Annotated in this window: 39 protein-coding genes; 13 read left to right on the top strand and 26 right to left on the bottom strand. The window is 75.5% G+C overall.

Annotated features, from left to right (window positions below):
- Positions 1–111: 111 nt before the first annotated feature.
- The 3 genes from ACIWVC_RS15120 to ACIWVC_RS15110 all read right to left on the bottom strand — a co-directional run bounded on the left by ACIWVC_RS15120 (position 112) and on the right by ACIWVC_RS15110 (position 3,602).
- Complete coding sequence (locus ACIWVC_RS15120) at positions 112–957, bottom strand: MIP/aquaporin family protein (protein ID WP_396446204.1); 846 nt, start codon at positions 955–957, stop codon at positions 112–114.
- A gap of 186 nt (positions 958–1,143) precedes the next feature.
- Positions 1,144–2,832: a thiamine pyrophosphate-binding protein gene (locus ACIWVC_RS15115; protein ID WP_396454242.1), complete on the bottom strand. Its 1,689-nt coding sequence runs from the start codon at positions 2,830–2,832 to the stop codon at positions 1,144–1,146.
- On the bottom strand, positions 2,829–3,602 hold the full coding sequence (locus ACIWVC_RS15110) for a cyclase family protein (RefSeq protein WP_396446206.1): 774 nt from the start codon (positions 3,600–3,602) through the stop codon (positions 2,829–2,831). The genes ACIWVC_RS15115 and ACIWVC_RS15110 overlap by 4 nt, the downstream gene beginning before the upstream one ends.
- A gap of 217 nt (positions 3,603–3,819) precedes the next feature.
- Between ACIWVC_RS15110 and ACIWVC_RS15105 the strand changes: the two genes are divergently transcribed.
- Together ACIWVC_RS15105 and ACIWVC_RS15100 are read left to right on the top strand one after the other, a co-directional pair.
- On the top strand, positions 3,820–4,959 hold the full coding sequence (locus tag ACIWVC_RS15105) for a serine hydrolase domain-containing protein (RefSeq protein ID WP_396446207.1): 1,140 nt from the start codon (positions 3,820–3,822) through the stop codon (positions 4,957–4,959).
- 89 nt (positions 4,960–5,048) lie between these two features.
- Complete coding sequence (locus tag ACIWVC_RS15100; RefSeq protein WP_396446208.1) at positions 5,049–5,897, top strand: siderophore-interacting protein; 849 nt, start codon at positions 5,049–5,051, stop codon at positions 5,895–5,897.
- Between the two features lie 50 nt (positions 5,898–5,947).
- Here the strand turns inward: ACIWVC_RS15100 and ACIWVC_RS15095 are convergent, their stop codons facing one another.
- Positions 5,948–7,309, bottom strand: a complete 1,362-nt coding sequence (locus ACIWVC_RS15095) for an ABC1 kinase family protein (RefSeq protein WP_396446209.1) — start codon at positions 7,307–7,309, stop codon at positions 5,948–5,950.
- A 91-nt stretch (positions 7,310–7,400) separates the two neighbouring features.
- A complete protein-coding gene (locus ACIWVC_RS15090) occupies positions 7,401–8,027 on the bottom strand; it encodes a QsdR family transcriptional regulator (protein ID WP_396446210.1) in 627 nt (208 codons plus the stop codon).
- Positions 8,028–8,120: 93 nt separating this feature from the next.
- On the opposite strand from ACIWVC_RS15090, the gene ACIWVC_RS15085 reads away from it, so the two are divergent.
- Complete coding sequence (locus ACIWVC_RS15085; RefSeq protein ID WP_396446211.1) at positions 8,121–8,957, top strand: cyanophycinase; 837 nt, start codon at positions 8,121–8,123, stop codon at positions 8,955–8,957.
- Between the two features lie 3 nt (positions 8,958–8,960).
- Positions 8,961–11,600 (top strand): cyanophycin synthetase, encoded by a 2,640-nt coding sequence (gene cphA, locus ACIWVC_RS15080; RefSeq protein ID WP_396446212.1) that lies wholly within the window; start codon positions 8,961–8,963, stop codon positions 11,598–11,600.
- Here cphA and ACIWVC_RS15075 read toward each other — a convergent pair.
- From ACIWVC_RS15075 to ACIWVC_RS15030, 10 genes are all read right to left on the bottom strand, one after another.
- Positions 11,597–12,400, bottom strand: a complete 804-nt coding sequence (locus ACIWVC_RS15075; RefSeq protein WP_396446213.1) for a phosphatase PAP2 family protein — start codon at positions 12,398–12,400, stop codon at positions 11,597–11,599. The genes cphA and ACIWVC_RS15075 overlap by 4 nt on opposite strands.
- A 428-nt stretch (positions 12,401–12,828) precedes the next feature.
- Positions 12,829–13,986: a 4-hydroxybenzoate 3-monooxygenase gene (locus ACIWVC_RS15070; protein ID WP_396446215.1), complete on the bottom strand. Its 1,158-nt coding sequence runs from the start codon at positions 13,984–13,986 to the stop codon at positions 12,829–12,831.
- Positions 13,987–14,040: 54 nt separating this feature from the next.
- The gene (locus ACIWVC_RS15065) at positions 14,041–14,841 is read right to left on the bottom strand and encodes an IclR family transcriptional regulator (protein WP_396446216.1); all 801 of its coding nucleotides are present in this window, start codon (positions 14,839–14,841) and stop codon (positions 14,041–14,043) included.
- 1 nt (position 14,842) lies between these two features.
- Entirely contained in the window at positions 14,843–15,253 is a 411-nt protein-coding gene (gene pcaC, locus ACIWVC_RS15060) for a 4-carboxymuconolactone decarboxylase (RefSeq protein ID WP_396446217.1), read from the bottom strand.
- Positions 15,250–16,032, bottom strand: coding sequence for a 3-oxoadipate enol-lactonase (gene pcaD / locus ACIWVC_RS15055; RefSeq protein ID WP_396446218.1), 783 nt, complete (start codon positions 16,030–16,032; stop codon positions 15,250–15,252). The genes pcaC and pcaD overlap by 4 nt, the downstream gene beginning before the upstream one ends.
- Positions 16,029–17,216, bottom strand: a complete 1,188-nt coding sequence (gene pcaB / locus ACIWVC_RS15050; RefSeq protein ID WP_396446219.1) for a 3-carboxy-cis,cis-muconate cycloisomerase — start codon at positions 17,214–17,216, stop codon at positions 16,029–16,031. Before pcaB ends, pcaD begins: the two co-directional genes overlap by 4 nt.
- On the bottom strand, positions 17,206–17,769 hold the full coding sequence (gene pcaG, locus ACIWVC_RS15045) for a protocatechuate 3,4-dioxygenase subunit alpha (protein WP_396446220.1): 564 nt from the start codon (positions 17,767–17,769) through the stop codon (positions 17,206–17,208). The genes pcaB and pcaG overlap by 11 nt, the downstream gene beginning before the upstream one ends.
- Positions 17,769–18,434 carry a protocatechuate 3,4-dioxygenase subunit beta gene (gene pcaH, locus ACIWVC_RS15040; RefSeq protein WP_396446221.1) on the bottom strand — a complete coding sequence of 222 codons (666 nt, stop codon included), beginning with the start codon at positions 18,432–18,434 and terminating at the stop codon, positions 17,769–17,771. Before pcaH ends, pcaG begins: the two co-directional genes overlap by 1 nt.
- 106 nt (positions 18,435–18,540) lie before the next feature.
- On the bottom strand, positions 18,541–19,518 hold the full coding sequence (locus tag ACIWVC_RS15035) for a sigma-70 family RNA polymerase sigma factor (protein ID WP_396446222.1): 978 nt from the start codon (positions 19,516–19,518) through the stop codon (positions 18,541–18,543).
- Between the two features lie 161 nt (positions 19,519–19,679).
- Complete coding sequence (locus tag ACIWVC_RS15030) at positions 19,680–24,170, bottom strand: tetratricopeptide repeat protein (protein WP_396446223.1); 4,491 nt, start codon at positions 24,168–24,170, stop codon at positions 19,680–19,682.
- A 283-nt stretch (positions 24,171–24,453) separates the two neighbouring features.
- Here ACIWVC_RS15030 and ACIWVC_RS15025 point away from each other — a divergent pair, with 283 nt between their 5' ends.
- Entirely contained in the window at positions 24,454–28,161 is a 3,708-nt protein-coding gene (locus tag ACIWVC_RS15025; protein WP_396446224.1) for a helix-turn-helix domain-containing protein, read from the top strand.
- A 35-nt stretch (positions 28,162–28,196) separates the two neighbouring features.
- On the opposite strand, the gene ACIWVC_RS15020 is transcribed toward ACIWVC_RS15025, so the two are convergent.
- Positions 28,197–29,234, bottom strand: coding sequence for a zinc-dependent alcohol dehydrogenase family protein (locus ACIWVC_RS15020; RefSeq protein ID WP_396446225.1), 1,038 nt, complete (start codon positions 29,232–29,234; stop codon positions 28,197–28,199).
- Positions 29,235–29,250: 16 nt separating this feature from the next.
- Entirely contained in the window at positions 29,251–29,748 is a 498-nt protein-coding gene (locus tag ACIWVC_RS15015) for an XdhC family protein (RefSeq protein ID WP_396446226.1), read from the bottom strand.
- Positions 29,749–29,901: 153 nt separating this feature from the next.
- On the opposite strand from ACIWVC_RS15015, the gene ACIWVC_RS15010 reads away from it, so the two are divergent.
- From ACIWVC_RS15010 to ACIWVC_RS15000, 3 genes are read left to right on the top strand one after another with little or no spacing between them, the layout of a single operon-like run.
- Positions 29,902–30,456 (top strand): universal stress protein, encoded by a 555-nt coding sequence (locus tag ACIWVC_RS15010; RefSeq protein ID WP_396446227.1) that lies wholly within the window; start codon positions 29,902–29,904, stop codon positions 30,454–30,456.
- 24 nt (positions 30,457–30,480) lie between these two features.
- On the top strand, positions 30,481–31,125 hold the full coding sequence (locus tag ACIWVC_RS15005; protein WP_396446228.1) for an adenylate kinase family protein: 645 nt from the start codon (positions 30,481–30,483) through the stop codon (positions 31,123–31,125).
- A gap of 10 nt (positions 31,126–31,135) precedes the next feature.
- Positions 31,136–31,975, top strand: a complete 840-nt coding sequence (locus ACIWVC_RS15000) for a 1-aminocyclopropane-1-carboxylate deaminase/D-cysteine desulfhydrase (protein WP_396446229.1) — start codon at positions 31,136–31,138, stop codon at positions 31,973–31,975.
- 38 nt (positions 31,976–32,013) lie between these two features.
- On the opposite strand, the gene ACIWVC_RS14995 is transcribed toward ACIWVC_RS15000, so the two are convergent.
- The 4 genes from ACIWVC_RS14995 to ACIWVC_RS14980 all read right to left on the bottom strand — a co-directional run bounded on the left by ACIWVC_RS14995 (position 32,014) and on the right by ACIWVC_RS14980 (position 35,214).
- Complete coding sequence (locus ACIWVC_RS14995; protein WP_396454241.1) at positions 32,014–33,084, bottom strand: acyl-CoA dehydrogenase family protein; 1,071 nt, start codon at positions 33,082–33,084, stop codon at positions 32,014–32,016.
- Complete coding sequence (locus tag ACIWVC_RS14990) at positions 33,081–34,274, bottom strand: acyl-CoA dehydrogenase family protein (protein WP_396446231.1); 1,194 nt, start codon at positions 34,272–34,274, stop codon at positions 33,081–33,083. The genes ACIWVC_RS14995 and ACIWVC_RS14990 overlap by 4 nt, the downstream gene beginning before the upstream one ends.
- Positions 34,275–34,399: 125 nt before the next feature.
- Positions 34,400–34,819 (bottom strand): nuclear transport factor 2 family protein, encoded by a 420-nt coding sequence (locus tag ACIWVC_RS14985; RefSeq protein ID WP_396446232.1) that lies wholly within the window; start codon positions 34,817–34,819, stop codon positions 34,400–34,402.
- Positions 34,816–35,214, bottom strand: coding sequence for a nuclear transport factor 2 family protein (locus ACIWVC_RS14980; RefSeq protein ID WP_396446233.1), 399 nt, complete (start codon positions 35,212–35,214; stop codon positions 34,816–34,818). The genes ACIWVC_RS14985 and ACIWVC_RS14980 overlap by 4 nt, the downstream gene beginning before the upstream one ends.
- Positions 35,215–35,295: 81 nt before the next feature.
- Between ACIWVC_RS14980 and ACIWVC_RS14975 the strand changes: the two genes are divergently transcribed.
- From ACIWVC_RS14975 to ACIWVC_RS14965, 3 genes are all read left to right on the top strand, one after another.
- The gene (locus tag ACIWVC_RS14975; RefSeq protein ID WP_396446234.1) at positions 35,296–35,940 is read left to right on the top strand and encodes a TetR/AcrR family transcriptional regulator; all 645 of its coding nucleotides are present in this window, start codon (positions 35,296–35,298) and stop codon (positions 35,938–35,940) included.
- A 272-nt stretch (positions 35,941–36,212) separates the two neighbouring features.
- A complete protein-coding gene (locus tag ACIWVC_RS14970) occupies positions 36,213–37,007 on the top strand; it encodes an SDR family NAD(P)-dependent oxidoreductase (RefSeq protein WP_396446235.1) in 795 nt (264 codons plus the stop codon).
- Positions 37,008–37,087: 80 nt separating this feature from the next.
- The gene (locus ACIWVC_RS14965; protein ID WP_396454240.1) at positions 37,088–37,930 is read left to right on the top strand and encodes an ATP-binding cassette domain-containing protein; all 843 of its coding nucleotides are present in this window, start codon (positions 37,088–37,090) and stop codon (positions 37,928–37,930) included.
- Here the strand turns inward: ACIWVC_RS14965 and ACIWVC_RS14960 are convergent.
- The 5 genes from ACIWVC_RS14960 to ACIWVC_RS14940 form a co-directional block, all read right to left on the bottom strand.
- The gene (locus ACIWVC_RS14960) at positions 37,863–41,081 is read right to left on the bottom strand and encodes a carboxyl transferase domain-containing protein (RefSeq protein ID WP_396446237.1); all 3,219 of its coding nucleotides are present in this window, start codon (positions 41,079–41,081) and stop codon (positions 37,863–37,865) included. The two genes, ACIWVC_RS14965 and ACIWVC_RS14960, sit on opposite strands and share 68 nt — an antisense overlap.
- Before the next feature lie 78 nt (positions 41,082–41,159).
- Positions 41,160–42,533 carry a GH1 family beta-glucosidase gene (locus ACIWVC_RS14955; RefSeq protein WP_396446238.1) on the bottom strand — a complete coding sequence of 458 codons (1,374 nt, stop codon included), beginning with the start codon at positions 42,531–42,533 and terminating at the stop codon, positions 41,160–41,162.
- A 28-nt stretch (positions 42,534–42,561) separates the two neighbouring features.
- Positions 42,562–43,434, bottom strand: a complete 873-nt coding sequence (locus ACIWVC_RS14950; RefSeq protein WP_396446239.1) for a carbohydrate ABC transporter permease — start codon at positions 43,432–43,434, stop codon at positions 42,562–42,564.
- A complete protein-coding gene (locus ACIWVC_RS14945; protein ID WP_396446240.1) occupies positions 43,427–44,431 on the bottom strand; it encodes a carbohydrate ABC transporter permease in 1,005 nt (334 codons plus the stop codon). The genes ACIWVC_RS14950 and ACIWVC_RS14945 overlap by 8 nt, the downstream gene beginning before the upstream one ends.
- A 4-nt stretch (positions 44,432–44,435) precedes the next feature.
- A complete protein-coding gene (locus tag ACIWVC_RS14940) occupies positions 44,436–45,752 on the bottom strand; it encodes an ABC transporter substrate-binding protein (protein WP_396446241.1) in 1,317 nt (438 codons plus the stop codon).
- A gap of 157 nt (positions 45,753–45,909) precedes the next feature.
- Here ACIWVC_RS14940 and ACIWVC_RS14935 point away from each other — a divergent pair, with 157 nt between their 5' ends.
- Both ACIWVC_RS14935 and ACIWVC_RS14930 read left to right on the top strand, forming a co-directional pair.
- Complete coding sequence (locus ACIWVC_RS14935) at positions 45,910–47,100, top strand: ROK family protein (RefSeq protein WP_396454239.1); 1,191 nt, start codon at positions 45,910–45,912, stop codon at positions 47,098–47,100.
- Between the two features lie 86 nt (positions 47,101–47,186).
- Positions 47,187–47,756, top strand: a complete 570-nt coding sequence (locus ACIWVC_RS14930) for a TetR family transcriptional regulator (RefSeq protein WP_396446243.1) — start codon at positions 47,187–47,189, stop codon at positions 47,754–47,756.
- The last annotated feature ends 236 nt before the right edge of the window (positions 47,757–47,992 follow it).

Here is a 47,992-nt window from a genome sequence, read left to right as displayed (position 1 = left end):
CGTTGCCGCCGTGGTCGAAGATCATGAAGCGGGTGCTGGTCGTGCCCTGGTCGAGCGCTCCGACGAAGTCGGCCATGACTCTCCCTTTCTGCCGGCGGGGGCGGGACCCCGTCAGGAAACGTCCTTGTCCAACGGCGGCTCGAGCGACTCCGTCACTTCCTCGTCCTCCGGGATGTTACGCCCGATGAGCAGGACGTAGAGGGCGGCGCCGAGCAGGCCGCCGAGCAGGGGCGCCGCGATGGGCACCCAGAAGTACAGGTCCCCGTACTGGTCCCTCCATGCGGTCTCGTATCCGGTGAGGTACTGGGCGAGCCGGGGACCGAGGTCGCGGGCAGGGTTGATCGCGTACCCGGCGGCGGAGCCGAACGCCATCCCGATGGCCACGACGATGAACCCGATGAGGAGCGGGGCCAGGTTCGCCAGCGGCGGCGCGTTGCGCAGGTCGACGAGCGCGAGGACGAGGAACAGCAGGATCGCCGTGCCGATGACCTGGTCGCGGAACGCCCCCCACGTGTGGATCGGCAGCGAGCCGTTGCCGGGCATCGTGGAGAACACGAACTGCGTCTTGGCCGTCAGGCCGGGGTCGAACTTGTTGAGGATCTCGGTGTAGTTCCACCGGACGATCAGCGCGCCCGCGAACGCACCGAGCGTCTGGGCGAAGCAGTACGGCAGCACCTTGCGCCACGGGAAGCCCCAGAAGGCGGCGAACGCGACGGTCACGGCGGGGTTGATGTGCCCGCCGCTGATCCGCGCGGCGGTGTAGACGCCCAGCGTGACCCCGAACCCCCACGCCCAGGCGATGGCGTCGTGGCCGCCGAGGCTGTCCGGCGCGCCGAGCCCGCTCCCCGCGACGACCTGCGCCACGACGCCGACACCGAACAGGATCAGGATCATCGTGCCGGCGAACTCCGCGATCATCTCCCGGACGAGTTCCGGGGCCCACGGCCGTCGCGTCATCGCTCCCCCTCCAGGGTGTGTGAGGCAAGCACAGCCGCCGCGAACGCAAGCACGCCTGACAAGAGCGGTCAACGGGTTGTTGCCGACAATGCCGGCCCCCTGTGCCGTCCATCGCACCCCCGGCCACCAGTCCGCGACTGCGTGATCTTTCCCGGGAGAGATCCGGATACACGGCCGGATCCGCGGTCAGTGGCCGCGGAACGCCTCCTCCAGCCACCAGGCCGGCCGGCCCTTGGTGACCTTCGCGTCCACGACCATCGGGCGGTTCCGCGGGCCCGCCAGCCAGTCGGCCACCGCGGCCAGGTCCCCGGTGCGCCGGACGGTCGCCGCCGCGCAGCCGAAGCCGCGCCCGACGGCGGCCAAGTCCGCCGGCGGGAACGTCACCGTGTCCAGCGGATGCCCGCCGGGCCCGAAGTGGTGCACCTCCGCGCCGTACGCCTCGTCGTCGTAGACCACCACGAGCAGCCCCAGCCCGAGCCGGACGGCGGTCTCCAGCTCCGGGGCCGCCATCAGCGCGCCGCCGTCGCCGAGCGCGGCCACGGTGAGCCGGTCGGGGCGGGCCACGGCGGCGCCGATCGCGGTGGCGAGGCCGAGCCCCACCGACTGGAACGCCTGGGTGAACACGAGCCCGTCGCCGTCGGGGACGTCCAGGAACATCGCGGGATAGCCCATGAAGTTGCCCGAGTCGACGGCGACCGTGCGCTCGCGGGGCAGCATCGCGTCGAGCGCGATCGTCAGCGTCCGCGGGTCAACGCGGGGACCGCCGGGGTCGTCCTCCACGGCCGGGTGCTCCTCGTACGGGACGTCCTGCCAGCGGCCCTCGCGGGCGAGCCGCTCCGCCACCTCGGGCGTCCGGTAGCCGGTCGCCCGGTGCCCGCGGTCCGCCAGTTCGGCGAGCACGGCCCGCGCCGTCTCGGCGGCGTCGCCGATCAGGCCGAGGTCGACCGGGCGGTGCGCGCCGAGCGCGCGGGCGTCCACGTCGACCTGCACGACCTTGGCGTCCGGGCCGACGAGCGCGCCGTGCCGGGTCGTCCACATGTTCAGCGAGCAGCCCCAGCCGACGACCAGGTCGGCGCGGCGGATCAGGTCGGCGGCGGCCGGCGTCGCGAACCCGCCGCTGACGTCCAGGGCGAACGGTTCGCCGGCGAACAGGCCGCGCGCGACGGCCGACGTCGCGGGCAGCGCGCCGCAGCGGGCGGCCAGCTCGGCGAGCGGCTCGCGGGCGCCCGCCAGCCGGGCGCCCCGCCCGGCGACGAACACTGGCCGCCGCGCCGCCTGCAGCGCGTCGGCGAGCCGGGCGACCGCCGCCGCCGGCGGCACCGGCAGCGGCGGGATCTCGGACCGGCCCCGCCGCGGCGCGGCGGACCGGCGCTCGGCCTCGTCCGGCAGCGCGGCGCCCTGCACGTCCAGCGGCAGCCCGAGCAGCACCGTGCGGCGCTCGGCGACCGCGGTCCTGCAGGCGCGCGCCACGTCGTCGAGCGCGGTCTGCGGCGAGTGGACCCGCTCGGGGACGGCGCCGACCGCCGCGGCGATCGCCGCCTGGTCGATCCGGAAGTTGGAGCGGACCGCGGCGGCGGCCACCTCGCCCGCGACGACCAGCAGCGGCGTGCGGCTCTTGGCGGCCTCGGCGATGCCGGTGACGGCGTTGGTGAGGCCGGGCCCCTGGTGGACGGTGAGGACGCCGAGGCCGCCGCTCACCCGCGCGTAGGCGTCCGCCATCGTCGCGGCGCCGCCCTCGTGCCGGGCGGCGACGAACCGGGCGCCGTTGGCGATCATCGCGTTCGTGACGTGGAAGTTGCCGCTGCCGACGACCCCGAAGACGGTGCCGGCGCCGAGCCGGGCGAGGGCCTCCCCCACGGCCTCCGCGACGTTCATCGCTCGATCAGCGCGAGGACGCGGGCGGGGCTGCCGGATCCGCCGACGATCGGCAGCGGCGAGGCGAGCAGCACGGCGCCGCGGACCGGCAGCCGCTCCAGGTTCTGCAGCTGGGTGAGGCCGTACTTGCCGGCGCCGAGGAAGTAGGAGTGGCAGGGGAACGGCGGGTCGAACGCGTGCGCGCCGCCCGCGTCGGTGCCGACGGTCTCCACGCCGAGGCCGATGACGCGGGTCTCCTCGGCGAGCCACCGGGCGCACTCGGCGGAGATCCCCGGCGTGTGGGGGCCGTTCTCGTCGGCGTTGAGGAAGCTCTCCTGGTCGCCGGACCGGGCGTCCCAGCCCGTCCGGTAGAGCAGCCAGCCGCCGTCCGGGAGCGGGCCGTGCCTGTTCTCCCATGCCCGGACGTGGTCGATCTCCAGCAGGAAGTCGGGATCGCCGGCGGCGCGCTCGGACGCGTCCAGCACCACCGCCGGGGCGAGGAGCCGGCCGGGCGGGACCTGCGAGACGTCCTCGCCGTCGCGGCCGGTGGCCCAGTGCACGGGCGCGTCGAAGTGCGTGCCGACGTGCTCGCCGGTCTCGATGTCGTTCCAGTACCACGCGGGGCCGCGGTCGTCGTACCGGCTGATCTCCTTGAGCCGGAACGGCACGGTGTTGGCGAACGGCTCCGGCAGCCGCAGGATCGGAGTCCGCTCCGAGAGGGGCGCGGTCAGGTCGACGATCTCCACCGAGCCGTCGGCGACGGCGGTGAGCAACTGGGCGAGAACGGACATCGTTCCTCCGGGCGCGGGCTGCTGTGGGGGTCGCGGGGGCTCCCCGAACGTACCGCAGATGCCCCTGTTCGGAGGGTCACCCGCCCCAGGCCGCCGGACCGTTCACCCATCCGCACGCCCGGCCGCGGATTTTCGTCGCCGGGCCCATGGACGAGCGCCGGAGGCGCGCTCACCATCGGGGCGGAACCCCGGCCGCCCCGCCCCCCACGGAGGTCCGATGCGCCGCCGACGCTGGACGCTCACCCTCGCACTCGCCACCGCCGCCGCCCTCACCGCTCCCCCGGCGCTCGCCGCCTCCCCGGCGCGGACCCCGGCGGAGGCCCCGCCGCCCGCGCCGCCGACCGCGCCGCCGACCGCGGTCACCGGGAACGCCGCCGGCTTCGACCCGCTGCTCCCCTCGTCGCACCCGGTGGAACTGCGCGAGGCGCCCCGGCCGCTGTCGGTCACCTACACCTACGAAGGGCAGAAGCACACGCTCGACGACTACCTCGCCCGGACGGGGACGCAGGGCTTCGTCGTCCTGGACGGGAACGACATCGTCCTCGAGCGCTACGTCACCGCCGACCGCGACACGCTGTTCCAGTCCTGGTCGATGGCGAAGTCGTTCACCTCGGCCGCGGTCGGCATCGCCCTCGGCGAGGGCTTCATCGACTCGATGGACGACCCGGTCACGAAGTACGTCCCGGAGCTCAGGGGATCGGGATACGACGGCGTCTCCCTGCGGGACCTGCTGCGGATGTCGTCGGGCATCGAGTGGACGGAGACCCGCGACGTCCCGTTCGTGCACGTCGCCGCCAGCCTCGGATACCCGCTGACCGAACTGGCGAAGCAGCGGAGGCGCGGCTGGGAGCCCGGGACGAGGTTCGAGTACACCAGCATGAACTCGTTCGTGCTCTCCTGGGTGGTGGCCGAGGCGACCGGGACGCCCTACCACTCCTACGTCCAGAAGAAGATCTGGGGGCCGGCGGGGATGGCGTCCAAGGCGTACCTCGGCAACGACTCCAACGGCAACAGCATGGGCTACTGCTGCTACTACGCCACCGACCGCGACTTCGCGCGGTTCGGCCTGCTCTACCTGAACGGCGGGAAGGCGAACGGGCGCCGGGTCGTCCCCGCCTCGTGGGTGGCCGAGTCCACGCGCCCGTCCGCCCCCTTCAACCAGGGCTACGGCCTGCAGTGGTGGCTCGGCGCGGACGGCGCGTTCTCCGCCAACGGGCTCGGCGGACAGCTCATCTGGGCGTCGCCCCGCCACCGCGTCGTCATCGTCAAGTCGACGCTCGCCACCCTGTTCGCCGGCGAGGAGACCGACGCCGCGTTCGAGGCGGTCGCCGCCGAGGTCGCCCGGACGCGCGGCTGACCGGCGGATCCCCCGGGCCTGGAACAAATCCGGCGTCCCCGAAGGTTAGGGTCCCCTAAGTACTGTGATCCGCATCATCGGAGGACCGCATGGCGACGGGACCGGCCCGCAGGGGACGCACGCTCCACCGGGGGACGGTGCTGCGCACCGAGCGCCTCACCCCGCACATGATCCGCGTGGTCCTCGGCGGCGCCGGGCTCGCGCAGTTCCGCGCGGGCGAGTTCACCGACCACTACGTGAAGCTGCTGTTCCCGCGGCCGGGCGTCGCCTACCCCGAGCCGTTCGACATGGAGCGGGTGCGCGCCGAGATGCCGCGCGACCAGTGGCCCGGCACCCGCACCTACACCGTCCGGGCGTGGGACGCGGAGGCGCGCGAGCTGACGATCGACTTCGTCCACCACGGCGACAAGGGGCTCGCGGGCCCCTGGGCGGCCGGCGCCCGGCCGGGCGATGAGATCCACTTCAACGGCCCCGGCGGCGCCTACGCGCCGAGCACGGGCGCCGGCTGGCACCTGCTGGCCGGCGACGAGAGCGCCCTCCCCGCGATCGCCGCGTCCCTGGAGCGCATCCCGGACGGCGCCGCCGCCCGGGTCTTCATCGAGGTCGCGGGTCCCGAGGAGGAGCAGAATCTCCGGGCGCCCGCCGGCGCGCAGATCACCTGGCTGCACCGCGGGGCCGGCCAGGTCGGCGACCTGGTCGCCGAGGCCGTCCGGAAGCTGGACTTCCCGGACGGCGAGGTGCACGCCTTCGTCCACGGCGAGGCGGACTTCGTCAAGGTGCTCCGCCGCCATCTCCGCGTCGAGCGCGGCCTGCCCATGGCGCAGCTGTCCATCTCCGGCTACTGGCGCCGGGGCCGCGACGAGGACGGCTGGCAGTCGAGCAAGCGGGAGTGGAACCGCCGGGTCGAGCAGGAGGAGGCCGCGGCCCTCCAGAACTAGCCGGTGCCCCTCGCCCAGGCGGTGCCCCTCGCTCAGGCGCCGGCCCCGTACTAGGCGGTGGCCTGCGCCTGGTCGTCGAGGTCCTCGGGGCCGTCGTCGTCGGCGAAGCCGGGGAGCCAGCGTTCGGCCTCGGCGCGGAAGGGGCCCTCGGTCTCCAGCTGGCAGAGGACGCCGCCGCAGCCGGACAGGGCGCGGCTGACCGCGAGGTACTGCGGCGGGAGGCGGAAGGCGCGGGCGAGCGCGCCGGGCCGCATGTCGGAGGCGAGGCCGAGGCCGCGGGCGGTCTGCTCGCGGAGCCATTCGCGGGAGTAGCGGAAGCGCTCCACGGCGAACGGGGCCGCGTGCGGGGCGACCAGGGCGGCGATCTCGTCCGGGTCGACCTCGGCCTCGGGGACGAGGAAGCCCTCCTCGCAGAGGGCGTCGACGATCTCGTCGGGGTCGCCGAGGGTGCCGATGCGCAGCAGCCGGCCGATCGACCACTGGAGTTCCGCGGGGACGCGGGCGGCGCCGCCGAAGTCCAGGACGCCGAGGCGGCCGTCGTCCAGCAGGCGGAAGTTGCCCGGGTGCGGATCGATGTGGATCATCTCGCAGCGGGCCGGGCCGGACAGCAGGAAGCGGAACAGCAGGAGCCCCGCCCGGTCGCGGGCCTCCTGGCCGCCCTCGGCGATGACCTTGGCGAGCGGGGTGCCGTCCAGCCACTCGGTGACCAGCACGTTGCCGGACTGGGCGACGACGGCGGGGACGGCGAAGTCGGGGTCGCCGGCGTAGGCGTCGTGGAAGGCGGTCTGGGCGCGGGCCTCGTCGACGTAGTCGAGCTCCTTCTCCAGGCGGCGCTTGAGGTCGGCGATGACCGGCTTGACCTCGACGCCGGGGAACAGCGGCGTGAACAGCCGGCTGAGCCGGGAGATCTGGTTGAAGTCGCTCATCAGGGCCTGCGCGGCGCCGGGGTACTGGACCTTGACCGCGACGGTGCGCCCGTCGTGCCAGACGGCCTTGTGGACCTGCCCGATGGACGCGGCCGCGGCCGGGCGGTCGTCGAACTCGGCGAAGAGGCCGCGCCAGTCGCCGCCGAGGCCCTCGGCGAGGACCTGGTGGGTCGTGGCGGCGGGCATCGGGGGCGCCGCCTCCTGGAGGCGGGTGAGGCTGGCGCGGAACGGCCCGGCGATCTCCTCGGGCAGCCCGGCCTCGAAGATCGACAGCAGCTGGCCGACCTTCATCGCGCCGCCCTTCAGCTCGCCGAGCACGGCGAACAGCTGCTCGGCGGTGCGGCGCTGGACCTCCAGCGCGACGGCCTCGGCGGGGCGGCCGAGGGTCCGCTTGCCGAACCCGAGGGCGGTGCGCCCGGCGAAGCCCAGCGGGAGGGTCGCCAGCTTGGCGGTGCGCGTCACCGCGCGGCGGGGGATGTCACTCACGGCCCTGCCGTCCCTCTTTCGACGATGCGTCCAATGACTAAGCCTCTCATGGCGAGCGCATGCCACAAAGCGGTCATCACTCGTCCAATGTTCAGCGTCCGGCCGGGGCGGAAGATTCCCCCGCGCCGGGCCCGCAGGGGCGCAGCAGCAGCTCGACGACCTCCATGGCCTGCTCGATCTCCGGCCGGTTCCCGCCCAGGTAGTGGGCGTACATGAACGAGTCGGCGACCCGGACGATCGCCTGCGCCAGCGTCCGGGTCGGCAGCGGGAGGCGCAGCGCGCCGCGGTCGATCTCCGCCTGCAGCTCGCGGGTCAGCAGCTCGGTCGCGCGGTCCTCGATGGTGCCGGGCATGGTGGCCAGCCGGATGAACAGCCGCGGCTCGCGCTCGGTGAACGCCTTCAGCGGGGCCGCGTTCACGACCGCGCGCATGAAGCGCTCCAGGACGGTGAGGATCCGCTCCGCGCCGCTGCCGCCCACGCCCTTGACCGCCACCTCGTAGGTGCGCTCGGTCATCTCCGCCAGGACCCAGCCGAGGAGCTGCTCGCGGCTGCCGACCCACCGGTAGAGGGTCGCGCGGCCGACGCCGAGCTCGGCGGCCAGCGCGGACATGTCGATCGGCTCGCCCCGCAGGTAGTGCTCGGACGCGGCGGCGAGCGCGGCGGACGGCCCGGTCGGTGGCCGGCCCGGGACGTCCGGGGGAACGGGGCTGCCGCTCATCCGCACAGCATGGCACAGCGCCGGGACCGGACCGGCCGGCAGCTCCTCGCGATCGCGCGACTACCCGGGGTGATCAAGGGGTAGTTCGCTGGTGTGAAGGACAAACATGGGAGTGCCGGACGCAAGGGCCGGCTGCTGATCATCGGTGGGGCGGAGAACCGGACCTGCGGGTCGGGCCCGCTGGAGACGTTCGTCGAGCTGTCCGGGGCCGAGGACGCGCGGATCGTGGTCGTGACGACGGCGACGGAGGTGCCCGAGGAGGTCGCCGAGGAGTACACGGCGGTTTTCGGGCGGCTCGGCGTGCCGTCGGTCCGGGAGCTGCGGCTGCTCGGCCGGGCCGCGGCCGACGACCCGGCGACGCTGCGGGCGCTGGAGGCGGCGACGGGCGTGCTGTTCAGCGGCGGCGACCAGTCGCGGATCCGGACCCTGGTCGGATCGAGGACCAACGAGCTGCTGAAACGCCGGCTGGACCAGGAGGGGCTGGTCATCGCCGGGACGAGCGCGGGCGCGACCGCGATGGGCCACTGGATGATCCTGGGCGGGCACGGCCACGAGGTCGCCGCGTCCAGCGTGAAGGTGGGCCCGGGGCTGGGGCTGCTCGACAACGTGCTGATCGACATGCATTTCAACGAGCGCGGCCGGCTGCCGCGGCTGATGAGCGGCATAGCGCTGGACACCCGCCTGCTCGGCGTGGGGATCGACGAGGACACCGCGATCGTGGTGGGCGACGGCCAGTTCGAGGTCGTCGGGACGGGCGTGGTCACGGTCGTGGACGCCGGGCAGTCCACCATCGCCTACGCCGCCTCCGACGACGAGCCGATGGCGATGTTCGACGTGTCGCTGCACCTGCTGCCGGCCGGCTGCACGTTCCAGATGAACGACAAGCTGCCGGCCATCGGCAACATGCGCGGCCCGGACGAGGAGGACTGAACCGTGCGGCTCGACCATGTGCGCCGCCTGAGCGGCCCGAACGTCTACCTGTCCCGTCCCGTCGCGATCGCGCGCCTCGACCTGCAGGGCCTGGCCGGGCACGAGACGACCGACCATCCCGGCTTCGCCGAGCGGCTGGTGGCGGCGCTGCCGGGCCTGGCGGAGCACCACTGCTCGGCGGGCCGGCCCGGCGGGCTGCTGGACGCGATGGCGCGCGGCACCTATTTCGGCCATGTCACCGAGCACGTCACGCTGGAGCTGTCCGGGCTGATCGGCCGGGAGGTGTTCTTCGGGCGCACCGTCCGGGCGGGCGGCCCCGCCGAGTACGACGTGATCCTGGAGTGCCCGCGGGACGAGCCCGCGAGCAGCGCGGTGGTGGAGCGGCTGATCGCGCTCGCCCTGCGGATCGTGGCCGGCGCGCTCGCCGGCGCGGTGCCCGACGCGTCCGGCGACCTCGCCGAGGTGGCCGCCGCGCACGAGGGCGAGCGCCTCGGGGTGAGCACGGCGGCGCTGGCGCGGGCGGCGCGGGAGCGGGGCGTGCCGGTCCGCCGCGTCGGCGATCTCAACCTGCTGCGGCTCGGGTACGGGCGGTACCGGCGGACGGTGTGGGCGGCGATGACGGACGCCACGTCCGCGATCGGGATGGAGGTCGCGGGCGACAAGCGGCTCGCGCACCGGGTGCTCGCCGACGCGGGCCTGCCCGTCCCGGAGGGCCGGGTCGCGGCGTCGGCGGCGGAGGCCCTGGAGGCGCTGCGCGACATCGGCGGGCCGGTGGTGGTCAAGCCGCTCGCCGGGCACCAGGGCGAGAACGTCCACATCGAGCTGACCGAGCCGCCCGAGGTGGTGGCCGCGTACGCCGCCGCGGCCGGCGACGAGGGCGAGGTGCTCGTCGAGTCCTACATCCCGGGCAAGGACTACCGGGTCCTCGTGGTCGGCGGCCGGGTCTCGGCGGCGGCCGAGCTGACCGCCGCGTGCGTCACCGGCGACGGGGAGGCGACGGTCGAGGCGCTGGTGGAGCGGGTCAACGCCGACCCGGCGCGCGGCGAGGGCCACGACCGGCCGCTGACCCGGCTGGCGCTCGGCCCGACCGAGCTGGCGCTGCTGGCCCGGCAGGGGCACGGCCCCGGCTCGGTGCCCGGCGGCGGGGAGCGGGTGTGGCTGCGCCGGAACGCGAACCTGTCCACGGGCGGCACCAGCCGGGACGTGACCGAAGAGGTGCACCCCGACCTCGCCGCCATGTGCGTGCGGGCCGCGGCGGCCGTCGGCATGGACGTGTGCGGCATCGACCTGCGGCTCCCCGACATCGGCTCGCCGCCGCCCGCCGAGCGCGGCGCCGCCGGGATCCTGGAGGTCAACGCCGCGCCGGGGCTGCGCATGCACCTGGCGCCGCACGAGGGGGCGGGCCGCGACGTCGCCGGCGACGTCCTCGACCTGATGTACCCGGCGGGCACGCCGTCCCGGGTCCCGGTCGTGTCGGTGACGGGCACCAACGGCAAGACGACGACCGTCCGGATGATCGCGCACATGCTGGAGCTGGACGGCCGGCGCACCGGCATGACCAGCACCGAGGGCGTGCACGTGGGCGGGCGGCTCGTCCACCTGTCGGACGCGTCCGGGCCGCGGTCCGCGGAGATGGTGCTCGGCGACCGGTCGGTGGAGGCGGCCGTGCTGGAGACCGCGCGGGGCGGCATCGTCCGGCGCGGCCTCGGCTACGAGCGCGCCGACGTCGCGGTGGTCACCAACGTCACCCGCGACCACCTCGGCACGGACGACACCGAGTCGGTGGACGACCTGCTCGACATCAAGGCGCTGGTCGCCGAGGAGATCCGGCGCGGCGGGCACCTCGTGCTGAACGCCGAGGACGAGGCGTCGGCGAGCCTGGCGGTGCGGCCCGCGGTCCGGCGCCGCGACCCGGTGCTCCGCCTCTTCTCGCTGTCGCCGGACGCGCCCGCCCTCGCGGCGCACCTGCGCGGCGGCGGCCTCGGCTACTGCGTGGCGGACGGCTGGCTGACCGAGGCGCGCGGCGACCGCCGCACCCGGATCCTGCCGGCGGGCGAGGTGGCGGGCGCGTTCGGCGGGCACGCCGCGCACGTCCTCGCCAACGCGCTGGCCGCGTCCGCCGCCGCCCGCGCCCTCGGCGTCCCGGTGGACGTGCTGGCGCGCGCGCTGCGCTCGTTCGACCCGCACACCCGCAACCCCGGCCGGGGCTGCGTGTACCAGGTCGGCGCCAACCCCGTCCTGGTCGACTACGCGCACAACCCGGCGGCGGTCGGGGCGATGGGCGCGTTCGTCGAGCGGCGCTGGGGCGCCGGCGGGGTCGCCGCGGTCACGCTGCCGGGCGACCGGTCCGACGAGCTCGTCGGCGAGACGGCGCGCGCCCTGGCCGGGACGTTCGGCCGCGTCGTCGTCTACGAGGACGAGGACCTGCGCGGCCGCCGCTCGGGCGAGATGACCCGGCTGATCGTCCAGGGGCTGCGGGAGGCGCGCCCGGACGTGCGCCACCACCCGGCGGGCGACCTGAAGGGGGCGCTGACCTCGGCGCTGGACCTGGCCGAGCCGGGCGAGCCGGTGCTGCTGCTGTACGAGAAGCTGGAGCCGGTGACCGAGCTGCTGGAGACCCTGGGCGCCGAGCCGGCCGGCTAGCCGGGCGGGGCCGGCTCCGCGGCGGGCGGGCGCAGCAGGAGGACGCCGGCGGCCAGCAGCACGAGCACCACGATGCCGTCCAGCCAGTAGTGGTTGGCGGTGCCGACCACGACCGCGATCGTCACCGCCGGGTGCAGCAGCCACAGCCAGCGCCACCGTGTCCGGGACGTGACGATGAGCCCGAGCGCGATGACCGCCGCCCAGCCGATGTGCAGGGACGGCATGGCCGCGTACTGGTTGGCGACCGTGTCGGTCTGCGGCGGTCCGTACACGGCCGGGCCGAACTGCGCCGCGGTGTCGATCAGCCCGGTCGCGGGCAGCATCCGCGGCGGGGCGAGCGGCACGAGCAGGTGCAGGACGAGCGCGACGGCGGTCAGGGCCACCATGACGCGGCGGACCCACCGGTAGTGCAGGGGCCGCCGCAGGTAGATCCACAGCAGGAACGCGATCGCCGCCGGGAAGTGCACGTACGCGTAGTAGGAGTTGGCCGCGTGCACGAGGAGCGGGCTCTGCAGCAGGCCGTGCTGGACGCCGGTCTCGCTCGGCAGGAGGACGAGGCGCTCCAGGTGCCACACGCGATGGGCGTTGTCGAACGCCTCCGCGACCCGGCCGTTCGCCAGCAGCCGGCCGAGCTTGTAGACCGTGAACAGCACGGTGATCAGCAGCAGCTCACCGACGGCGTGCGGGCGCCCGCCGGGCCGCCCGCCGCCGGGCGGGTCCGCGGCGGCGGGCCGGAGCGCGGGCCGGCGCAGCCGCGCGAGCGCGCCGGCCGGCCGGGACGGGCGGTCGAGGAGGCTCACGTCGGTGTCCTTCTGTGGGCGGCCGGGCCGGTTCCGGGCCGGGGCGGGTTCCGGCCCGGCGGCCGCCCGCCGGAGTCGGCGAGCGGACTCCGTAGCCTCTCACCTTCGACGTCCGCGGTGGGAACCGCCGCCCGTTCCGGAGGCCACCGCGCGCCGCGGCCGCCTAGCGCCGTCACCGCGCCGGCCGGAAGGACGGCCGTCATGCCGGGAGCCCGGTGCACGGCAGGGCGACGAGCACACGCCGGCGGAACGAGAACCGGCCCGGCCGGTACGGCGGCGTGGCCAACGGGACCCCCAGTCGGTCGTGAAACGCGGACATCTCACCCGTGATCGTCCACGCTAGACCGAACTTGCCCAGACGGTAAAAGTTCAGACGCTGCCAAATCGCGTGACGTACGTCTCACCGCACCGCCGGGACGGGGCGGCCCCTAGAAGATCGGAAGGCCGGTGTAGTTCTCCGCCAGGGACGCCTTGGCCGCCTCCGACGAGGCCACGTAGTCCAGGTGGGACCGCTGGAGGCGCCGCTCGAACTCGCTCGCGGCCGGGTCCACGTGCAGCAGCGTCGTCATCCAGTAGGAGAAGTGCTCGGCCCGCCAGACCCGCCGCAGGCACAGGTCGGAGTAGCCGTCCAGCAGGGTCTCCGAGCCCGAGGCGTACCGCTCGGTGAGCGCCCGCGCCAGGATGATCACGTCGGACACGGCGAGGTTGAGGCCCTTCGCCCCCGTCGGGGGGACGATGTGCCCGGCGTCCCCGGCGAGGAACAGCCGGTCGTGGCGCAGCGGCTCGGCCACGAAGCTGCGCATCGGCGTGACCGACTTGTCGGTGATGGGCCCCTCGTGGAGCTTCCAGCCGTCGTCGGTGGCGAACCGCGTCGCCAGCTCGTCCCAGATCCTGGCGTCGGACCACTCCGCGAGGTCCTCGTCCGGCGAGACCTGCAGGTACAGGCGGCTGACGTACGGGGAGCGCAGGCTGTGCAGCGCGAAGCCGCGGTCGTGGTTGGCGTAGATGAGCTCCTCGGTGGACGGCGGGACGTCGGCGAGGATGCCGAGCCAGGCGAACGGGTACTCCCGCTCGAACGTCCGCAGGCCGGGCACCGCCGGGCGGCTGACGCCGTGGAACCCGTCGCAGCCGGCGATGTAGTCGCAGTCGAGGGTGTGCGTCGCCCCGCCGCTGCGGAACGTGACGCTCGGCGCGGACGGGTCCAGGCTCACGGCCTCGGCCTCGAAGCGCACGTCGCCGCCGTCCGCGAGCCGCCGCGCGACGAGGTCCTTGACGATCTCGGTCTGCGCGTAGACGGTGACCGTCCGGCCGGTCAGGTCGGTCAGCGGCACGCGGTGCCCCGCGCCGCCGAACCGCAGCTCCAGCCCGTGGTGGACGAGGCCCTCGCGGTCGAGCCGCTCGCCGACGCCGCTCTCGCGCAGGATGTCGGTCGTGCCCTGCTCCAGCATCCCGGCCCGCTGCCGATGCTCCACGTAGTCGCGGTCCCGGCTCTCCAGGACCACCGAGTCGATCCCCTGCAGGTGCAGCAGGTGGGACAGCAGCAGTCCGGCGGGGCCGCCGCCGATGATCGCGACCTGGGTACGCATCGAGCCTCCTCGTCGTCGGTTCACCCGGCGATGCTGGCGTGCATCGCCGCAGGTTCAAGCACCGGTCTTCCGCTCACCGGAAAAGAAGTCCGGATCGCCGCGCCAGTGCGCGGCGACGTCCCGGGACAGGGCGCGCGCCGCCGTCTTCAGCGGCGGCAGCAGCCGCCGCAGGTCCGCGCCGCGCGTGCCCGCGACCAGCGAGAGCGCCGCGACCACCTCGCCCGCGCCGTCCCGCACCGGCGCGCCGACCGACGAGGCGCCCAGCGTCATCTCGTCCCGGGTGAGCGCGTAGCCGGTGCGGCGGACCTGCTCCAGGTCGCGGCGCAGCTTCTCCGGGTCGGTGATGGACCGCACCGCGTACCGGGCCAGCTCCCCGGCCAGGACCTGCTCCCGCACGTCCGGCGGCGCGTACGCCAGCAGCACCTTGCCGACGCCGGTGGTGTGCAGCGGCAGCATCGCGCCGACCTGCGTGACGACCGGCACCGAGCGGGTGCCGCGCAGCCGCTCGACGATCAGCACGCGGTCCTCGCGCAGCACGCCGAGCTGCACGTTGTCGTGCGTGGCCTCGTACAGGTCCTCCATGTGCGGCAGCGCCAGCTCCCGCAGCCCGGTGACGGCCGGGGCCTGGCTGCCGATGCGCCACAGCCGGGTGCCGATGCGGTACGTGCCGTCCGGGACCCGCTCCAGGAACCCGCCCGCGGCCAGCTCGCCGACGAGCCGGTGCCCGGTCGCCAGCGGCAGCCCGGAGCGGCGGCAGATCTCGCTGAGGTTGAGGCGGACGCCGCCCTGAGCGAAGGCGTTCAGGATGGCCATCACCTTGCCCGCCACGCTCACCGGCCGCGCGCGCTCCGCCATGTCACTCTGTCACTCCGGGTCCGTCCAGCTCGCCTAGTACCCGCTGGGCGACGGCGAAGGCCGAGTTCGCCGCGGGGACTCCACAATAGATCGCCGTCTGCAGGAGCACCTCTTTGATCTCCTCGTGCGTCAGCCCGTTGCGGACGGCGGCGCGCACGTGCATCGCGAGCTCCTCCAGGTGGCCGCCGGCGACCATCGCGGTGAGCGTGATGCAGCTGCGGGTCCTGCGGTCGAGGCCGGGCCGGCTCCAGATCTCGCCCCACGCGTACCGGGTGATCATGTCCTGGAAGTCGGCGGTGAAGCCGTCCTTGCGGGCCTCGGCGCGGTCGACGTGGGCGTCGCCGAGCACCTCGCGGCGCGTCCGCATGCCCTGCGCGTGCCGCTCCCCGTCGGTCATGCGCTCGGCGCTCATCTGCCGTGTCCCTTCCACGTGCGGTCGAGGTGCGCGGTGATCTCCCTGGTCACCGCGGAGGGCCGCTCGACGTTGGCCAGGTGCCCGGCGCCCTCGACGACGGTCAGCCGGGCGCCGGGGATGCCTTCGGCCAGCCGGTCGGCGTGGCCCCGCGGCGGCGTGGGGCCGTCCTGCGCCCCGGCGATCACCAGGGTCGGCGCGGAGATCGCGCCGAGCCGCGCGGTGGCGTCGAATCCGGCGAGGGCGTCGCAGCAGGCCGCGTAGCCCTCCGGGTCGGTCGCGCGGAGCATCGCGGTGTAGGTCTCCGCGCGGGTGAAGGCGGGGGTGAACCAGCGGCCCGCGGCCGAGTCGGCCACCGGGCCGACGCCCTCGCGGCGGACGAGCGCGGCGCGCTCCCGCCACGCCCCCGGGTCGCCGAAGCGGGGGGACGTGCAGCACAGGACCAGGCTGGCGACGCGGTCCGGGGCGCGCAGGGCGAGCGCGGTGCCGATCGCGCCGCCGAGCGACACTCCGGCGTAGGCGGCGCGCTCGGCGCCGAGGCCGTCCAGCAGGGCGGCGACGCCGCCGGCGAGGTCGTCGACGGTGAACGGGCCGTCGGGCGCCGGCGCGCCGCCGTGGCCGGGCAGGTCGAAGCGCAGGACGCGCCAGGCGCGGGTCAGCGCGGGCAGCTGCGGCAGCCACAGGTCCGCGGACGTGCCGAGGGACGGGCCGAGGACGACGAGCGGCGCTTCCTCGGGGCCGTCGAGCCGGTACCGCGGCGTGATGTCCGTCCGTGTCACCGCCGGCTCCTCCGGTAGGCGTCCAGGGCCCGGTCCACCAGGACGGCGGCGTTGCCCGGCCCCGGGTCGCCGCCGAGCACGTCCAGCAGGTCGCCGAGGCCGGCGCGCATCGACTCGGTGGAGACCTCCAGGCCGTCCAGCAGCTCGGCGGCCGTCTCGGCGGCGCCGCCGGTGAGGCGCAGGCACTCGCGCAGCGGCTGCCACTCGGCGTGCCACTCCCCCGCCGGCCGCTCCTGCGGCGCGGCCTGCGCGGCGAGGATCACCTGCGTCTGCGCCGGGACCTGCAGCGCGGCCGAGCGGATCAGGGCGGACAGCGCCGGGTTGCGCTTGTGCGGCATCGACGACGAGCCGCCCCGGCCGGGGCCCGCGGCCTCGGCGGCCTCGCCCACCTCGCTCTGCGACAGCAGCCACACGTCCGTGGCGATCTTGCCCAGCGCGCCGGCGGTGACGGCCAGCGCCGCCGCGAGGCCGGCGACGGGCGCCCGGCGGGTGTGCCAGGGCAGGACCGGGCGGTCCAGGCCCGTCTCCTCGGCGTAGGCGGCGACGAGGTCGAGGGCCCGGTCGCCGAAGGCGTCCAGCGTCCCGGCGGGGCCGCCGAGCTGCACCGGAAGCGGCACGGCGGCCAGGCCCGCGCGGGCGTCCAGGCAGCCCATCAGCCAGTTCGCGGCCTTGGCGCCGAACGTCGTCGGCAGCGCCTGCCGGCCGAGCGTGCGGGCCGCCGTGGGGGTGTCGCGGTACCGCTCCGCGAGCCCGGCCAGGGCGTCCAGCGCCCGGTCGAGGTGGGCGAGCACGACGCGCCTGGCCCGCGCCGCGACGAGCATCGCGCCGGTGTCGGCGATGTCCTGGCTGGTGGCGCCCCTGTGCACGTGCTCACCGGCGGCTCCGGCGAGGGCGCGCAGGTCGGCCACCAGCGGCACGACCGGAGTGCCGGAGCCGCGGGCCCGGCGGGCGACCGCGACGAGGTCGAACCGGCCGGGGACGGCGGCGGCCGTGATCGCCTCGGCCGCCGCCGCCGGGATGATCCCCAGGCGGGCCTGCGCGCGGGCGAGCGCCGCCTCGGCGTCCAGCATCGCGGTCAGGTAGGCGGGGTCGCCCGTGGCGGCCTCCGCCTCCGTCCCGGCCCGGACCGGCGACAGCAGGCCCGCGTCGGGGCCCGGCCCGCCGCAGGGCTCGTCAGTAGGCAAGGAAGACCGTCTCTCCTTCCCCTTGCAGCCGGATGTCGAAACGGTACTCGCGCTCGCCCGCCCGCTCGGCGACCAGGGTCGCGCGGCGGCCCTCCGGGACCTCCGCGAGCAGCGGGTCGGCGGCGTGCACCGCCTCGTCCTCGGGGAAGTACAGCCGGGTGAAGACGGGCTTGAGCAGGCCGCGGGCGAAGACGAGCACGGCGATGTAGGGGGCGCCGGCGCCGGACGCGCCCGGCTTGACGGTGCTGAACCAGTAGCCGCCGTCGGCGTCGGTGCCGCACCGGCCGAAGCCGGAGAACCCGTGCCCGGCCCGGACCAGGCCGCCGGGGCGCCGCGGGATCGCGCCGTCCCCGTCGGGCTGCCAGATCTCCAGGAGCGCGTCGGGCACCGGCTCGCCCGCGCCGTCGAGGACCCGCCCGCGCACCTGGATCGCGTCCGGCCGCCAGGGCGGCACGACCTCCGGGCCCGCCGCGTAGGGCAGCGCGAAGCCGAAGAACGGGCCGACCGTCTGGGACGGCGTGGCGGGTGACGGGGTGAGTGAGGGAGTGCTCATCAGGTCTCCATCGGGGTGTCGCCGAGAACGATGTCCCACTGGTATCCGAGCGCCCATTCCGGCTTGGTGATCTCCATGTCGAACCGGGAGATCAGCTTCTGCCGGTCCTTCTCGTCCGGGATCGACTGGAAGATCGGGTCGTAGGCGAACAGCGGGTCGTCGGGGAAGTACATCTGCGTGACGAGCCGCTGGGTGAACGCGGTGCCGAACACCGAGAAGTGGATGTGCGCGGGCCGCCACGCGTTGTGGTGGTTGCCCCACGGGTAGGCGCCCGGCTTGATCGTGATGAACCGGTAGCGGCCGTCGTCGTCGGTGAGGCAGCGCCCGGCGCCGGTGAAGTTCGGGTCGAGCGGCGCCGGGTGGATGTCGCCGAGGTGGTTGTACCGGCCGGCCGCGTTGGCCTGCCAGATCTCCACGAGCGCGCCCCGCACCGGCCGGCCGCCGCTGTCCAGCACCCGCCCGGTCACGATGATCCGCTGCCCCTGGGGCTCCCCGGAGTGCTGGACGGTGAGGTCCTCGTCCAGCCGGCCGAGCTCCTGGTGCCCGAAGACCGGCGAGGTCAGCTCGACGCTGTCCGGGCCGAGTTTCGGCATGATCAGTTCCTGCTTCGGGGCTCTGAGCACGGTGCTCTTGTAGCCCGGGTACAGGTACGGGGGGTGGGTCATGCGCTCATCCCTCATTCCCACGTCGCGGACACTCCCCACCACCCTGGCAGGCCATGCCGGAGGAGCCGCAGGCGGGTTTCCGCTCACTGGAAGAGCGGGAGGCCGATCAGAGGTGTTCGGCCAGCCCGAACAGCGGGAACAGGCTGGTGTCGAAGAACACCGAGACGTGCGAGACGCCCTCCGGGGTGACGCTCAGGACCTGCAGCTGGAACGCGCGGAGCACGCCCTCCTCGTCGCGCTTGTAGAGCCCGAACGCCGGCTGCCCGTTGGCGGCCGCCGGGACCATCCGGATGTCGCCCGGGCCGGGCCGGCACTGGGCGATGATGAGCCGCACGACGTGCTCGGCGCCGACGAACCACTCGGGGAACGGCGGCATCTCCCAGACGACGTCCTTCTTGAACAGCTCGATGAGGCCGGTGATGTCGGCGTCCTCGAACGCCTTGGCGTACCGCTCCAGGAGGTCGCGCTGCCCGGGGTCGGTGGGCTCGACCAGCTCGTCCCGCATGGGGGCGTCCTGCTCCAGCTGCGCCCGCGCCCGCTGCAGCGCGCTGTTGACCGCCGCCGTCGAGGTGCCGAGCAGCTCGGCGACCTCGGCGGCGCGCCACTTGAGGACGTCCCGCAGGATCAGCACCACGCGCTGCTTGGCGGGCAGGTGCTGCAGCGCCGCGACGAACGCCAGCCGGGTGCTCTCCCGGGCGGCGACGATCGTGGCGGGGTCGGCGGCGTCGGCGCCGAGGACGGCGTCGGGCGCCGGCTCCAGCCACGGCACCTCCGGCGAGGCCACCACGGGCCGCTCCGGGTCGTCGCTCGGCGCGCCCAGCCCGGACGGCATCGGCCGCCTGCCGCGCTGGTCGATCGCGGTCAGGCACACGTTCGTGGCGATCCGGTACAGCCACGTCCGCAGCGACGACCGGCCCTCGAAGTCGCCGTAGGAGCGCCACGCCCGCAGGTAGGTCTCCTGCACCAGGTCCTCGGCGTCGTGGATGGACCCGAGCATCCGGTAGCAGTGCGCCAGCAGCTCCCGACGGTAGGGATCGGCGAGTTCCTGGAAGTCGCGGTCTGATTCGATCGTGGTGTTCGCCATGGTGATCGTCACCTTCGTTCGGCGGCATCGCTCCGTCGGCGCGGCCGGCGGGCCCCGTCGCCCCCGACCGTAGGAGACCCCACCGACAGAACGCGTGCATTCCGGATCCTACGCGCCCGCCTCTCCGGTGTCCCCGCTCGCGGCCCCGCCGCGGGCGGGGCTCACCCGAGCAGGGAGGCGAGCAGGCCGCGGGCGTCGTCCGCGGACTCCCGGTCCCCGGTCCTGGCGCAGACGGCGGCCGCCCGCGCCAGGTGCGCGCGCGCCTCGCCGGGGCGGCCGAGCGCGAGCTGGATCCGGCCGGCCAGCAGCAGGCTGCGGCCGCGCCCCCACCGGTCGCCGATGGCGACCTGGATCTCCAGCGCGTCGAGCGCGTGCCGCAGGGCCTGCTCGTGCTCACCCGCCTGGGCGTGGACGCGGGCGATGTTGTCGAGGGTGTCGGCGGTGCCGCGGCGGTCGTCGATCTCATACCGGATGGCCAGCGCCCGGCGGCCCTGGTCGAGCGCCTCGGCGGTCTCGCCGAGCCGCCGCATGAGGCGCGACAGGGTGTTCAGGCTGTCGCCCTCGCCGCGCCGGTCGCCGATCTCCCGGCGCAGCGCGAGGGCCTGCGTGACGAGCTCCAGCGCGTCGGCGAAGCGCCCGGCGTTGCGGTGCACGCGGGCGAGCAGGTCGAGGATCTCGCCCTCCCCGTGCCGGTCGGCGTTCTCCCGGTGGAGCCGCAGCGCGTCCAGCCCGGCGGCGAGCGCGGCGGCCTCGTCGCCGAGCCGCCACCGCGCGTGCGCGAGGGTGCCGAGGCTGTCGGCCTCGCCGCGCCGGTCGCCGATCTCCCGGTACAGGGCCAGTGCCCGCTCGGCGAGGCCCACGGCGACCTCGTTGCGGCCGAGCCTGCGGTGGTTGCGCGACAGGGTGGCCAGGCTCTCGGCCTGGCCGTGCCGGTCGTCGGTCTCGGTGCGGATGCGCAGCGCGGCGCCGGCGTGCCGCAGCGCCTTGCGGTAGCGGGCCATGCAGTAGCAGACGCGCGCGAGGCCGTCGCGGGCCGCGCTCTCGCCGTCGAGGTCGCCGATCTCCCGCAGGATCGCGATGGCCTTGCGGGAGTGCCGGACGGCGGCGCGGAACGCGGCCTGGTGGCAGCACACGTCCGCGAGCAGCGTCCGGGTCCGGCCCTCCGCGGCGAGGTCGCCGATCTCCCGCTCGATGCGCAGCGCCTCCTTCAGGACGCGCCGGGCCGCCGGGTACTGCGCCAGCCGGCGGCGGACCCGGCCGATCGCCTCCAGCGTCTCCGCCTCCCCGTAGCGGTCGCCGGTCGCCCGCTGCAGCCGCAGGGCCTCGGCGAGGTGCGCGAGCGCCGCGTCGTGCCGGCCCAGCTCGCCCTGCAGCCGGCCGATGAGCGTGAGCGCCTCCGCCTCGCCCGTCCGGTCGTCCATCTCCCGCTTGGCCTCCAGGACCTCCAGGGCGGTCCGCAGCGCCCGGCCGTACCTGGCCTGCCTGCGGTCGATGTGCGCGAGGGTGAGCAGGTCGTCGGTCTCGCCGTGCCGGTCCCCGGTGCGCCGGCAGATCTCCAGGGACTCCTGGGCGCACTCCCGGGCCCGCGCGTAGCGGGCGGTGCGCGCGTGGATGCGGGCGAGGACGTACAGCGCGCCGCTGGCCCCGGCGAGGTCGCCGATCTCCCGCTGGATCGCCAGGGCCTCCCGCGCGCGGGAGAGGGCCTCGTCGTAGCGGCTCTGGTGCCAGCGGACGAGCGCCAGCTTGGCGATGCTCTCGGCGACGCCGCGCCGGTCGCCGATCTCGCGGCGGATCCGCAGCGACTCCTCGGCGTGCCGGGCGGCCTCCGGGTACCGGCTCGTGCGGATGCCGAGGCGGGCGAGGACGTCCAGCGTCACGCTCTGGCCCGGCCGGTCGCCGGTCTCGCACTGGAGGCGCATCGCGGCGGTGGCGTGCCGCAGCGCGGCCCCGTGGTCGCCCATCCGGCACTGGATCCTGGCGATGGTGGCGAGGCTCGCGCCCTGGGCGATCCGCTCGCCGCCGCCGACGCCGGCCCGGGCGTGGTTGGCGAGGGCGGCGAAGGCGTGGCCGAGGGCCTCGCCGTACCGGCCGGCGCTGCGCTCGATCTCGGCGAGGTTGGTCAGCGTCTTGCCGAGGCCGTACCCGGCCTTCATCCTGCGCTGGAGGGCGAGGGCCCGCTCCACGTCGCGGCGGGCGTCGGCGTGCCGGCCGAGCCGCCGCTCCACCAGGGCGACGAGGTTGAGCGCCGACGCGACGCCGTGCTCGTCCCGGATCCGCCTCCGGATGGCCAGGGCGGCCCGCGCGTGCCGGATGGCCAGCTCGTACCGCCCGGAGTCGTGGTGGAACTGGGCGATGGTGCACAGCGCCTCGGCCTCCCCGTACTGGTCGCCGACGTCCCGGCAGATGCGCAGCGCGCGGGTCGCGTCCTCGAAGGCGGCCGGGCGGTCCCCCAGGTTCTCGCGGACGCGCGCCCGGCTGATCAGGCTGGCGGCGACGCCGGTGAGGTCGCCGACGTCCTCCCGGATGCGCACCGCGTCGTCGGCGCGGGCGAGCGCCTCGGCGAGCCGGCCGCTGCGCCGCAGCGTGCGGGACATGCCGTCCAGGACCTCGCCCTGGCCGCGCCGGTCGCCGAGCCGCTCGCGGACGGCGAGCGCCCGCCGGGCGTAGCGCAGCGCCAGGTCGACGCGGCCGAGGCGGCGCAGGATCCGGGAGATCAGCTCCAGCGCCTCGGACTCGCCGGCGCCGGCCCGCAGCTCCCGGTGCAGGCGCAGCGACTCGCGGGCGTGGCGCAGCGCGGTGCGGTAGTGCGCGAGCCTCCAGTGCACCTGCGCGATCTGCGCCAGCGCCTGCCCGGCGCCGTGCCGGTCGCCCTCCCGGGTCAGGATCTCCAGCGCGCGCTCGCCGAAGCCGAGGGCCTCCTCGTTGCGGCAGCACAGCCGCTCCGCGCGCGAGCGCGTGTTGAGCGCCCAGCCCGCCCGGCGGTGGTCGCCGAGCTCGGTGAAGATCTCGTACGCCGCCTTGGCGTCCGCACCGGCCTCGGCGTGGTTGCCGCGGTCGCAGTGCACGACGGCGAGCTGGTCGAGCATCAGCGCCTCGGAGTGCCGGTCCCCGGCGGCCCGCGCCGCGGCGAGGCCGAGCCGGTGCACCTCCAGGTTGTCGGCGCCGTGCTTGTCCCGCCGCAGCAGGTGGAACAGCGCGTCGGCGAACCGCCAGGCGAGCGCGGGCTCGCCGCGCTCGGCCGCCCGCCGCGCCATCGCCACGACGGCGGCCCGCTCCGCCTCGAACCAGGCGAGGGCCCGCTCGGCGGCGGCCGGGGACAGCGGCTCCGCCGCGCACGCGGGGCCGGTCGCCGACGGCGCGATCGCCGCCGCGGCCTCGCGGACGCGGGTCAGGTACCAGCCGAGCAGCCGCCGGGCCGCGGGGCCGGCCGCCGCGCCGTCCTCGCGGGCGAGCCGCTCGGCCGCGTACTCGCTGAGCAGCTCGTGCAGGCGGAACCGGCCGACGGTCCCGGGCTCGACGAGGTGGCGGCGGACGAGGCCGCGCAGCAGCCGGCGCGCCTCCGGGACGGGCACGCCGAGCAGCGCGGCGAGGCTCTCTGCGCCGAAGTCGTAGCCGTGCAGGAGGCCGAGCATCCGGAAGACGCCCTGCTCGCGGGGGGGCAGGCCGTCGTAGGACAGGTCGAAGGCGGGCCGGATGGCGAGGCCCGCGTCGCCGTCGAGGGCGAGCACGTCGAGCCGGCCGCCGCAGGTCAGCTCGTCCACCACGGCGGCGACCGAGTCGAACGGCCCGGCGGCGAGCCCGACCACCGCGATGCGGATGGCGAGCGGCAGCCGGCCGCACGAGTCGGCGAGGTCGGCGACCGCGTCCGGCTCCCGCTCCCCGCGGTCGCCGCCGAGCAGCCGGGCGACGAGCTCGCACGACTCGTCCGTGGTGAGCGGGGCGACCGGGACCGACACGGCGCCGAACCGGGCGTCGAGGCCCTCCAGCCGGGTGCGGCCGGTCACCACGACCAGGCAGCCGGGACCGCCCGGCACCAGCGGGACGATCTGGCCGGCGTCCGCGGCGTTGTCGAGCACCACGAGGACGCGGCGCTCGGCGACCAGGGAGCGGAACAGCGCGGCCCGGCGCGCCTCGTCCGCCGGGATGTCGCCGGCCGCGACGCCGAGGTCGCAGAGCAGCCGGAACAGCGCCCGGGCGGGCGTCGCCGCGGTCCGCCGGGACAGCCCGTGCAGGTCGAGGAAGATGTGCTCGTCGAAGCGGCCCGCGTTGCGGTGCGCCCAGTGCAGCACCAGCGACGTCTTGCCGACGCCGGCCATGCCGTGGATGTGCACCACGGTCGCCGAGCCGCGGCCGCCGGACGAGGCGAGCGCCTCGTCCATCGCGGCGAGCTCCCGCTCGCGGCCGACGAAGTCGCGGGGCGCCGCGGGCAGCTGCCGGACGGGCGGCGCGAACCGGGGCGCCGCCTGGTGGACGATCTTGTCTCCGGCGACGATGTCGCCGTCGGCGTGCACGGTGTCGTGGAAGTGCGCCGCCGCCCCGTCCGCCGGGGGGCGCCGGCGCCGCGCGAGGCCCGCCGCGCCGCCGCCCCCGTCCGGGCCGCCGGACGCTCCCCCGCCGAACCCCTCGCCGTCGAATGCGTGCTCTCTCGTCATGGCCGGGTGCCGCCTTCACCTGTCATGATCGGGGTCGTTTCCAGGAGAACCCCCGGGCGCGGCCCGCACAACGCCTCGTCCAATGCCCGTACAAGGCCGTACGCGGCCGGGCACGGCGCCCGGTCCCGCTGCGGCGCGGCGCCGCGACGGACGGTGAGGAACCCCGGGAAAACCCGGAAATCGAACTAAATGTCCGCATTTATGTCATTTGACCTTTTCTGCGGCGGCGCCGGGTGTCTGACTCGGAGCGTCAGACGGACCCGGACCCGCCGCGGAGGTTCAGATGGCCCACAGCGCACCGTCCGGCGACGGCGCGGAGGCGCCGGACCCGCGCCGGATCGTCACGCGGCAGGACTTCGCGCGGGAGCTGACGCTGCTGCGGGAGCGCGCGGGCCTGACCGTGCGGCAGGTCGCGCGGAACGCCGGGATGCCGGACGCGAGCGCCGGCGGCTACTTCTCCGGCCGGCATCTGCCGCCGCTGCGGCCGCCGCGGCTGCCCCAGCTGCTGCGCGCGTGCGGGGTCGCCGACGCCGGGACGGTCGGGCTGTGGCTGGACGCGCTGCGCCGGGTCCGCCGGAGCCCGGGGCGCCGCCCGGCCGTCGTCCCGTACCGGGGGCTGGCCCGCTTCGAGCAGGAGGACGCCGCCTGGTACTTCGGCCGGGAGGAGCTGACCGCGACGCTGGCCGCCCGCGTGCGGGCCCTCGGGGGCCGCGGCGCGCTGGTGGTCGCGGGGCCGTCCGGGGCGGGCAAGTCGTCGCTGCTGCGCGCCGGCCTCGTCCCCGCGCTGCGCGGGGAGGCCGCGATCGTGCTCCGCACGGCCGGCGAGCTGAAGGCCGCCGAGGTCCCCGGGCTCTGCGGCGCGGGGCCCGCGGTCGTGCTCGTCGACCAGTTCGAGGAGGTCTTCACGGGCCGGTCCGAGGCGGACGCCGAGGAGCTCATCGGCGCGCTGCTGGACCTGCCCGCCGCCGTGGTCCTGGCCCTGCGCGCCGACTTCTACGCGCGGGCGCTGCGGCATCCGGGGCTCGCCGGGGTGCTGCAGGCGGGCCAGGTCGTCGTCACCCCCATGAACGAGGACGAGCTGCGCCGCGCGATCGTCGCGCCCGCGCAGCGGGCGGGGCTGGAGCTGGAGCCCGGCCTGGCCGACCTGCTGCTGCGGGAGATGAGCCCGGCGCCGGGCGCGCGGGCCGGCGCCGCCCACGAGACGGGCACGCTGCCGCTGCTGTCGCACGCGCTGCTGTCGACGTGGGAGCGGCAGCGGCAGGGGATGCTCACCATCGCCGGCTACCGGGAGAGCGGCGGGATCGAGGGCGCGGTGCGCGCCACCGCCGAGGAGGTCTACCGCGGGCTGGACGAGGAGGAGCGCCTCGTCGCGCGGCGGCTGTTCGGGCGGCTCGTGCACATCGCCGACGACACCGGCGTGACCCGGCGCCGGGTGGCGGAGCGCGAGCTCGGCGACGAGGTACGGGAGGTGCTCGACCTGTTCGTCGCGCAGCGCCTCGTCACGGCCCGCGCCGACGGCGTGGAGATCGCCCACGAGGCGCTGCTGTTCGCCTGGCCGCGGCTGCGCGCGTGGCTGGACGCCGACCGGGCGGACCTGCGCACCCACCGGCGGCTCACCGCGGGCGCCGAGGCGTGGGAGGAGTCGGGCCGCGACCCGGGGACCCTGCTGCGCGGCGGGTGGCTGGCCGAGGCCGAGGAGCTGGCCGCCGACCCGCGGCGCGGCGCCGCCCTCAACGAGCGGGAGCGGCGGTTCCTGGACGCGTCGGTGCGCCAGCGGGACGCGGAGGCGCGGGCGACGCGGCGGCTGGTCCGGCGCGGCCGGCGGCTGATCGCCGTCCTGTCGGCGGTGTCCCTGCTGGCGCTCGGCCTGGCGGCGGTCACGCTGCGCCAGCGGCACGCCGCCGACGCGCAGCGCGACATCGCGGTGTCGCGGCAGGTGGCGATCGAGTCGGGCAGGCTGCGCGGCAAGGACCCCGCGCTCGCCGGGCAGACCGCGCTGGCCGCGTACCGGGTGGCGCGCACCCCCGAGGCCCGCGCCGGCCTGCTGGAGGCCTACTCCGGCCCCGCCGCGACCCGCGTCGTGAGCGGCCCGCGTCTGCTGCAGTCGGTCGCCGTGAGCCGGGACGGCCGCATGCTCGCGACCGGCGGCGCAGACCGGGCCGTGCGGCTCTGGAACGTCGCCGACCGCAGCCGCCCCGCGCCGGCCGGGGAACCGGTGCGCGGCTTCCCCGACACCGTGTACAGCGTGGCGTTCGGCCCGGACGGGCGGACGCTCGCGGCCGGGAGCGGCGGGGGCACGGTGCTCACGTGGCGGCCGGGCGGGGCGCCGCGCGCGCTCACCGGGCCGGAGAGCACCGTCTACGCGGTGGCGTTCAGCCCCGACGGCCGGACGCTCGTCGCGGCGAGCGCCGACCGCACGGTCCGGTACTGGGACACCGCCTCCCCGCGACCGGACGGCCGGGTGCTGTTCGAGGGCGAGGCCCCCGCGCACAGCGTCGCGTTCAGCCCGGACGGCTCGACGCTGGCCGCGGGCTTCGCCGATGGAACGGTCCAGTTCGTGGACGTCCCCCGCCGCGCGCGGCTCGGCCGCCCCCTCGCGGCCGGGACGCGCACCGTCTTCTCGGTGGCGTTCAGCCCGGACGGCCGGATGCTCGCGGCGGGCAGCGCCGACGGAAGCGTCCGGCTCTTCCGGACCTCCGACCGGTCCCCGGCCGGCAAGCCGCTGACCGGGCCGAAGAGCTGGGTGAACGGGACGGCCTTCGCGCCCGGCGGCGAGTCGGTCGCGGCGGCGAGCTCCGACGGCAGGGCCTGGGTGTGGGACACCCGGACGCGCGCGCTCATCGCGACCCTGCCGCATCCGGGGCCGGTCACGTCGGTGGCGTTCCCCCGCCCGGGGACGGTGGCGACCGCCGCGTCCGACGGCGCCGCGCGGCTGTGGGACCTCCCGGGGCCGGTCATCGAGGGTCCGGGCGGCGACGTGTTCGCCGTGGGGCTGAGCCGCGACGGCCGGGTCCTCGCTCTGGCGGGCAACGGCGGCGCCGCGCGGCTGTGGTCGGTGGCCGACCCGCGCCGCCCGTACCCGCTCGGCCCGGTGATCGAGCGGGCGGCGGGCCCCGCCGCGGCGTCGGGGGCCGCCGCGCTCAGCCCGGACGCCGCGACGCTGGCGATCGGCGCCACCGACGGCTCGACGCAGCTGTGGGACGTCCGCTCCCCCGGCCGTCCCACCGCGATCCCCGCCAGGCTCACCGGCCCCGGCGACATCGTGCAGGGCCTCACGTTCAGCCCGGACGGCCGCCTTCTCGCCGTGGCGGGCAACGACACGAAGGTCTGGCTGTGGGACGTGAGCGACCCGTACCGGCCGGAGCGCCTCGCCGAGCTCGCGGGCGCGGGCAACTACACCTACCAGGCCGCGTTCAGCCCCGACGGCCGGACGCTCGCCTACGGCACCGCGGACCGGACCGTCCTGCTGTGGGACGTCGCCGATCCCCGGCACCCGGTCAGGCTCGGCGGCGCCCTGACCGCCCACGGCGGCTACGTCTTCGCCGCGGTGTTCAGCGCGGACGGCGGGACGCTGGCCACCGCGGGCGCCGACAACACGGTGATCCTGTGGGACGTCCGGGACCGGGCGCGCCCGCTCCCCCGCCGCCTGCGGGGCCCGGCCAACTACATCTACTCGCTCGCCTACGGCCCCGGCGGCGTCCTCGCGGCGACCGGGGGCGACGGGACCGTCTGGCTGTGGGACGCGTCCGAACCGTCCGATCCGCGCCATCTGGCGACCCTCACGGCGTCCACCGAGGCCCTCTACATCGACATGGCGGTCCCGGGCCGCCCCCTTCTGGTCACCGCCGGGGCCGGCCGCGAGGTCAGGCTGTGGAACCTGGACCCGGAGGAGGTGGCCGCGCACATCTGCGCCACGGCGGGCACCGCGATCACCCGGCCCGAATGGCGGCGCTACCTGCCGTCCGCCCCGTTCGCCCCGCCCTGCCGGTGAGGCTCCCGCCGGGGAGCCTCCGGCGGGCGGGGCTCCTACCGGTGGGGTTCGATCATGGTGATGCCGGGGCCGGTCATCTCCGTGAGGGCGGCGGGCGCGTCGTCCAGGGCGAGGACGCGGCTCACCAGCAGCTCGGGGCGCAGCGTGCCGGCGCGGACGAGCTCCATCATCGGGCCGTAGGCGTGCGCGGCCATCCCGTGGCTGCCGGCGATCTCCAGCTCCCACGCGATGACCCGGTCCATCGGGAGGGACGCGCGGCCCGCTCCGGGCGGCAGCAGGCCGACCTGGACGTGCCGGCCGCGGCGGCGCAGCGACTCGATGGACGCGCGGGCGGTCGCCGGGCTGCCGAGCGCGTCGAGGGAGACGTGCGCGCCGCCGCCCGCGGCGTCGCGGACGGCCGCGGCGGGGTCGTCGCGGCCGGAGGCGTCGACGACCGCGGACGCGCCGCAGCGGCGCGCCAGCTCCAGGGCCCGCGGCGAGACGTCGACGGCGACGACGCGGGCGCCCGCCGCCGCGGCGATCATGACGGCGGACAGGCCGACGCCGCCGCAGCCGTGCACGGCGACCCACTGCCCGGCGGCCACGCCGCCCTGCGCCGTGACGGCCCGGAACGCGGTGGCGAACCGGCAGCCCAGCCCGGCGGCGGTCGTGTACGACATCTCATCGGGTATCGGGACGAGGTTCACGTCCGCGTTCTCGATCGCGACGTAGTGGGCGAACGAGCCCCAATGCGTGAAGCCCGGCTGGGTCTGGGCCTCGCACACCTGCTGGTCCCCCGCCGCGCAGGACGGGCAGCGGCCGCAGGCGCACACGAATGGGACGGTCACCCGGTCGCCGGGGCGGTGCCGGGCGACGCCTGCGCCGGTCTCGGCGACCGTGCCGGCCAGCTCGTGGCCGGGGACGTGCGGGAAGGCGCGGATGTCGGGGTCGTGGCCCCGCCAGCCGTGCCAGTCGCTGCGGCACACGCCGGTGGCCTCGACGCGGATGACCGCGCCGCCCGCCGGGACGGGCGGGTCGGGCAGCTCGCGGACGGACGGCGGCGCGGCGAAGGCGTCGTAGGCGACCGCCCGCACTAGGACCCGGACCGCACTAGAACTCGAAGCCGCCGGGGCGGCCGTTGCGGTCGGCGATCAGCCCGGCGAGGGTGGCGATGGCGATCTCCGCCGGGGACCTGGAGCCGATGTTCAGCCCGATCGGGCGGTGCACCCGGGCGATGTCGCTCGCGGGGACGCCGAGTTCGGTGAGCGCCGGGATGTGCGGCGCCGGGTGCCGCGGGTTGCCCATGACGCCGACCCACCGGACGGGCTGGGTCAGCACGTCGCGCAGGACCGGCCCCAGCTCGGGGCGGTGGTGGTCGGTGACGACGACGTCGGCGGTGCCGTCGAGGGGCGGCAGGTCGGCGGCGCCCTCGCGGTCCTTGTCGGGGTCGACGAGGAACGTCCGGTAGCCGAGGTCGGCGCCGTAGCGCAGCAGGTGGTCGGCGACCTGGCCGGCGAACACCGCGACCAGCGTGCGCTCCGCCGCGGGCGGCGGGGCGTCGCCGTGCGCGACGGCGCAGGCCGGGTCGGTCTCGTGCGGTGTGCCCATACCCGAAGTGTGCCGCGTGCGGCGGCGGCCGGTCCAGGGGGCGCGCCTTCATCGGAGACCCGTTCATCGGAAACCCGCGTTTCCCGAACGTGGCACTCCCCCCTCGGAGCGGGTACGCCTAAACTACCTGGCACCCGGCGCACAGGAGGGATCGTGATCGCGAGACCGGAGGGCGGCCCCCGTGTCGTGGTGGGGGTGGACGACTCCGCGGGCGCCCGCTGCGCGCTCTCCTGGGCGATCGGCGCGGCGCGGCTGCGCCGGCTCCCGCTGCTGGTCGTGCACGCGGCGCCGCTGCCGCCGCACGTGTCGGCGGCCGGGCAGCTCGGCTGCGGCATCACCGAGGCGCTGCGCGGCTCCGGCGCCGAGCTCATCGCGCGGCTGCTCACCGAGGTGTCGGGCGGGCCGCCGGAGGGCGTGGAGCTGACCGCGCTGGCGCTGGTCGGGGAGCCGGGCGCCACGCTGGTGCGGCTGGCGGGCGACGACGACATCCTGGTCGTGGGGCACGGGTCCCGCGGCCCGGTCTCCCGGCTGCTGCGGCCGTCGGTGCGGCTGCACTGCGCGCGGCGCGCCCGCGCGACGCTGGTGTGCGTGCGGCAGCCCTCGTTCGAGACCCTGATGGAGGGGCTGGCCGTGTCGGACGAGTCGCCCGAGCACGTCCAGGATTCGCGTTTCCGCAGGCTGGGGCGGCGGCTGCGGCTGCCGCTCTGACCGCCCCGCCCTAGGCTGGAGCCCATGCGCAAGTACGTCATCATCGGGGCCATCGGCAGCGGCAAGGGTACCCAGTCGGGACTGCTCGCGCGGGATCTGGACATCGTGCACATCAGCGTCGGGGACATCTTCCGCTGGCACGTCAAGAACCACACCAAGCTGGGCGCGCAGGTGCGCCGGATCATGGCGGCCGGCGAGCTGGTCGGCGACGACCTGGCGGAGAACGTCGTCCGGGAGCGGCTCGGCCAGCACGACTGGAACTACGGGTTCGTGATCGACGGCTTCCCGCGCAGCCGGCGGCAGACCGAGTTCTTCCTGGAGAGCTACGACATCGACGGGGTGATCCACCTCGACCTGCCGGACGCGGAGGTGCGCCGCCGGGTCCTGGCGCGGCGGCTGTGCTCCCGGTGCGGGATGGACTACAACCTGATCGCGGACCGCCCCACCGAGGAGGGGCGCTGCGACGTGTGCGGCGGCGAGCTGGTGACCCGCGAGGACGACACCGAGGAGGCGCTCGCCGAGCGGCTGCGCCAGTACCACGAGAAGACCGACCCCATCCTGGAGCTGTTCGGCCGCAAGGAGTACGTCGTCACCGTGGACGCCCGGCCGGGCATCGACGAGGTGCAGCGGACGCTCCGCGAGAAGCTCCGGCTGCCGATGCCGGGATGACGCCGCCGCGATGACCTCCCCCGTCGCCGAACTGGCCGACGACCGCGCGGAGCGGCGGGGCCTGCGGCTGTTCCTCAAACGGGACGACCTGGTCCATCCGGAGCTGCCCGGCAACAAGTGGCGCAAGCTCAAGCACAACCTCGGACCGGCCCGCGCGCACGGGACGCTCCTGACGTTCGGCGGCGCCTACTCCAACCACATCCGCGCGGCGGCGGCCGCCGGGAGGCTGTACGGGTTCCGGACGATCGGCGTGATCAGGGGCGAGGAGCACCTGCCGCTGAACGACTCGCTGGCCTGCGCCGAGCGGATGGGCATGCGCCTCGCCTACATGGACCGCACCACCTACCGGCGCAAGCACGAGCCGGACGTCGTCGCCGCGCTGCGCGAGCGGTGGGGCGACTTCTACCTGCTCCCGGAGGGCGGCAGCAACGCGCCGGCCGTCCGGGGGTGCGCGGAACTCGGCGCGGAGGTGCCGGGCTTCGACGTGGTGTGCTGCCCCTGCGGGACGGGCGGGACGCTCGCCGGCCTGGCGGCGGGCCTGGCCCCGCACCAGCGGGCCATCGGTTTCTCCGTGCTCAAGGGCGGCTTCATGGACGGCGAGGTGGAGCGACTCCAGCGCGAGACCTACGGCGAGCGACGGGGGGACTGGCGCGTTGAGAACGGCTTCCATTTCGGCGGCTACGCCAAGCGCACCCCCGAGCTGGACGCCTTCGTCGACGACTTCGCCGACCGGCACGGCCTGGTCCTCGACCGCGTCTACACCGCCAAGATGATGTTCGGCGTCCTCGCCCTGGCCGAGCGCGGCGCCTTCCCTCGCGGGACGCGGATATTGGCCGTCATCACCGGCTGACCCGGGCGGCCCCGCGTCCGGGGCCGCCCGGGCGGGCGTCAGGCCGGGGGCAGGTCGACCAGGGCCGCGAGCGCCGCCCGGTGCCGGTCGGGCGTGCCGAGCGCGATCGAGTCGGCCTTGGCCCGCTTCAGGAACAGGTGCGCGGGGTGCTCCCAGGTGAAGCCGATCCCGCCGTGCATCTGCACGCACTCCTCGGCGGCCTTGACCGCGACGGCCGAGCAGTGCGCCTGCGCGACGGCCGCCGCGACCGGCGCGTCGCCGTCGCCGGCGGCCGCGCAGGACGCGGCGTGCCTGGCCACCGCGCGGGCCTGGGTGATCGACGTCCACAGGTCGGCGAGGCGGTGCTTGAGCCCCTGGTAGGAGCCGACCGGCCGGCCGAACTGGTAGCGCGTCTTCACGTAGGCGACGGTGTCGTCGAGGCAGCGCTGAGCGAGCCCGAGCTGCTCTGACGCCAGCATCGCCGCGCCGGTCAGCAGCGCGGCGCGCGCGGCGCCGACGTCCCCGACGCGCCGGGCGGGCGCCGCGGAGAAGGCCGCGTCGGCGAGCCGCCGGGTCATGTCGAGCGAGGTCACCGCGGTCCGGCGGGCGTCGGCGGCGTCCACCGCGTACAGGGCGCCGGACGCCGGGACGAGGAACACGTCCGCGGCCATGCCGTCGGCGACGCTGGTGACCTCGCCGGTCAGCGTCCCGTCCGCCGCCTGCACGGCGGGGACCTCGTCCCCGGGGGCGGTGCTGAACGGCACGGCCAGGACCGCGATCCTGCTCCCGGCGGCCAGCTCGGCGAGCAGGTCGCGCTCCCCGGCGGCCAGCAGCGCGGCCGTCGCGATGACCGAGCTGGTCAGGAACGGGACGGGCGCGGCGGTCCGGCCCAGCTCCTCCATGACCACGGCGGTCTCCCGCCAGGTGGCGCCGGCGCCGCCGAGGTCCTCGGGCACGGGCAGGCCCGCGCAGCCGAGCTGGGCGGCGAGGGCGCGCCACAGCCCGGCGTCGTAGGGCTCGTCCTTCTCGGTGCCCGCCAGCACCGAGCTCCAGGGCGCCTTGTCGTCGAGCAGCTCGCGGACGCCGGCGCGCAGGTCGTTCTCGATCTCGGAGTACAGCAGGTCGCTCACTTGGGCAGGTCCTTCCACGCCACGTCCTTGTCGACGCGGATCTCGCCGGGCAGGCCGAGGACGCGCTCGGCGATGATGTTGCGCAGGATCTCCGAGGTGCCGCCCTCGATGGAGTTGCCCTTGGCGCGCAGGTAGCGGTAGCCGGGCGAGCGGCGGGTGAAGTCGACCCCGGTGGGGCGGCGCATCGTCCAGTCGTCGTAGCGCAGGCCGTCCTCGCCGAGCATCTCCAGCTCCAGGCCGGAGACCTCCTGGTTGAGCTTGGCGAAGGCCAGCTTGGCGCCCGAGCCCTCGGGGCCGGGCTGCCCGGCGGCGAGCTGCTGGCGCAGCCGCGCCCCGGTGAGCCGGGCCGCCTCGGTCTCCACCCAGGCGCGCATGAGCGCGTCGTGCAGGCCGGGGGTGCGCAGCTCGGGCCTGTCCCGCCACAGCGCGGCGACCACGCCTATCATGCCGCTCTCGCGCGGGGCGGCGTTGCCGCCGATCGCGACCCGCTCGTTCATCAGCGTCGTGGTGGCGACCCGCCAGCCCTCCCCGACCTCGCCGAGCCGGTGCTCGTCGGGGATGCGCACGTCGGTGAGGAACACCTCGTTGAACTCGGCTTCGCCGGTGATCTGCCGCAGCGGCCTGACCTCGACGCCGGGCGCGGTCATGTCGCACACGAAGTAGGTCATCCCGCGGTGCTTGGGGACGTCGGGGTCGGTGCGGGTGACGAGGATCGCCCAGCGCGCCTCGTGGGCCAAGGACGTCCAGACCTTCTGGCCGTTGACCGTCCAGGCGTCGCCGTCGCGGACGGCGCGGGTGGCGAGCGCGGCGAGGTCGGAGCCGGCGCCGGGCTCGCTGAACAGCTGGCACCACACCTCCTCGCCGGTCCACAGCGGGCGCAGGAAGCGGCGCTTCTGCTCCTCGGTGCCGAACGCGAGGATCGTCGGCGCGGCCATGCCGAGTCCGATGCTGTTGCGCTCGGGATGGTTGGCCGGCGCACCGGCCTCGGCGAACGCCCGGTCGACGGCGGGCTGCAGGTGCCGCGGGGCGCCGAGCCCGCCGAGCCCCTCGGGGTAGTGGACCCAGGCGAGCCCGGCGTCGAAGCGGGCGCGCAGGAACTCCAGGGGTTCCATGGCCGAGGGGTCGTGTGCGGCGAGGAACTCGCCGACCCGCCTGCTCAGCTCGTCGGCGTCGGGCGGTGCTGTGCTCACAGGGCGGACCTCCGCGAGGGGTCGGCGGACGGCGGCCGGGCCGCCCGCTCCGGACATACCAACCGGTCGGTATGGCAGGTCCACCCTAGAAACCCGCGGGACGCCGAGTCAACCGGGACGCCGAGTCAACCGCCCCGCACCGCGCGCGCCAGCCTCCGGTGGTCGTGGTAGTCGCGCGTCTCCACGATCAGGCCGTCCCGGACCCGCAGCACCTGGATGTTCGCGACGCGGAACGTCCGCCCCGTGGTGGTGACGCGGCCGTCGTAGTCGAACTCGGCGACGACGACCTCCGGGTCGGCGGTGTCGTGCACCACCGCGTTGCGGGCCCGCAGTTCGATGGGGCCCCGGGCGGCGGCGCGGAAGTGCCGGTCGATCGCGGCGCGGCCCTCCAGGCGCGAGGGCGCCGGCGGCGGCGCGAACGGCTGGTCGACCACCGCGTCCTCGGCGTACAGGGCGGCGAGCTCGTCCCAGCGGCCGGCCGAGATGCCCGCGCTGAGCCGCCCGAACACCTCGCGCGGCGTGCCGCCGCCCGGGGCGGACGTCATGCCATCGCCTCGTCGAAGGCGCGGTGGTGGGCGTAGTCGCGGGACTCCACGATGTGCCCGTCGCGGACGCGCAGCACGAAGATGTTGGGCACGACGAACTCGCGCCCGGTCTCGGTGTTGCGGCCCTCGTACTCGAACTCCGCGATGATCACCTCCGGGTCGGCGGTCTGGTGGACGACGACGTTGCGGGCCTTCAGCTCCATCGGAAGGGTCCGCAACCGGGCGAAGTGCCCGCGCAGCGCCTCGCGGCCCTCCAGGCGCGAGGCGGGATCGGCGAACGGGTGCACGACCACGGCGTCCGCGGCGTACAGCCGCGGCAGGTCGTCGGGCCGCCGCGCGGTGATCCCGTCGATGAGCCGCTGGAAGACGGCCCGGGGGCTGGCGAACTCGGACATGACTCTCCCCTACAATCGGAGTCCGTGCTCCGTATGAGAAAATACGGAGTCAAGACTCCGTATGTCAACGGAAAGGCCGCGATGACCTCACCCGCGTCCGGCAGGCCCATGCGCGCCGACGCCCTCCGCAACCGCGCCAGGGTCCTCGCCGCGGCCGAGGAGGTCTTCGCCGTCCAGGGGACCGCCGCCTCCACCGAGGAGGTCGCGCGGAAGGCGGGCGTCGGCATCGGCACGGTGTTCCGGCACTTCCCGACCAAGGAGTCGCTGCTGGAGGCCGTCCTCGTCACCCTGCTGGAGCGGCTGGCCGGCGAGGCGGAGGAGCTGCGGTCGGCCGCGGACCCGGGCCGGGCGTTCTTCGGGTTCTTCGCCCGGGTGGTCGCGCAGGCGGCGACGAAGCACGCCGTCACCGAGGCGCTGGCCGAGGCCGGCGTCGACGCCCGCGAGGCCACGGGGAGGGCCGGGCCGGGCCTGCGGGCCGCCCTCGGGGTCCTGCTGGAACGGGCGCAGCAGGCCGGAGCCGTCCGCGCCGACGTCGGCGCGGCCGAGGTCATGGCGCTGCTGGCCGGCATGTCCTACGCGGCCGGACGCGCCGGAGCCCGCGAGGACGTCCTGCGCATCGCCTTCGACGGCCTGCGCCCGCAGCCGTGCCGCGACGAGCCGGCCGCGGGCCGGCTACGGCTCCGCCAGTCCGGCGGGGAGGCCGGACCGGTGCAGGACGGTCAGTGACGTGACGGCGCGGGTCGGCGCGACGTAGAGGCGGGCGAGGCCGCGCGCCGGCGCAGGGCGGCGCGGGACTCGGCGAGGTGGGCGCGTTCGGCGGCGAGTGTCTCCGGTCCGCCGGTGCCGGCGGTTCCGGCGGGCATGCGTGCGGACCTCCGTGGTGAGAGGGGCGGTGAGCGGCGGGGTGTGAGCGGAACCCGCCACCCCACCGGCCGATGCGGAGGGTCGGCGGCGCTTCGCCTTGCCCGGCCGGAGGGGCGTGTGTGACGTTGTGCGGCATGGTGTCTTTGACGGGACGGTCCGCGTTGGTCACGGGAGCATCGTCCGGCATCGGCGCGGTCGTGGCGGAGGCGCTCGCCGCGGCCGGCGCCCGCGTCGGGCTGGTGGCGCGGCGCAAGGACAGGCTGGAGCAGGTCCTCGCCCGGTGCCGCGAGCACTCCCCCGGCTCGGCGATGTGGACGGCCGACCTCGGCGACCTCGACGGGATCGGCGAGCTGGCGGCGGCGGTGGAGCGCGAGTTCGGCGGCGTGGACGTGCTGGTCAACAACGCGGGGGCGCCGAAGCGCCGCCGCGTGCAGGACCTGTCCCCCGCCGAGGCCGAGGACGTGATGCGGCTGAACTACGCCTCCCCGGTGCGGCTCACGCTCGCGCTGCTGCCCGGCATGATCGCGCGCGGGCGCGGCCACCTGGTGGCGATCGGGTCGGTCGCGGCGCGGCTCGGCCCGCCGCACGAGGGCGCCTACGGCGCGTCCAAGGCGGCGCTGACGGCGTTCTGGGAGAGCATGGCCGTCGACCTGGACGGCACCGGCGTGCAGGCCCACGTCGTCCAGCCCGCGCTCATCGCGGGCACCGAGCTGTTCACGCTGCCCGGCAACGAGCCGCCGCTGAGCGACCTGTCCGACGCGCTGCCGCCGCGGGAGGTCGCCGACGCCGTCCTGGAGGTGCTGGACAGCGGGAGGTTCGAGCGGTACGTGCCGGCCTGGTTCGACGAGATGGCCTCCGGCAAGGCCGCCGACGTGGACGCGTTCATCGCCGGCGTCAAGGAGTGGACCCGCGACCGCCTGGCCCCCTGACGGGAGGCGTTGCCGCCGCCCCGGCGCGTCTATAGGGTGTGGGTCCGCAGTGATCCACATCACAGTGAGCCGAGGTGCGGATGACCGCCGCAGAAGGTCTTCGGGTCCGCGACGTGACGGTCCGGTTCGGCCGCCTGACGGCCGTCGACGGGGCCGCGCTCACCGCGCCGCCCGGCACGGTGACCGGGCTGGTCGGCCCGGACGGCGCGGGCAAGACGACGCTGTGCGACGTGATCGCCGGGCTGCGCCGCCCCGCGGCGGGCACCGTCCACCTCGGCGGCGCCGACCTGACCGGCAGCGCGGCGCGCGAGCGGGCCCGGCGCGGCATCGCCCGCGCGGCCCCCGCGCCGGCCGGTTCCCGCACCGTGCGGGAGGCGGTGCGGGCCGCCGCCGCGCGGCACGCGCTCACCCGCGAGCAGCCGGGCCGGACGGCCCGCGACCGGTGGCGGCGCCGCCTGGACGCCCGGCGGGACGCCGGGCCGCGCGCCGACGAGATCATCGCCCGGCTCGGCATGGAGGAGTACGCGGACCGCTGCGCGCGCACCGCGCCGCCGGGCATCGCGCTGCTGACCGGCCTGGCGCGGGCCCTCGCCGCCGACCCGGCCGTGCTGCTGCTGGACGAGCCGTGGGCGGGCCTCCCGGAGCGGCGCGCCCGCGCCCTGGAGGTGCTGCTGCGCGACCTGGCCGCCGGCGGGCTCGCGGTGCTGGTCGTCGAGCGGGAGCTGGAGCCGGTGCTCGGGGTGTGCGACGTCCTGCACGTGCTGGACGGCGGCCGGATGATCGCGGCCGGCGCGCCCGCGGAGGTCCGCGCCGACCCCCGGGTACGGGACGCCTACCGGGACGCCGGCCGGGGCGTCACCACGTGTCGATCCACCGCCGGGGCCGGTCCCGCGCGGGCGGGGCTCCGGCGAACACCGTCGTGATCCAGCGGCGCGTGTCGGCGGGGTCGATGACGTCGTCCAGCTCGAACACCGTGGCCGCGTGCAGCGCCTTGCCGTACTCGTAGGCGGCGGCGACCATCTGCTCGAACAGCGCCTCCGGGTCCTCGGCGGCGGCCAGCTCCTTGCGGTACCCGAGCCGCACGGCGCCCTCCAGCCCCATCCCGCCGATCTCTCCGGTCGGCCACGCGACGGTCGCGAGCGGCGCCTTGAACCCGCCGCCCGCCATGGCCTGCGCGCCGAGCCCGTAGCCCTTGCGCAGCACGATCGCGGCGATCGGGACGCGCAGGTTCGCGCCGATGACGAACAGCCGGCTGAAATGCCGGACGGTCGCGGTGCGCTCGGCGTCGGGGCCGACCATGAACCCCGGGGTGTCGCACAGGGACACGACGGGCAGGCCGTGGGCGTCGCACAGCTGCAGGAACCGGGCGGCCTTGTCGGCGGCGTCGCGGTCGATGGCGCCGCCGAGGTGCGCGGGGTTGCTGGCGATGAGGCCCATCGGGCGGCCCTCGATCCGCACCAGCGCGGTGATGATCCCGACGCCGAACGCGCGGCGCAGCTCCAGCACCGACCCGGTGTCGGCGAGGTGGCGGACGGCGCGGCGGACGTCGTAGGCGCGCTTGCGGTTCTCCGGGACGACGTGCCGCAGGACGCGCTGGTCGTCGCACGCCCACTCCTCCCGCGGCCCCTGGAAGTAGGAGAGGTAGCGGCGGGCGGCGGCGACGGCCTCCGCCTCGTCGTCCACGACGATGTCGACGACGCCGTTGGGCTCCTGGTCGGCGATCGGGCCGATCTCCTCGGGGGCGAACACGCCGAGGCCGCCGCCCTCGATCATCGCGGGGCCGCCCATGCCGATGTTGGCGTCGCGGGTGGCGATGATGGCGTCGCAGCAGCCGAGCAGGGCCGCGTTCCCGGCGAAGCAGCGCCCCGACGCGATCCCGACGGACGGGACGAGGCCGCTGAGCCGCCCCATGGCGTGGAAGGTCGTGACGTCCAGGCCGGAGACCGCGGAGGTGTCGGTGTCGCCGGGCCGTCCCCCGCCGCCCTCGGCGAACAGGACGAGCGGCAGGCGGCGGCGGTGGGCGATGTCGAGCATCCGGTCGGTCTTGCGGTGGTTCTGGTGGCCCTGCGTCCCGGCCAGGACCGTGTAGTCGTAGGACATGACGACGGCCTTCTCGCCGTTGACGTCCCCGATCCCGCACACCATGCCGTCGGCGGGGGTGCGCTCGATGAGGTCGTCCAGGGAGCGGCGCCGCCGCTGCGCCGCGATCGCGAGGGCGCCGTACTCGACGAACGTCCCCGGGTCGCACAGGTCGGCGATGTTCTCGCGGGCGGTGCGGCGCCCGCGCGCGTGCCGCTCGGCGACCGCCTCGGGGCGGGCCGCGTCCAGGCCGATCTCGTGCCGCCGCAGCGTCTCGGCGAGGTCGGCGCGGATCGCGTCGAGGTCGGCCTCCTCCTCCTCCTCGGCGGCGTGGTCCCCGCCGACGTCGTCGGCGGGCTCGACGAACAGCAGCGGCGCGCCCTCGGCGACGGTGTCCCCGGGCGCGGCCGCCAGCGCGCGGACGACGCCCGCCTCCCCCGCGCGGACGACGTGCTCCATCTTCATCGCCTCCAGGACCAGCACCGGCGCACCGGCCCGCACCGCGTCCCCCTCGGCCGCCTCGACGCTCACGACCGTCCCCTGCATGGGCGCGGGGACGGCGACCGTGCCGGGCGGCGCGTCCACCGCGGCCGCGGCCTCCGGTTCGGGCTCGCGCGCGGTCTCGGGGTGGTAGCGGCGGTGCTCGCTGTCCAGCAGCTCGGCCAGATGGTCCGCGACGAAGGAGGTGCCGGCGCCGCCGGCGGTGAACCGCGGATGCCGCAGGATCCCCTGGAGCAGCGGGATGCTCGTGGCCACGCCCGCGATCTCGAACTCGCCGAGCGCGCCGTGCGCCCGCGCGGCGGCGGCCGGGAGGTCCTCCGCGCGGGCGATCACCTTGGCGAGCAGCGGGTCGTAGCGCAGGCTGGTGCGGTACCCGGCGTATCCGCAGGTGTCGACGCGGACGCCCGGTCCGGACGGCGGCGCGAACGCGGTCAGCGTCCCGGCGCGGGGCCGCGGCGCGCCGTCGGCGTCGATCGTCTCGGCGTTGACCCGCACCTGGACGGCGCAGCCGGAGGCGGCCGGCGGCCCCGCCAGCCCCACGTCGGCGAGGCCCTCCCCCAGCGCGAGCCTGATCTGCGCCTTCACCAGGTCGACGCCGGTGATCTCCTCGGTCACGGTGTGCTCGACCTGGAGCCGGGGGTTCACCTCCAGGAACCAGAACTCCTCGCCCGCGACGAGGAACTCGAACGTGCCGAGGCCGTCGTAGCGGACGCGGGCGGCCATGCGGAGCGCCGCGTCCAGCAGCGCGTCCCTGACCCGGCCGGGCAGCGCGGGCGCGGGCGCGACCTCGATGAGCTTCTGGTGGCGCCGCTGGACGCTGCAGTCGCGCTCCCACAGGTGGGTGACGGCGCCGGTCCCGTCGCCGGCGACCTGGACCTCGATGTGGCGGGCGCGCGGCACGTACTTCTCGGCGTACAGGTCGCCGGCGCCGAACGAGGCGAGCGCCTCGGACCGGCACCGCTCGTAGGCGGCGGCCATCTCGTCCGGGCCGGCGACGACGCGCATGCCGCGTCCGCCGCCGCCGGCGAGCGCCTTCAGCATCACGGTGCCGTGCTCGCGGGCGAACGCCTCGGCGCCGGCCAGGCTCACCGCGCCGCCCGTGCCCGGCGCCACGGGCACGCCCGCCTCGCGGGCCAGGTCCCGCGACCGCGCCTTGTCGCCGAACAGCTCCAGCAGCTCGGGGCGCGGGCCGACGAACGCCAGCCCGGCGGCGGCGCAGCGCGCGGCGAACGCGGCGTTCTCGCTGAGGAAGCCGTAGCCGGGGTGGACGGCGGCGGCGCCGGCGTCCTTCGCGGCGGCCAGCAGCGCGTCGGCGTCGAGGTAGCCGGCGACGCCCTCGCCGGGCAGCGCGCGCACCTCGTCGGCGCGGCGGACGTGCGCCGAGGCGGCGTCGTCGCGGGTGCGGACGGCGACCGTCCGCAGGCCCAGCTCGGCCGCGGCCCGAACGATCCGCAGCGCGATCTCCCCGCGGTTGGCCACCAGGATCCCGCCCACCCGGCCCTCCTCACGTCGCTCTGGCCGACACTCTAGAGAGCCGGGCGGGCGGGGCGGGGCGCAGGCCCGCCCGCCGGCCTACCCGCCGGCCGCGACCGCGCCCGTCGCCAGGTCGCGGTGCGCGCGGATGATCTCGGCGTAGCGGTGCCCGCTGTCCTTGACGACGCGCCGCTGGGTGGCGAAGTCGACGTGGACGAGCCCGAACCGCTGCGCGTACCCGTACGCCCACTCGAAGTTGTCCAGCAGCGACCAGGCGAAGTAGCCGTCCAGCGGGACGCCCGCGCGGATCGCGGACGCGCACGCCGCCAGGTGCGCCTCCAGGTAGGCGGTGCGCTCGGCGTCGTGGACGGCGCCGTCCGGGGTCACGGTGTCGGCGTAGGCGGAGCCGTTCTCGGTCACCATGACGCTGGGCGGCGCGTACTCCCGCGCGACCCGGACGAGGATCTTCTCCAGCCGGTCCGGGTGGATCTCCCAGTCCATGCCCGTGCGGGGCGTCCCCGGCGGGGTGATCTGCCGGGTGCCCGGGGGCGGCCCGCCGGGGTCGGCGACGATCACCGACCGGCGGTAGTAGTTGACGCCGAGCCAGTCGAGCGGCGCGGCGATCGCCTCCAGGTCGCCCGCCCGCACCGGCGGCTCCACCCCGTACGCCTCGATCATGTCGGCGGGCAGGCCGCGCCCGAAGACCGGGTCGAGCCACCAGCGGTTGTGGTGGCCGTCCTCGCGGTGCGCCGCGGCGGCGTCCTCGTCCCGGTCGCTGCCCGGCTCGCAGTCGGTGAGCAGGTGGACGATGCCGACGCGGGCGTCGGGGGCGGCGGCGCGGACGGCCTGCGCGCCGAGCCCGTGGGCGAGCATCAGGTGGTACGAGGCGGGCACCGCCGCGCGGATGTCGGCGACGCCGGGGGCCATGGCCCCCTGCAGGTGCCCGATCCACGCGGCGCAGATCGGCTCGTTCAGCGTCGCCCACGACGCGACGCGGTCGCCGAGCGCCCCCGCGGCGACGGCGGCGTACTCGGCGAACCGCTCGGCGGTGTCGCGGGACGGCCAGCCGCCGCGGTCCTGGAGCGCCTGGGGCAGGTCCCAGTGGTAGAGGGTGGCGTGCGGTTCGATGCCCGCCTCCAGCAGCGCGTCCACGAGCCGGTCGTAGAACGCGAGCCCGGCGGGGTTGACCGGGCCGTCCCCGGCGGGCAGGACCCGGGGCCAGGCGATCGAGAACCGGTAGGCGCGCAGCCCGAGGGCCTTCATCAGGGCGACGTCCTCGGGCCAGCGGTGGTAGTGGTCGCAGGCGACGTCGCCGGTGTCGCCCCCGGCGATCGCGCCCGGGACGCGGCAGAACGCGTCCCAGATGGAGGGCGCGCGGCCGTCCTCCGCGACGGCTCCTTCGACCTGGTAGGCGGAGGTCGCCGCCCCCCAGGCGAAGCCGGGTCCGAACGCGGTCAGGTCGTCGATGGGCACGGGTCTCCCTCTGGTCGTTCGGGACGGGTCATTTCACGGAGCCGGCGGTCAGGCCGGCCACCAGGAAGCGCTGGAGCAGCAGGAACCCGGCGACGACGGGGACGCTCACCACCAGGGAGGCGGCCATCACCTGGTTCCAGTACACCTCGTGCTGGGTGGAGTAGCCCTGGAGCCCGATGGCCAGGGTCCGGGTCTGCTCGTTGGTCATGACGGAGGCGAACAGCACCTCGCCCCAGGCGGTCATGAACGCGTAGACGGTGACCGCGACGATGCCGGGCAGCGCCGCCGGGACGATCACCCGCAGCAGCGCGCCCATCGGGCCGCAGCCGTCCACGCGGGCCGCCTCGTCCAGCTCGCGCGGGATCGAGGCGAAGTAGCCGGCGAGCATCCAGATCGAGAACGGCAGCGAGAACGTCAGGTAGGTCAGGATGAGGGCGCCGCGGCTGCCGTACAGGGCGATGCCGGTCGCGTTCCCCGCGTTCACGAAGATCAGGAAGAGCGGGAGCAGGAACAGGATCCCCGGGAACATCTGCGTGGACAGCACCGTCACCGTGAAGACGCGGCGCCCGGCGAACCGGTACCGGCTCACCGCGTACGCGGCGCCGATCGCGATCGCGACGGACGCGAGCGTGGCGCCGCCCGCGACGATCACGCTGTTCGCGAAGTACCGCGCCAGCGGGACGGTCGACCACATGTCGATGTAGGGGCGGACCGTCGGCTCGGACGGGATCCAGCGGAACGCGCCCTGCACGTCCCGCAGCGGCTTCAGCGACGAGCTGACCATCGCGTAGACGGGCAGGAGGGTGAACACCGCCAGCAGCGTCAGCACGATCCGCCGCGTCCACGCGAACGACGCGGGCGGGTCGGTCGGCGCCCTGCGGGATCTGCGGGTCTCAGCCATGCGCGGGCCTCCGCCTGGAGGTGGCGAGCAGGTACGCCGCCGTGACCAGCAGCAGGAACAGCAGCAGGAGCACCGACATCGCCGAGCCCGTCCCGAAGTTCCAGGTGACGAAGGACGCGTGGTAGATGTGCACCGAGATCAGGTCGCCGCCGTCCGGCGCGGCCTTGCCGAACAGGACGAACGGCGTGTTGAAGTCGTTGAACGTCCACAGGAACAGCACCAGCACGAGCACCTGGTTGATCGGCCGCAGCGCGGGCAGCGTGATGTGCCGGATCTGCCGCCACACGCCGGCGCCGTCCAGCGCGGACGCCTCGTACAGGTCGCGGGAGATGTTCTGCAGCCCGGCCATCAGCACCAGGAACGCGAACGGCCACGACCGCCACACGATGACGGTGACCAGCGCCCAGAAGCTGTTGTCGCCGATCAGCCAGAACGGCCGGCCGCCGCCGGTGGCGTGCAGCTGGTCGGCGAGGATGTGGTTGACCATGCCGGTGTCGCGCTGGAACATGAACGCCCACGTCATCACCGCGGTGTAGACGGGCAGCGCGTAGGGGACGAGGAAGATCGCGCGCAGCGGCCCGCGGCCGCGGAACCGCTCCTGCATGAGGATCGCGGCGGCGGCGCCGAGCAGCCACGACGTCCCGACCGCCAGCACCGTGACGGCGACGGTGACGAGGAACGACCGGAGCAGGCCCGCGCCGATGGAGCCGTCGACGTCGACCGCGACCCGGTAGTTCCCGAGGCCGGTCCAGGGCGCCCGCGACCAGTCGCGGATGTAGAAGAGCGTCAGCTCCTTGAAGCTCATCCAGATCCCGACGGCGATCGGCACCAGGTGCACGATCAGCTCGGCGGCGACCGCCGGCGCGAGCAGCAGGTAGGGCAGCGCCTTCGGCGGCAGCCGCAGCCGCCGCCTCCTCCCCGGCCGGGCCGCGGCGGGCCCGGGCCGGGGATCCCCGGTGCCGCCCGTGCGGGCGGCCGAGACGTCCGCTGTCGTCATCCGGCTACTTGCCCATCTGTTCCTGGGCCGCGGCGAGCTTCTCCCGCACTCGCTCCTCGGTGATCGGCTTGCCGGCGGCGGCGTCGGCGAACAGGTCCTTCATGGCGGTGCCGACGGCCGTCTCGAACTGGCTCTCCTCCGGGACCTGCGGCAGCGGCGCCGCGCTGGTGGCGAGGATGTCCTTGAAGACCTTGAGGTCGGGGGTGTCGAACGCCGGGTCGTTCTGCGCGGAGGTGACGGCCGGCAGCGACCCGTAGGCCTTGTTGAGGATCTTCTGCTCGGCGTCGCCGGTCATGAACTTCACGAACTGCAGCGCGCCGTCGCGGTTGTCGGTGTTCTTGAAGACCGCGATGTTGATGCCGGCGACCATCGAGGTGATGTCGCGCCCGCCGGGCGGCGCGGGGGACGGCTTCGGCAGCGGCACGACGCCCCAGTCGCCCTGCTTCATGCCGAGGTTGGTGAGCCCGCTGGTGGTGGCCTGCCACATGAGCATCGCGGCCTTGCCGGTGGCGAAGTCGTTGATCGACTGGTTGGCCGAGTACTCGGCGTTGCCCGGCGCGGCGATCTTCTCCTTGGCGAGCAGGTCGATGTAGGACTTGACCGCCTTGACGGCCTGCGGCGTCGCGAACTGCGGCTTGCCGTCGGCGGTGAAGAAGTCGGCCCCGTACATCTGGCCGATGTTGAAGGCGGCGTGGACGTTCTCCGGGATGCTGGCGCCCTCGATGGCGATGCCGTGCTTGCCGTCCTTGGTGAGCTTGCGCCCGGCCTCGACCATCTCCTGCCAGGTCTTGGGCGGTTCCAGGTTCGCGTCCGCGAACATCTTCTTGTTGTAGTAGAGGCCGTAGGCCAGGGAGTAGAGCGGCACGGCGGCCGGGGGCTCGCCCTTGGCGCCGGCGGAGGCGAGCGCGGCGGGCACGAACCGGCCGGCCCCGCCGACCTCGGCCATCGTCGCGTCGTCGAACGGCAGCAGCCCGCCGGTCGCCTGCAGCGACGCCGACCAGGTGTTGCCGATGTTGAGGACGTCCGGCCCCTGGCCGGAGGTGGTGGCGGCGAGGATGCGGTTGAGCAGGTCGGTCCAGGGGACGACCTCCAGCTCGACCTTGATGCCGGTCTGCTTCTCGAACTTGGCCAGCTCGGGGCCCAGCACCTTCTTGTCGGCGGCGATGTCGGCGCCCTGGTTGCTGGCCCAGTAGGTCAGCGTCTTCGGGTCGCCGTTCCCGCCGCCGGACGCGGTTCCGCCGCCGCACGCCGCCGCGGTGGCGACCAGCAGTCCTGCCGTGAGGACGGCCGCGGCCCGTCCTGCGAATGGGGTATGACGCATCGGCTCGGCCTTCCGATCCGGAGTGAGGCGGGATCACTCGGAGAGTTAGATCACACCTTATTTCACGTCGTGATCTAAGCAGTGACATAATGGTCCGGTCAAGACCTGAGAACTCGGGGGACGCGGCCGCGCGGCGGCCGCGGGAGAAGGGGGCCCGATGCCGGAACGGCGCCGGAGGACCGTGCGCGACCTGCGCCGCACCAACCGGTCGGTGCTGCTGCGGCGGCTGTACTTCGACGGGCCGCTCAGCCGCCAGGACCTGGCCAGGGAGACCGGCCTCAGCCCCGCCTCGGTCAGCAACGTCGTCACCGAGCTGATCGACGCCGGGCTCGTCGTGGAGGCGGGCAGCGTCGAGTCCGACGGGGGCCGCCCGCGGGTGCTGCTGAAGACGGCGGCCGGTTACGGCCATCTCATCGGCGTGGACGTCGGCGAGACACGGGTGATGGTCGAGCTGTTCGACCTGGAGCTGACCCAGCTCGCCAAGGCCGACTTCCCGCTCGGGGACGGCGGGCACGACGAGCGCGCCGTCGTCCGGCACATCCTGGCCGGGCTGCCCGCCGTCATCGAGGGCGCGTCGGTCGACCCGGCGTCCATCATCGGCGTCGGGGTGGGGGTCCCCGGGGTCATCGAGCACGGCCCGGAGGCGGTCGTGCACTGCCAGACCGTCGGCTGGGAGGCCGTGCCGCTGGAGCGGATGCTGCGCGCGGGCACCGACCTGCCGCTGTTCATCGACAACGGCGCCACCTCGCTCGGGCAGGCCGAGATGTGGTTCGGCGCCGGCCGCGGCAACCGCAACGCCGTCGTCGCCCTCATCGGCTCCGGCGTCGGCGCCGCCGTCATGATCGACGGCTCGCCGTACCGGGGCGCGGCCGGCAGCGCCGGCGAGTGGGGCCACACGACCGTGCGGGTCGGCGGCGCGCGGTGCCGCTGCGGGTCGCGCGGCTGCCTGGAGTCCTACGTCGGCGCGACCGCGCTGCTGGAGCGCTACCGGGCGGCGGGCGGCCCGGCCGGGACCGACGAGGAGGAGGCCCTCGCCGCGCTGCTCGCCGACCCGTCCGAGGCCGCCGCGGCCCTGCGCGACGACATCGCCGAGTACCTGGGCGCGGGCATCGCCGACCTGGTCAACCTGTTCAGCCCCGAGAAGATCATCATCGGCGGCTGGGCGGGGCTGCTGATCGGCGGCCGGATGCTGGACCGCGTCATCGAGTCCACCGCCGCGTACGCGCTGCGCCAGCCGTTCGCGCAGACCGTGATCGAGCCGTGCCACCTCGGCCCCGAGGCCGTCGCCGTCGGCGCGGCCACGCTCCCGCTCGCCCACCTGCTCGACCGCGGCGGCGGCGCGGTGTGATGGCCGCGCCGCCGGGCGGCGGGCGATAATGGGAGCCCCGACCAGCCCCGGAGGAACGACGACTGATGGGCACCGCCGGACGTTCCGTGCGCGAGTCACTGCTGGACGCCGCCGCCGACCTGCTGGTGGAGCGCGGCTACCGGGCCGTCCGCATGCGGGACGTGGCGGAGGCCGCCGGGGTGAGCCGGCAGACCGTCTACAACGAGTTCGGCGACAAGTGGGGCCTGGCGCAGGCGGTCGTGGTCCGCGACAACGAGCGCTACCTCGACGGCATCGACGCGGTGCTGTCCGAGCACGAGGACGTGTACTCCGCCGTGGTCGCCGCGGTCACGTACACGCTGGAGACGTCGGCGGACGACCAGCTGAAGAAGGCGGTGCTCACCGGCGCGGGCGGCGACGAGATGCTGCCGCTGCTCACCACGCAGGCCGAGCCGGTGCTGTTCACCGCCAGCGCCCGCATCGCCGAGCACGCGCTGCGGCAGTGGCCGCACCTGGACCGCGACGCGCTCACCGAGGTCGCCGACGCGGCGGTACGGCTCACGATGAGCCACATCATGCTGCCCTCCGGCCCGCCGGAGGCGTTCGCGCACTTCGTGGCCCGCCTGGTGACCCGCTACCTGTCGGTCCCCGCGAAGACCACCGGCCCGGACGTCTGACCCCGGGCGCGGTCGTCGCGATGGGTGCACCGCGGCTCGCTGCCGCCGCGGCGGCGGTCAGGGGATCGCGGTCTGCAGATGGACGACCTTCACGCACGTCATCTCGTCCAGGAGCTCGGGCCCGTAGCCGAAGCCGTGGCCGCTGGCGCGGCGCGGGGCGGCGGCGCCGCCGGGGGCGCCGCCGAACACCGCGTTGATCTTCACGGTGCCGGTGTTCAGGGTGCGCCAGGCCGCCT

Origin of the sequence: Actinomadura sp. (genome assembly GCF_044508335.1) — a bacterium.
GTDB lineage: Bacteria > Actinomycetota > Actinomycetes > Streptosporangiales > Streptosporangiaceae > Spirillospora.
Note: the sequence above shows the minus strand (reverse complement) of the source record. Positions and strands in the feature narration are given on the sequence as shown.

Bases quoted from the DNA above. Each gene is read 5' to 3' on its own strand.
- ACIWVC_RS15110 (WP_396446206.1), bottom strand. From the start codon at position 3,602: ATGTCCGTTCTCGCCCAGTTGCTCACCGCCGTCGCCGACGGCTCGGTG.
- ACIWVC_RS15105 (WP_396446207.1), top strand. From the start codon at position 3,820: ATGCGCCGCCGACGCTGGACGCTCACCCTCGCACTCGCCACCGCCGCC.
- ACIWVC_RS14985 (WP_396446232.1), bottom strand. From the start codon at position 34,819: ATGACGTCCGCCCCGGGCGGCGGCACGCCGCGCGAGGTGTTCGGGCGG.
- ACIWVC_RS15115 (WP_396454242.1), bottom strand. From the start codon at position 2,832: ATGAACGTCGCGGAGGCCGTGGGGGAGGCCCTCGCCCGGCTCGGCGCC.
- ACIWVC_RS14965 (WP_396454240.1), top strand. From the start codon at position 37,088: ATGACCGCCGCAGAAGGTCTTCGGGTCCGCGACGTGACGGTCCGGTTC.
- ACIWVC_RS15120 (WP_396446204.1), bottom strand. From the start codon at position 957: ATGACGCGACGGCCGTGGGCCCCGGAACTCGTCCGGGAGATGATCGCG.
- pcaC (WP_396446217.1), bottom strand. From the start codon at position 15,253: ATGAGCGCCGAGCGCATGACCGACGGGGAGCGGCACGCGCAGGGCATG.
- ACIWVC_RS15000 (WP_396446229.1), top strand. From the start codon at position 31,136: ATGACCTCCCCCGTCGCCGAACTGGCCGACGACCGCGCGGAGCGGCGG.
- ACIWVC_RS15015 (WP_396446226.1), bottom strand. From the start codon at position 29,748: ATGGGCACACCGCACGAGACCGACCCGGCCTGCGCCGTCGCGCACGGC.
- ACIWVC_RS14945 (WP_396446240.1), bottom strand. From the start codon at position 44,431: ATGACGACAGCGGACGTCTCGGCCGCCCGCACGGGCGGCACCGGGGAT.
- ACIWVC_RS14940 (WP_396446241.1), bottom strand. From the start codon at position 45,752: ATGCGTCATACCCCATTCGCAGGACGGGCCGCGGCCGTCCTCACGGCA.
- ACIWVC_RS14975 (WP_396446234.1), top strand. From the start codon at position 35,296: ATGACCTCACCCGCGTCCGGCAGGCCCATGCGCGCCGACGCCCTCCGC.
- ACIWVC_RS14950 (WP_396446239.1), bottom strand. From the start codon at position 43,434: ATGGCTGAGACCCGCAGATCCCGCAGGGCGCCGACCGACCCGCCCGCG.
- ACIWVC_RS15035 (WP_396446222.1), bottom strand. From the start codon at position 19,518: ATGGCGAACACCACGATCGAATCAGACCGCGACTTCCAGGAACTCGCC.
- ACIWVC_RS14970 (WP_396446235.1), top strand. From the start codon at position 36,213: ATGGTGTCTTTGACGGGACGGTCCGCGTTGGTCACGGGAGCATCGTCC.
- ACIWVC_RS15100 (WP_396446208.1), top strand. From the start codon at position 5,049: ATGGCGACGGGACCGGCCCGCAGGGGACGCACGCTCCACCGGGGGACG.
- ACIWVC_RS15070 (WP_396446215.1), bottom strand. From the start codon at position 13,986: ATGCGTACCCAGGTCGCGATCATCGGCGGCGGCCCCGCCGGACTGCTG.
- ACIWVC_RS15030 (WP_396446223.1), bottom strand. From the start codon at position 24,170: ATGACGAGAGAGCACGCATTCGACGGCGAGGGGTTCGGCGGGGGAGCG.
- ACIWVC_RS15025 (WP_396446224.1), top strand. From the start codon at position 24,454: ATGGCCCACAGCGCACCGTCCGGCGACGGCGCGGAGGCGCCGGACCCG.
- ACIWVC_RS14935 (WP_396454239.1), top strand. From the start codon at position 45,910: ATGCCGGAACGGCGCCGGAGGACCGTGCGCGACCTGCGCCGCACCAAC.
- pcaH (WP_396446221.1), bottom strand. From the start codon at position 18,434: ATGACCCACCCCCCGTACCTGTACCCGGGCTACAAGAGCACCGTGCTC.
- ACIWVC_RS15090 (WP_396446210.1), bottom strand. From the start codon at position 8,027: ATGAGCGGCAGCCCCGTTCCCCCGGACGTCCCGGGCCGGCCACCGACC.
- pcaG (WP_396446220.1), bottom strand. From the start codon at position 17,769: ATGAGCACTCCCTCACTCACCCCGTCACCCGCCACGCCGTCCCAGACG.
- ACIWVC_RS15005 (WP_396446228.1), top strand. From the start codon at position 30,481: ATGCGCAAGTACGTCATCATCGGGGCCATCGGCAGCGGCAAGGGTACC.
- ACIWVC_RS15065 (WP_396446216.1), bottom strand. From the start codon at position 14,841: ATGGCGGAGCGCGCGCGGCCGGTGAGCGTGGCGGGCAAGGTGATGGCC.
- ACIWVC_RS14980 (WP_396446233.1), bottom strand. From the start codon at position 35,214: ATGTCCGAGTTCGCCAGCCCCCGGGCCGTCTTCCAGCGGCTCATCGAC.